Genomic DNA, 44,177 nt, shown 5'->3' with positions numbered 1-44,177 from the left:
ATGTGGTCGAAGCGAATGCGGCCGAAGCGGAGGCGCTCCTCGCTCAACTATTGGAGCGCGAAGCGGCAGCGCGCCGTTGCAAGCGCTATGCCTCTCAAGCATCGGCGGATTGTCCGGAAGGAAAAGCAAGATGAGCGTACTACGCTGGCCGGCAAGGATGCCGGAAACGGATGCTGGTCGCTTGCCGGAAGGACCTAAAGCCTATGGAATCGGCCGCGGCAAGGTGGACAGCAGGAGAGCACCCGTGAAGTGCTGGGCAGCATTGGTGATATCGCTTGCGTTGTTCCACGTGGCTGGCTGTTCGGATGGCGGGTCGATGAGCGCATCACCCGCACCGGTGACAAATGACGCGCAGTATGAGCTGCCGCCCGTCGTGAATCCGGGCGGCGTGAGAGGGCTGAACTACACCCCGAACTACATCGTCCGCTTCGGCATCACCGGAGAGAACGGCATGCGCGGCGGAGGCCCCAATATCTGGCTAGTCGAAAAGGGTCAGGATGGCCCCGCTGGCGGAGGAGCCGAGACCTGCTGCATCGGCATCCCGGAGGTCTGGAAGCCCGACATGAAGGTAACGATCCGGTGGGAAGCGGAAAAGATGTCGGATGGCAAGACGCCGGGCGTTCACTACGTGGCGGAAGCGCGCATTCCGCAGTACGCGAGAGAAACGGCTGGAATGTGGGCGATCTTCCTGCCGGGGGATCGGGTGAAGGTGATGGTGCGAGATGGGAACGCCAATGGGCGTAACAGCATAAGCGCCCGGCCTACTGACGACGACCCATACGTGGCGCAAGGGGTGGTGGACGAGGAAGCGGAGCGCAAAGCGGCGGAGAGGCGGCGCAAAAATGCGGAGGGAACGGCGACGGAGCGCCGCCGCATGGCGAAGGCGCTCGAAGAGGAGGCGCTCTCAGCGGCTGGCGGCGAAGCGACGGAACTCCGCCGCCAGGCGGCGGAGCAGAGGCGACTGGCGGAGGCAGTTGAAGCCAATGCGGCCGAAGCGGAGGCGCTCCTCGCTCAACTATTGCAGCGCGAAGCGGCAGCGCGCGGCTGCAAGCACGATGCCTCTCAAGCATCGGCGGATTGTCCAGAAGGAAAAGCAAGATGAGCGTACTGCGCTGGCCGGCAAGGATGCCGGAGACGAATGCTGGCCGCTTGCCGGAAGGACCCAATGCCTATGGGCTTGGCTGCGGCAAGGTAGCGGATCCACAATGCAGTTGCGAGCGGACGCTGCACGTCAGTCTCTTCTTTGATGGCACCAACAACAACGACGATGAGAAGAATCCGTGGCGTGACTCGAACGATCAGTCGCACACCAACGTGGCGCGGCTTTTCGGCGCCGCGATCGACCGTCCGGAACAGGACATGTTCAAGTTCTACATAGCGGGTGTCGGTACGCCTTTCCCGGAGTTGGGCGAAGAAATTTACGGAAAGTGGGGGAAGGGATTCGCCAAAGGATTCGCCAAACGGTGCGCGTGGGGTTACACGCGGGTGCTCATGGCAATGTACGAGTCGATTAAGGGGGCGAATGAAGCGCCGCTGATGGGGGATCCTGAAGCACGCAGAATCTGCGAAGCGCTCGACGCCGGCAGATCCTCGCCCGATTTGAAGAAACGCGAGAGTGTCCTTGCTACCGCGCAGCAGAACCGCAAGGACGATGCCCAGCGGAACCGCGTCATCAAGAAGGTCTGGATCAACGTATTCGGCTTTTCACGTGGTGCCGCGGCGGCGCGCGTCTTTGTGAACAAACTTCTGACGGACTGGGCGCCGGGTGGAAAGCTCGTCGGCAGCATCCCCTATGAAGTCAATTTCGTCGGTCTGTTCGATACCGTGGCATCGGTGGGGCCGCCGGACTCTATCAATGGCGTTATCCCGTGGGACACCTTCGATGGCCATTACGCATGGGCGAAGGGCGGCGGATTGAACATTCCCACGTCGGTCAAACGCTGCGTGCACTTCTTTTCCATCCATGAGCAGCGCATGAGTTTTCCGCTGGACACTGTGCGCATGGGGAACAGCTATGCGCAAGGTGTTGCAAGGCTTCTCGAAGTCGCTTATCCCGGTGTGCATTCCGATGTGGGTGGCGGCTATGTTGCTCGGGAGCAAGGCAAGGCGCGTCTGGGCGATGACGACAAACTCAGCCAGATCCCATTGCATGACATGTACATCGAGGCGCTGAAGGCGGGAGTCCCGCTCCTGCTGCAAGACGGGATCAAAGAGCGTACTGCATTGGTGCGGGATTTCCGTATCACACCGGAGGTTGTCCAGGCATTCAATGCGTGGTTGGACAAGGTCATTCCGATCAGTACGGTGGAAGACGCCATGGAATTTGGCATGCGCCAGAATCTTATGTGGCGAACCCTGCGTGCGCGTGTCGGAGCAGGGAGCTATGTCACGAACCAGCCGTTTTTCAAGTCATGCCAACCGGGCAGGCAGGACAAGCTGACGCCGAATCAGGTCGAGCAGTTGCATGAGAAGGCGAAAAAACAGGATGCAGTCCTGTCGCGCCTTCAACGCGAGGCGCAGCAACTGCAGCGAGAGTGGAGCCTTGCTGCAGCGGAAGTGGGAAGCGCCGGAAATGAGGGTGACATCCCGGTCATGCTGGCGAGCGCAGAGAAGATGAAGGCAACGCAGGCAAAGATCGATGCCAAGCAGCTTGAGATCAAACGTCGCGAGGAATTTCTCTATGCACAGGTTGCTGGCAAGCCGCCGGAGCGCGTCAGGCCAGGAGAAGGCGCCGGTGAGATCGTCACCAATGACCAAACTGACCTGCTGGAAGGGGCGGAGGACTTCCGGCTCCTTCTGGCATCGCTGCAACCTGATCAGAATGATATTTGGCAAGCCGAGAAAATACCAGTGAGTCTTATGGAATGGCTGGAATTTGTCTCCAGTGCGGCCGCTCTGATAACGCTCACCATCCCCCGGGCAGCCTTTACACGTTCTGCCACAAACTCGGCTTCGCGCCTTTATATCGTGCGCCAGAATCGTCCCGCATCGGATTCTATGCGAGTCGCGCTGGTGAAGTCGAAAATTGGCCTAGTGACAGCAGCAATGAGCGACTACTCGCCCTCGGACGATGTGGTGCTGGAGGCCGCTCCTGAAATGGTGGGCTATCTGCGCAAGTGGACTTCCGCGGTCAATGTGGACCGCTTTGCAATCCAGGAAAAGGCTGCGATCAAGCTGTTCGATGACTACATTCATGACAGCCGCGCGTGGTTTCGGGTACCGCACTTCCACGAATATGCACCTGGCGGCTACGGCTGGGCTCGTACCTTTTTCATTGGCAACGATACGCGCGTGCGTCATCTCGGTATTCAATCGCGCGGGGAGACTGCCATAGGCGACGTTGCCGATGCCGTAGGGAAGCAGGTGCAGGCCGCGCGAAACGCGGCGATCGATGCCGCGGCAAATGCCGCTGCACAGGGCGCCGCTCCGATACTGGATTCGGCGGCGACACAGGGCAAACGCGCACTCGAGAAGGTCACACCTTCCAGCATTCCGATCCCGCGCCTGTAACAAAGACCAGAGCACGGGCAAACGCAACGCGCCGAATGGCGCAATTCGATTCACGACGAGTATCCATGACCATGCACCACAACTCGCAACAACCGTCTTTCGCCTTTGTCTCAGCATCCTGGGCGGCGCTGTTTGCCGGCGCTCTGTCCTTCCTGATAGGGCTGCTTAATTCCGATTTGCTACTGAACGAACGAGGCTACTACTTTACCGTGCTGGTCTATGGCCTGTTCGCTGCAGTTTCTGTCCAGAAGAGTGTGCGTGACAAGCTGGAGGGTATTCCTGTAACAGGGATCTATTACGGCCTGAGCTGGCTTTCCGTGATTATCGCTGTACTGCTGCTTTGCATTGGGTTGTTCAATGCAACGCTGGCACTGAGCGAGAAGGGTTTTTATGGAACGTCCTTTGCTCTCGCGCTGTTCGGTGCCATTGCGGTGCAGAAGAATACCCGCGACATTCAGGCAGCCCGGCCGACAGTCATCGAGCCGGACCTCGTGCGTCTGCAGGACGACAGTGCCAGCAGGCAAGGAGATGCGTAATTCGAATTCCTTACCGTCTTGCGAGAGCATCTGCCGCTGAAGCGGCAGGTTCATACGATCACCGAAGTGAGATTTGTATGCAAATACTTGGCTATGTCTGCCAGGGCGACGAAGCAAGTTGCGGCGCCGTGGTGGAGGAGGGCTCTGCTCAGGATACGTCCGACGGCGGTCGCACCTATACCTTCAAGGGGGCGCGCATGCATTGTGAAAAAAGATGTGTGATCGTCGATGGCGTGCACAGTTCCACGCTGTCAAATGGCCGGCCGCAAGTCGTACACGGCATGCTGACCACGAACGGTTGCTCCCTGATTTCCAAGCTCAATGGAACCGATGGCGAATGCATTTGAGAGGCTCATGGGGCGAGGCCTGGGACATCGAAGGCATCGTGTCCCGGCGTACTTGGCCGGGGCGTTCTGCGTGGGGATGGCGCTCACCGGATGCTCCACGACACCCGCCAGGACAGAGCAGATGAAGCTTGACCTGGCGATGACGGCCAAAGACACCGTCAATCCTGATCACAAAGGAAGGGCGTCGCCCGTCATGGTCCGCATTTATGAACTCAAGACGGAGCAAGCCTTTGAGAACGCAGACTATTTCACGCTCGACAAGTCCGACAAGACATTGCTGATGCAGGACTTGCTGGTGCGCGACGAGTTTGTCCTGCGTCCCGGCGAGTCCCGCGATATCGCGCGCAAACTCAATCCTGATACCCAGGCGCTAGGTTTCCTGGTGGGGTACCGGGAACTCGGGAAGGCCACGTGGAGAGCCGTCTACAAGCTGCCGCCTGCACCCGAGGCCGCCTGGTATCGCGCCGCGATCCCGGCGCGCAAGATCAAACTGCAAGTCTCATTGGACCAGCAGTCCATCACCATTTCTAAACCTGACTGAATCCATGAGCTGGTATAACAAGGTCGTCTGGAGCGAGGGACTGTTCTTGCGCCCGCAACTCTTTCAGCAGCAGGAGCGCTATCTGGAACATTACGCGCATAAGCGTAGCGCTGCATTAAGTCCGTTTTTCTGGGGATTTCATCATTTCGCGATCGATGCCGAGGCGCTTTCATTGGGCAAGCTGGTCGTGTCGGGCATGGCGGGCGTTTTCCAGGATGGCACGCCGTTCGATGCGCCGGCACATGCCGCGCTGCCGGCGCCGCTTGCGCTTCAGCACGAACACCTGAACCAGATCATTTATCTGGCGGTGCCGATTCGCACGCCAAATGCGGAGGAAACCAACTTCGAGGGTGCCACGGATTCGCTGGCACGGTACCGTGCCTTCGAGCAGGAATTGCTGGACGCCAACTCGATCGCGCAGGGACCCAAGCTGGTGCAACTGGCGGATTTGCGCCTTCGGCTTTTGCCAGAGAAAGAGCTGTCGGAATCCTGGCTCGGGCTGCCGCTCACCAAGGTCACCGAGATTCGCGCGGATGGCAGCGCCCGCCTGGATGCAGCCATGATTCCGCCAGTCAATGTGTACACGGCCAGTGCGTTGCTTCACACCTGGCTTACCGAGATTCACGGGCTGCTGCATCTACGCGCCGAGGCGATGGCGGAACGCCTTTCGGCGGCGAACATGCGGGGCGGCGACGCCGCAGAGGTGTCGGAATATCTTATTCTTCAGTTGCTGAACCGATATGAGCCGATTCTGACGCACCTGCTGGCCATCAAGTCCGCTTCGCCCGAAGTGCTATACGTGCATCTGGCGGCGTTATCCGGCGAGTTGTCGACTTTCGTGCGTACCCAGACGCGCCGCCCGGCCGAGCATGCCGCCTATCGGCACGACGCGCCCCATCTTTGTCTGAAACCCTTGGTCGACGATCTGCGCTTCTTGCTCAATGTGGTCCTGGAGCGCGCTGCGCAGCGCATCGAGATCAAGGATCAAGCGCACGGTGTACGCCTCGCGGTGCTCGATCCGAACGAGATCGATCGCTTTGCCACCTTTGTATTGGCCGTTACCGCACAGATCCCATCGGATGTGCTGCAGCAGCAGTTTCCCGCACAAACCAAGGTGGGGCCATCCGAGCGCCTGGCGGACCTGATCCGATCCCACCTTCCCGGGATTCCGCTGCTGGCGCTACCTGTTCCCCCACGACAAATCCCGTTCAACGCCGGGTTCGTCTACTTTGAATTGTCTCAGCAACACCCGCTATGGGAACAGGTGGAGCGGTACGGCGGTTTGGCACTGCATGTGGCAGGTAGCTTCCCAGAGTTGCGCATGGAATTGTGGGGGGTACGGCAATGATGCTCGACACTCCCGAACCTGGTGCGGCTGCGCCTGACGCTGGAGCGAGCCCCTGGATGGAGGCGTTTCCCGATGCGCCCCCCAGCGGAACGTCACAGCCGGCGGCTGCCGAAGAAAAGATCGTTCCAACGCTTGCGCGCAAGCCGATCGAACAACGTGTTGCGGAAATTGGCCAGAGCGCCAATCCGTTGCTCGCCGCGGCGCGTCCGTTGTTGCGGACGCTGGCCGATATGCCCGTGGACTTGCAACCCGCGCAGGGCGAATTGCTGAAGGAGTTTCTGGTCCTGGAAGCGGGGGATTTCCAGTCCGTCTGTGAACGCGCAAATATCCGTCGCGAGCACGTGCTCGCAGCGCGGTACAGCCTCTGCACGGCGCTGGACGAAGCCGCCAACGGCATGCCATGGGGCCAGCACACGTGGGCAAAGAACAGCCTGCTGATTCAGCTGCATGGCGAGAATGATGGTGGTGAACGGGTGTTTCACTTGCTCGGCCGGCTGGTCGAGTCGCCCAACGAACATATGGATGTGATCGAGGTCATCTACCACATCCTGTCACTCGGCTTCCGCGGACGCTACGCTGGCCACGCCGATGGCCACCGCCAGCTCGATGCAATCCGGCAGCGATTGTTGGACCTGATCAGCGGCGCACGCGAAAGTGTGCCGCTCGAGCTGTCGCCTCATTGGCGGGGTGCAGAGCCCGGGCGATTGAGCCTGCCGCGCACGGTGCCGGTCTGGGTCACGTGGTCGGTGCTGGCGCTTGCAGTCTTCGGACTTTTCGCCTGGTACAAATATCAGTTGCTGCTCCGCACGCATGACCTGGAACAGCAGATCCTCGCGATTGGCAAGGCTGCGCCGGCGGAGCCGCCCAAGACCATGCGCCTGGCCGAACTGCTCAAGGACGAGATCGCGCGTGGAGTCGTCAGCGTCCAGGAGGACGCCGTGCGCAGCGCAGTTACCTTCCGGGGCGACGATATGTTCGGGGGAGGTCAGGCTGAAGTCAGCACCAGGATCCTGCCGTTGCTGGACACGGTTGCCGCGGAAATCAACAAGGTGACGGGGCGGGTCACGGTAATCGGCCATAGCGACAACGTTCCGATCAGGACTGCCAGGTATCCCTCCAATCAGGCGCTATCCGAAGAGCGCGCGGCGACTGTGACCGAGTATCTCGCTGGCAAGGGCGTTGCCAAGGGTCGGCTGGAAGCGATCGGCAAGGGTGACACCGAGCCGCTGACCGATAACAGGACGCCGGCTGCCCGTGCGAAGAATCGCCGGGTAGAAATTGTCGTCACGCAGTAACTGGGGGTCAAGGGATGGCATTTCTGAAACGATTTGGGGCGGTGCTGCTTTCCAGGCAGACGCTCGCACTGGTCGCCGTGCTCCTGGTTGCGGGCGCCGTCTGGTTTATTGGCCCGCTGCTCGGCGTGGGTGGCATGTATCCGCTGGCAGGCGTTGGGGTGCGTGTCGCGGTTATTGTGCTGCTGCTCGTGCTGACGCTGTTCTGGCTACTTGGCTGGCCGGTCTCCACGATTGGGGTCGCCGCACTTTGCCTGCTGATATGGCATGCGGGCCCGCTGCTTGCGATCGGATCTCGCCAACCGTTGGAGCCAGCTTCGATCCGCATCTTGCTGATCTCGGCGATCGTTCTGCTGTTTGTCGTGTATCTCTTGTATCTGCTTTGGCGGCGCGCCCGAGCGGACGAGACGTTCGTCAGAAGCCTGCTGAATTTTGGTGGGGAACGACCTGAGGTTATCGGCAAGGACGAGATCGCCAGGATGGATACGGCGCTGCAGACCGCGCTGCGGCAGCTCAAGGGTATGCGCACGGGCAGCCGGATCGGCCGGCTGTTCGAGGGTCGGCGCTATCTCTATGAGCTTCCCTGGTACATGATGATCGGCGTGCCGGGGGCCGGCAAGACGACAGCGCTGCTGAATGCGGGACTGCAATTCCCGATTGCCGAGCAGATGAGTGCGGCATCGCGGGCGCGCCAGAGCACCGGGCAGACCGACTGGTGGTTCACGAACGATGCCGTCCTGATCGACACGGCGGGCCGCCTTACTGCGCAGGAATCGGGTTCTGCCCTCGATCCAGCCGAATGGAAGGGGTTTCTCGGCCTGTTGCGCAAGCACCGCGCGCGCGCGCCGATCAACGGGGCACTGGTAACGATCAGCGTGGGGGACCTGCTGCGGCACAGCGTTGAGGATCGGGTTGCTGAAGCCGCAAGGATTCGGGCGCGATTGGTCGAGCTGCGTGAAGAATTGGGTATCCAGTTCCCGGTCTACGTGTTGGTGACCAAGCTCGACCAACTGGCGGGCTTTACCGGCTATTTCCAGTGCCTGAGCAGCGAAGGGCGGGCCCAGCCCTGGGGCTTCACGTTGCCGGTTGCGGGCAAGCAACGTCGCGGGCAGCTTCCACCAGACATGACCGCGCAGTGCCGCGATGAGATGCGTGCGTTGGTAAAACGGCTGGAGAATGGGCTCGGTGGCCGACTGTACGAGGAGTTTGATCCGAGCCGGCGCAAGGCGCTTTATGCGTTGCAGGATGAACTCGGCAGCGTCACCGAGCCACTCGTGGCAATGCTCGAGCAAATTTTCCTGGACTCGCGCTATGACGACACGCAGCGCAATGCCATGTTGCGTGGCGTGTATTTCACCAGCGCGGCACAAACTGGGGAGGCGGTTGTCGGGGATGCAGGCACTGTGATACGGCAAGTGCGTCGCTACGCTACGTCTGGTCTTCAGGTGCCCGGTACTGCCGCGAATGGGACAACCGCAAGCCGGAGCTACTTCCTGCAGGATGTCTTCCAACGCATCGTCGTGCCAGAGGCGCACCTGGTGAAGCCCAACCTGCGCTGGGAGTTCCGCTTTCGGCTTCTGCGCATGCTCGGCCACGCCGTGGCATTGGTGATTTTCCTGTGGTTGGCCGGGGCGCTCTACACAAGCTTCGGCCAGAACAACAGCTATCTGGACGTCGTACAGGCAAAAGCCAAGACGTTGGCCGCCACGGTCACGGCGTTCTACAGGAAGCCGCTGCCGGATGCGATGCCCGAGGTGCTGACTGCCTCGCGTGACCTGCCTGGCATTGGCTGGCTGAATCCCGCCGATCCGTCGATGGGTTGGCGCTACGGTCTGTACAGCGCGCCGCCAGTCCTGGATGCCGCGATCGTCACCCACACCATGCTGCAGGACACCCTCCTGGTACCTTACCTGGTGCGGCGGGTTGAGTCGGTGCTGGCGGCTGCGGTGAATGCACGCGACGCCAAGCAGACCTACGACACCCTGCGGGTCTATCTGATGTTGCACGACAAGGACAAGTTCAACGCGTCCGACGTACGCAGTTGGGTGCAAAGCGACTGGGCTACCGGTAACGGGGCCGATGCCTTCGGTGGTCGGGTGGCGGTGCTGGAGCACCTGGACAGCCTGCTGGATAGCACGCGGCCCGTGCTGTCGCCCTATGCAAAGAATGAGGCGCTGATCCGCTCGGCACGGGAGTTCCTTGACCGCAATACGTCGATCGAGCGCTTGTATGATCGGGCCAAGGCAGCCATGGCGGAAGAGGCGCCGCAGGATTTCACGCTTGTCCGCGCGGTAGGGCCTCAGGCGGGCACCGTCTTTACGCGCGCCAGCGGCGAACCTTTGGAGCGTGGTATTCCCGGGCTCTTTACCTACGCCGGCTACCACGACCTGTTCAACGCGCGCCTACCGGAGTTCGTTGGCAAGGCCCAGGCCATTGATGCCTGGGTCATGGGCCGGGGCGCCGGTGTCGGTGCTCAAAAAAAAACGCCTGATGAGGCCGCAGGCAAGCTGAGCGGCAACGATCCCCTGACGCGGGAGATTCGGCGCCTCTACCTGAACGAGTATGCCGGACGTTGGGAGACGTTTCTCGCCGATATTCGTACGGTCACCGGCAATAACCTCGCCTTCGATCTGGAAATTCTGCGCAACTTCGCTGCGCCGGATTCGCCGTTGGCAAGGCTCGGCCGGGTCGCTGTGCAGGAAACCTCGCTGAGCCGCCCGGTTGAATCCGACGACAAGTCCCTCACCCAGAAGGCGCTGTCGGCGCTCGACAAGCAGTCGGACAGGATCAAGCCCCTGAGCGCGCGTGCCGAAGCGCGCCAGGAGCGGGAACTGGTCGATAGCCGCTTTGCCGCGCTACGTGAGGTCGTCACCGGTCAGGCCGATGTGGCGGCCCCCGGCGCCCAGACAAGTGCGGGCAAGCCGGCGCTGGATGCAATCGCGGGCATGGTCAACGCCTACTACACCAGCCTGGTGGTCGCCAACAACGCCTTGAATACCCGGAATCTGCCGCCACCCGCCGACGCCGGAGCGCAATTGCGCATGGAGGCCGCCAAGCTGCCGGCGCCGTTCAAGGCCGTGCTGGCCGATCTGGTGGTGCAGGGCACCCGCGACGTGAACAAGGGAATTGGCGACATCCTGATCGCACAGATGGATGCCGTGATTGGCGAAAGCTGTCGCAGTGCGATCGATGGCAAGTATCCGTTCACGCCGGGTTCGATGCAGGATGTCGATCCGGAAGACTTCGCCCGGGTCTTCGCCACGGGCGGTGTGCTGGACGACTTCTTCCAGAAGGTACTGGCCCCGCATGTCGATACCACCATCTCCCCTTGGCGCTACAAGCTCACAGCGCCGGACGTGCCACCGGTCGCGGGGCCCAGTCTGGTGCCATTCCAGCGCGCCAGGGAAATCCGCGAGGTGTTTTTCCGGGACCCGGGCGCAAGGAAGATGGCCTGGAAGGTGGACCTGAAGGTGGTGGAGCTCGATCCCGGGATTGTCGAGCTAAACATGGATTTCGACGGGCAGAGCCAACGCTACGTACATGGCCCGGTCATCCCGCTCAAGGTGACCTGGCCTGGCCCGCGCGGTGGACAGGGTGCAGGAATCACCGCCAGCCCGCGCGTCCGCCCGGATACATCGACGCTGACCGCCAACGGCCCGTGGGCACTGATGCGTGTGATAGCCAAGGGCACGCTCGCCGGGTCGGCCACCGCCAGCCACTTCATTGCCGAGTACGATTTCGATGGCCGCAAGGCCAGGCTCGACGTCAATACCGGGAGCCTTGCCAATCCATGGACAACGGGGTTGCTGCAAGGATTTCAATGCCCGGGGAGGTCGGGGTGACAACGGGGCCGCGGAGCTTCGACAAATCGCCGTCCCCAGGTGGATTTGCGCGGCACAACGTTCCGCCGGATCGGATTGACGTGTGGCGCACCTGGATTTAGCGACAGTCGATGCCGAGATTCGGATGGCGATACGTGAAGTTCGTGGTGGTCATGTCTGTCTTCGCGGTCGGCGTTGCCACGCGGCGGCCTCGGCGGCGGCGGCCCGCAGTTCGGGCGGGAAGGCGCGGATTTCCGAATGGAAGAAGCCGCGTTCGGCGGCACGCAGTGCGCCGAGTTGCGTTGCCAGCCGCTCCATGGCGTCGTAGGCCTGCGCGGTTGCACCCTGTTCGTGGGTCAGGTACCAGGCGGATTCCAGCAGCAGGTTTGCCAGTTGCAGCGCGTTGTAGGCCACGCGGCCGGTGTCGTGTTCTTCCAGGGCAAAGGCCGCCACGGACGACCAGCGCACAAAGCCCTTGGCCGGCGCAAAAGGGGCGTGAAACGGCCGCAGCGCGTCGATGGCTGCCGCCACGCTCAGCGGCTGGCGGGCGCGGAACGCAGCCAGAGATGCCGGCGGGCCGGCGCTGACGCTGCCGCGCGCCACGCGCAGCAGGAAGATCGTGTTCCACGCCGATCCCCCGCCCACGCCGAACCGGTCGCAGATCCACTCCGACAGGCCCAGCCAGCGCATGGCCTGGCGTTGCACGTCGCCAGGCGCCATGTCGCGCGCCACATCGACCAGCCGGTACAGCCAGAACAACCAAAGCGACCAGCCGATATTGGCCGCCGCGTGTTGCACCGCGTCGACCGAATCGGCCTCGTAGGCGGCCTGCAACGCGCCGGCAAACGCATCGAGTGCCAGGCGCGCGGCCTCCTGGCGCTGCGATGGGCTGGCCTGTGCACCCGCTGGCCGGTCTGGATCGTCCGGCCGCAGCGCGATGCTCTTGTGGACCAGCGCTTCGAGGTTCAGCGTCTCGAAGCGGATGCGCGGGTTATAGCGAACGACGGGACGCAGTTCGGCATCGCCCGACAGGCGCGCCAGTTCGCGTTGCGCCGCATCGAGTTCGCCCCTTGCGTAGTGCTCCCAGCCGCGCACCACATGCGCCATGGCAGCGAACGTGGGCAGCGCTGCATTGACGCCGCCGGCCACCACGATCCGTTCGAAGCGCCGCAGCGCCGCGCGGCTCTTGTCCAGGCGGTCGCTGCGGCGCCAGGCCAGGCTTTCCTTCAGCAGCGACAATGCCTGCTGGAAGTCGTCGGCAGCGGTGCGCTGCGCCGCCCGGAACGACTCCGCCACGCCGTGGTCGAGCACGCCAGCAAAGCCATCCTGCGCGCCGCGCATGGCTTGCGTGAGATGGCGCCAGAAGGCCATGTCCCGCATCACATATTGCAAGCCCTCGCTGCCGGCGTCGGGTGCCGGTGCGGTGTCGCCGGCCGGCACCCGGCCCAGCCACCGCGCCACGCCCGCAGCCCCCAGCGGCTTGCCATGCGCGCTGAAGCGAACCCTGCCCGCCGTGGCGGCCGACATCCAGAACGGCCCGCGGCTGCGGCCGTCGGCGCGCAGCGCGGAAATGCCCATGCCCTTGTCATGGCCCCAGCCCACGGGTATGCCCCACCGCGCGAAATCGCCGAATGCGCGCGACACGATCATGCGCACGTTGGCGGCATCGGCAAATCGGGCGCGCACCGCTGCCGCGCCCAGGTCCTCGTGATCGCGCGAGGCGGCCAGCCAGATGCGCGCCAGCAGCCAGACGGACTGGTAGCGTGCGGCGTGTTCGCCAACCCGGCAGGGGTCGGACAGGTCGACTTGGACGATGGTGCGGGACGATGCGGGGGCGGGCATGGCCGTCATGTTACGCGTGTTACAGCTACGCCGGTTGGAGACTTGCGGGACTGCGCCTATGCTCCGCACCACGATCCGGGCCTGGATTGCCAGCCGTCTGCATGACGACAACCCCGATAACCACAAAACTCATAGCGTGTTGATATGCGAAACAGACTTGCCCGACTTTTCCTGATGCCGCTGCTGCTGGCCTGCGCGGCCACGACCCTGCATGCCGCCGAAGTTCCCATCGATGCCAGGCCGCTGTTCGATGCCGCAGGCGTCGACGGCACGATGGTGGTCTACGACGTGCGCCAGCAGCGCATGCTGACGTACAACCCGAAGCGCGCGGCCACGGCGTACTCGCCGGCGTCGACCTTCAAGATCTTCAATTCGCTGATTGGCCTGGAGACCGGCGCCGTGGCCGATGTCGACAACGACAAGCTGCCATGGGACGGCAAGGTGTGGCTGCAGCATGGCAAGCCGATCCTGCCCGAGGTATGCAACGGCGACGTGGCGTTGCGCGTGGCCCTGAAGAACTCGTGCGTGCCGGCCTACCAGGCGCTGGCGCGCCGCGTAGGCACCGCGCAGTACCGCAAGTACCTGGGCGCCGCCCGTTTCGGCAATGCCGATGTCGACGGGCCGGTGGACCGCTTCTGGCTCAACGGCCACCTGCAGATCACCACGTACCAGCAGGTCGATTTCCTGCGCAACGCCGCCGCGCACAAGGTGCCGCTGATCTCCGAGCACAGCTTCGCGGCGCTTGACGACATCCTGACCATCGAAAGCACGCCGTCCTATACGCTGCGCGCCAAGACTGGCTGGGCCACGGCGGGCAAGGTCGATGTGGGCTGGTGGGTGGGCTGGGTCACGCGCGGCGACGATACCTACGTATTCGCGATGAACCTGGACATGCCGCGTCCAGAAGTGGGTGCGAAGCGTCAGGAAATTGCCCGCGCGGTACTCAGGCAGGTTGGCGCGCTGCCGTGACGCGGTAGCGCGGGCCGGGGATCAGGGTGCGAGCTGGTCGAGTACCTGGGCAGCGGTCTGCAGGCCGGTGTCGACCAGGTGCTGCATGTAGACACCCATCTCCGGCATGCACAGCGACATCACGAGCATGCCGCCAAGCAGGGTCACCGGGAAGCCCACCGCGAAGATCGACAACTGCGGCGAGGCGCGGTTCAGGATACCCATGGCCAGGTTCAGCGTCAGCAGCGCGGCGATCATCGGCAGCGCCAGCAGCGTGCTGGAGGCAAAGACCATCGATCCGGCCCGGGCCACCACGCCCCAGCCGTGGCCGGACAGCGGCACGCCGGCAATCGGCACGCCCTGGAAGCTGTCCACCAGGGCGGCCAGCATCATCAGGTGTCCGTCCAGCGACAGGAACATCAGCGTGGCAACGATATTCAGGAAGCGCGACAGCACCATCGTCTGCCCGCCCGACGAGCGGTCGTAGAACGCCGCGAACGACAGGCCCATCTGCAGGCCGATGACTTCGCCAGCCATCTGCACGGCGGCAAAGATCAGCCGCATCGTGAAGCCCATGGCGACGCCGATGCCCACTTCGTTCATGACGACCAGCAGGCCTTCGTACGAATAGATCGGTGCGGTGGGGATGTTGCCGATCGTGGGCGACACGATGGTCGACAGCGCGGCGGCCAGCAGGATCTTGGCGCGGCGCGGAATGGTCGATTCGCCGAACAGGGGCGCGGTCGCGATCAGCGCCATCAGCCGGAACATCGGCCAGAGGAAGGCGGCGATCCACCCGTACATCTGGTCGGTGGTGACCTCGAACACGGTGCCTGGGTCCTGCGGGGAAGGGAAGGGTCAGTGCGCCAGGGCCGGAATGCCCTGGAACACTTCGCGCATGTAGTCGACGAACGTGTTGATCATCCACGGACCGACCAGCACCATCGTCACGAACAGTGCGACCAGCTTGGGAATGAACGTCAGCGTCATTTCATTGATCTGCGTGGCGGCCTGGAACAGGCTCACCACCAGACCGGCCGCCAGCGCCACCAGCAGCAGCGGGGCGGACAGCATCAGCGTCATCTTCATCGCCTGCGTGGCGATCGTCATGACCATCTCGGGTGTCATCTCGGGCTCCCGTCAATTCATGAAGCTCTGCGCCAGGGACCCCAGCAGCAGTTGCCAGCCATCGACCAGCACGAACAGCATCAGCTTGAACGGCAGCGAAATGGTGGCGGGTGGCACCATCATCATGCCCATCGCCATCAGCACGCTGGCGACGACGAGGTCGATGATCAGGAAAGGAATAAAGATCGTGAAGCCGATCTGGAACGCGGTCTTCAGCTCGCTGGTGACGAAGGCCGGCACCAGCACCGAGAACGGCACATCGTCCGGGCCCTGCATTTCCGGCGTCTTGGCCATCTGGGCGAACAGCGCCAGGTCCTTCTCGCGCGTCTGGCGCAGCATGAAGCCACGCACCGGGACCGCGGCGCGCTGCGCGGCAGTTTCCAGGCTGATGCGGTTTTCGGACAGCGGCTTGTAGGCGTCGGTGTAGACCTTGTCGAGTACCGGCGACATCACGAAGAACGTCAGGAACAGCGACAGGCCCACCAGCACCTGGTTGGGCGGCGACGATGCCGTGCCCAGCGCGCTGCGCAGCAGGCCCAGTACGATGATGATGCGCGTGAAGCCGGTCATCATCAGCATGGCCGCCGGCAGGAACGACAGCGACGTGAGCAGGACCAGCGTCTGGATCGACAGCGACCAGACCTGGCCGCCACCTGCGGCGGCACGGCTGGTCACGCCCGGCAGCGACTGCGCCAGCGCGGCGTCGGGCGCGAGCCACAGCGCCAGCGGCAGCAGGGCCAGCAGGGCGGCCGCCACGCGCGACGGACGCACGAAGGGCTTCACGGGTTGCCGCTGGACAGCGGCGGCACGCGGCGTGTTCATTTCTTGAGGTTTTCCTGCATGGCGCGCATCAGGCGTTCGCCAAAACCGCCCTGCATCGGCGGGGTGGGGGACGAACCGGTGGGCGCGCCGCTGTCCGGCTGGGCCGGAAGCGTATGGAGCGGGCGGATTTCGTTGGGCGAGACACCGAGCACGAGCCAGGTATCGCCCACTTCCACGGTCACGACCTTCTGGCGCGTGCCCAGCGCCAGGCTGTTCACGACCTTGATCGATGCGGTGCCGGCGCCGTGGCGAACCAGGCCCACGCGGCGCGCGACCCAGGCCATGCCCAGGATCAGCGCGATGACCGCGAAGAGGCCAAGGCCCGCCTGGGCCAGGCTGCCGCCGCTGCTGATCGCCGGCGCGTTGCCGGCGAACGAGTGGCTGGCGGTGGCACTGCTGGCGGGGTTGGCCGCCTGGGCAGTGCCGGGCGCGGCATCAGCGGCCTGCGCACCGGTCGCGGCAAGGCCCGGGAGGACCATGCCCGAGGCAATGCGCACGGCAGCTGCTGACCGGCGCGAGGCGGCTGTCATTTGTTGAGCTTCCGGATACGTTCGGACGGCGTGATGATGTCCGTCAGTCGAATGCCGAACTTGTCGTTCACCACCACCACTTCGCCCTGGGCGATCAGGTAGCCGTTCACGAGCACGTCCATCGGTTCGCCGGCCAGGCCGTCGAGTTCCACCACCGAGCCCTGCGCCAGTTGCAGCAGGTTCTTGATGGGTACCTTGGTGCGGCCCAGTTCCACGGTCAGCTGCACGGGGATATCGAGAATCATCCCGATATCGTTGTGGAAGCCGCTCGGTGCGTCCTGTGCCAGGGGCGGGAACACGGTGGAAGCCGCGGGCGTGGCGGTCGGCATGGCCGGGGCTGCCGGCGCCGTGGTGGCGGCCGCTTCGGCAGCGGGCGCAGCCTGTTCGACGCTGGTCTGCTCCGCCAGGGCGCTGGCCCAATCGTCCATCGGATCGACCGGCTTGTCCTGAGTGCCGTCAGTCATGATCGGTTTCCTTGTTGGGATCGCTGTCTTGGTAATTGATCATTCGTTCCACGCGCAGTGCGTACTGGCCGTTCATCGTGCCGAAACCGCACTGCATGACGGGCACGCCGTCGACCTTGCCGAAGATCTTCTCCGGCAGTTCGATCGGCAGCACGTCACCTTCGCGCATGGCCAGTACTTCGGCCACGGTGCTGCGCAGGTGCGTGAATTCGGCCACCAGTTCCACTTCGGCGGCACGCAGCTGGTTGGAAAGCTGGCCGAGCCAGCGCTTGTCCACCTCGACTTCGTCCTGCAGCGGATTCATCAGCAGATCGCGCAGCGGCTCGATCATCGAGAAGGGGATACAGATATGCAGTTGCCCGCCCACGGCGCCCAGTTCGATATGGAACGCGGTGGTGACCACGGCATCGTTCGGGCCGGCCACGTTGGCGAACTTGGTGTGCATCTCCGAGCGGACATAGTCGAACTCGATCGGATGCACGGTACGCCAGGCCTGGCTGTAGCTGTTCAGCGTCAGGTCGAGCATGCGGCGGATGATGCGCTGCTCGGTCTGGGTGAAGTCGCGGCCTTCCACACGGGTGTGGAAGCGGCCGTCGCCGCCGAACAGGTTGTCGACCACCAGGAAGATCAGGTTCGGGTCGTACACGAACAGCGCGGTACCCCGCAGCGGCTTCATGTGAACCAGGTTCAGGTTGGTCGGCACCGGCAGGTTGCGCACGAAGTCGCCGTACTTCTCGATCCTGACCGTGCCTACCGAGATGTCGGCGCCGCGGCGGATAAAGTTGAACAGCGCGGTACGCAGTGCCCGGGCGAAACGCTCGTTGATGATTTCGAGCGTGTGCAGGCGGCCGCGGACGACGCGCTCCTGGTTGGCCAGGTTGTACGGCCGCACGCCGCCTTCTTCGACGACCGGTACGTTGGCCGTGGGCGTATCGGCTTCGCCGGATACGCCTTTCAGTAGTTCGTCTACCTCGTCCTGCGAGAGGAACTTGTCGTAGGCCATCTAGTGTCCTGCCCCGTGAACGGCTGTGAGGATGAAACGGTCCATGTCCGGCTTCAGACGTCGCGCTTTACGCGACGGCAGGAAAGAAGTTCGGCGGGCAGTTTCATATCTATCGGTTTGGCTCAGGGTTCGCGGTGCGGACAGCAGTGTTACTGCACCACGAACGAAGTAAACAAGACATCCAGGATCTTCTGCGGCGGCAGACCCGGGGCAAACGGCTGGCTGATCGCCGCCTGAATGTCCTGGGCCAGCTTGCGCTTGCCTTCCACCGTGGCCAGATCGGCCGGCTGGCGTGCCGAGAGCAGCAGCAGGATGCGGCTGCGTGCCTCCGGCTGGTACTGCGCCAGACGTCCCTGGGTGTCGGCATCCGCCACCTTCAGCGACAGGCCGGTGTGCAGGAAGCGGTCGCCGTCCTCGCTCTTGAGGTTGACGGTGAACGCATCCAGCGGCACGAAGATCGGCGGCGGCACCACCGGGGCAGCCGGTGCAGCCGGCTGATGATTGCTGCTAAGGATGCTGCCCAGGAAAAAGCCGCCAGCAGCCAGCACCACTACCAGCACGCCGCCGCCAATCAGCAGCAGTCGGCCGCGCTTGCTCGAAGTGCCGCCAGTCTGGGAGGGGGAAAGCGTGTTCGCCATGAGATGCCTGTGTCGGAATGCCTGCCATTCTTCCTGAATCGCAGGTAAGCAAAGGGCCGATAAAAAGGGGGAAACCCGCTTAGCTTGGCCGTTTGAGCCAGCGGGCATCGGGCGCAGGGGCGCATTGGCGCGCCATTTGCGCCTGCTACGCTGGTTAACGATAGCGGGGCGCGGAACTTAAGACATACGTGCCGGAGTCATCGTCGATCCTGACGAAAATGTAATCTATGCGCATCTTTTTGCCGGGCGATGCAATACGGCTTTGCTTGGGGCGGGATCAGTCCTAATCTGCAGCTTTGCAACACTCCCTCACCCGCCAGCCCTTGTCACGTCGTATTTCACTCAATTTAACTCTTATATAAGATATAAGACATTTGATCTCTGGCAGACTTCGGATTACAATCACGCGGCCGCTGGCGGTATTGCGCCGCCGGCCCACAAGAGACAAGGCAGTACCCCGTTACAACCCTATTAACAGCAGGTTCCCATGCTTGATACCTATCGCGCCCATGTCGCCGAACGCGCTGCGCTTGGCATTCCTCCTCTGCCGCTGACCGCCAAGCAGACGGCCGAGCTGATCGAACTGATCAAGAACCCGCCGGCGGGTGAAGAGCAGACCCTGGTGGACCTGATTACGTACCGCGTGCCGGCTGGCGTGGACGACGCTGCCAAGGTCAAGGCTTCGTACCTGGCCGCCGTGGCCCTGGGTTCGGAAAAGACCGCACTGATCTCGCGCGCCCGCGCCACCGAACTGCTCGGCACGATGCTGGGCGGCTACAACATCTCGCCGCTGATCGAACTGCTGGACGATGCCGAAGTGGGCACCGTGGCCGGCGACGCGCTGAAGAAGACGCTGCTGATGTTCGACGCCTTCCACGATGTGAAGGAAAAGGCCGACAAGGGCAACGCCAACGCCAAGGCTGTGCTGCAGAGCTGGGCCGACGCCGAGTGGTTCACGAGCCGCCCGGAACTGCCGCAATCGCTGACGATCACCGTTTTCAAGGTGCCGGGCGAGACCAACACCGACGACCTGTCGCCGGCCCCCGACGCCACCACGCGCCCGGACATCCCGATGCACGCGCTGGCCATGCTGAAGAACAAGCGCGAAGGCGCGGCGTTCCAGCCGGAAGAAGACGGCAAGCGCGGCCCGGTGGCATTCATCGAATCGCTGAAAGAGAAGGGCAACCTGGTGGCCTACGTCGGTGACGTGGTCGGTACGGGTTCGAGCCGCAAGTCGGCCACCAACTCGGTGCTGTGGTTCACGGGCGAAGACATTCCCTTCGTGCCGAACAAGCGCTTTGGCGGCGTGTGCCTGGGCAGCAAGATCGCCCCGATCTTCTACAACACGATGGAAGACGCCGGCGCCCTGCCGATCGAACTCGACGTGTCGCAGATGGAAATGGGCGATGTCGTGGAACTGCGCCCGTATGAAGGCAAGGCCCTGAAGAACGGCGCCGTGATCGCCGAATTCAAGGTCAAGTCGGACGTGCTGTTCGACGAAGTGCGCGCCGGTGGCCGTATTCCGCTGATCATCGGCCGTGGCCTGACCGCCAAGGCCCGCGAAGCACTGGGCCTGGCCCCGTCGACGCTGTTCCGCCTGCCGCAGAACCCGGTCGACACCGGCAAGGGTTTCACGCTGGCCCAGAAGATGGTTGGCCGCGCCTGCGGCCTGGCCGAAGGCAAGGGCATCCGCCCGGGTACGTACTGCGAACCGAAGATGACCTCGGTGGGCTCGCAGGACACCACCGGCCCGATGACGCGCGACGAGCTGAAGGACCTGGCCTGCCTGGGCTTCTCGGCCGACCTGGTGATGCAGTCCTTCTGCCACACCGCCGCGTATCCGAAGCCGGTTGACGTGAAGACGCACCACACGCTGCCGCAGTTCATCAGCACCCGTGGCGGCATCTCGCTGCGTCCGGGCGACGGCGTGATCCACTCGTGGCTGAACCGCATGCTGCTGCCCGACACCGTGGGCACCGGCGGCGATTCGCACACCCGCTTCCCGATCGGCATCAGCTTCCCGGCCGGTTCGGGCCTGGTCGCCTTTGCCGCCGCTACCGGCGTGATGCCGCTGGACATGCCGGAATCGGTGCTGGTCCGCTTCAAGGGCAAGATGCAGCCCGGCGTGACGCTGCGCGACCTGGTCAACGCCATTCCGCTGTACGCGATCAAGCAAGGCCTGCTGACCGTGGCCAAGCAAGGCAAGCAGAACATCTTCTCGGGCCGTATCCTCGAAATCGAAGGCCTGCCCGACCTGAAGGTTGAACAGGCATTCGAACTGTCGGACGCCTCGGCAGAACGTTCGGCCGCCGGTTGCTCGGTGCACCTGAACAAGGAACCGATCATCGAATACATCAACAGCAACATCACGCTGCTGAAGTGGATGATCGCCGAGGGCTACCAGGACCCGCGCAGCCTGCAGCGCCGTATCAAGGCCATGGAAGCATGGCTGGCCGATCCGAAGCTGCTGGCACCGGATGCCGACGCCGAGTACGCCGCCGTGATCGAGATCGACCTGGCCGACGTGCATGAGCCGATCGTGGCCTGCCCGAACGATCCGGACGACGTGAAGACGCTGTCGGACGTGGCTGGCGCCAAGATCGACGAAGTGTTCATCGGTTCGTGCATGACCAACATCGGTCACTTCCGTGCCGCGTCGAAGCTGCTGGAAGGCAAGCGCGACATCCCCGTGAAGCTGTGGGTCGCCCCGCCGACCAAGATGGATCAGAAGCAGCTGACCGAGGAAGGCCACTACGGCGTGTTCGGCACTGCCGGTGCACGTACCGAAATGCCGGGCTGCTCGCTGTGCATGGGTAACCAGGCACAGGTGCGCGAAGGCGCCACGGTGATGTCCACGTCGACGCGTAACTTCCCGAACCGTCTGGGCAAGAACACCAACGTGTACCTGGGTTCGGCCGAACTGGCCGCCATCTGCTCGCGCCTTGGCCGTATCCCGAACAAGGAAGAGTACATGGCCGACATGGGCGTGCTCACCGCCAACGGCGACAAGATCTACAAGTACATGAACTTCGACCAGATCGAAGACTTCAAGGACGTGGCCGACACGGTGTCGATGTAAGCGTCAGCGTTCCCCCGCGGCCACAACGCGCGGGGAACAGACCGAAGGCCGATGAACCCCGCAGGCGTGCAAGCGCCCGCGGGGTTTTTTCTTTTGCGCGTCGCGCGCCGCGGCTCGCCGTCACCGGTCGCGCGTGCCGTGTGCCAGCGCTTCCAGCGCCGCGCGGGCCACGACATGCCAGTGCCGGCCCTTCCCGGCAAGGTAGCCCAGCCGTTGCCATTCGGACAGCAGCCGGTTCAGCGTCTCGGCGCGCACGCCCAGCCTGGCCGCCAGTTGCCGCTGGCTCACCGGCAGCTCCACATGCGGCCCGTCCACCGTGCCGAGCCGCAGCAGATAGGCGGCCAGGCGCTGCTGGGCGGTGGTGCTGGCCAGGGTATCGACATCGTCGATGCGCAGCGTCACCGTCTGGGCGGCCAGTTGCAGCATACCCATGGCGAGGGCCGGGTAATCCAGGCACGCCCGATGGAGGGCTGCCCGCGTGATCCGGCATAGCGTGCTGTCCACGGCCGCGCGGGCTTCCACGGGATACCGGGGCTGTTGCAGGAACATCACGATGGCCGCCAGCAACTGGCCCGCCTGCACGTGGTGAATGATCCGGTCTTCTCCGTCGATGCCCATGCGCAGCGTGTCGACGCGTCCCTGCACCACCACGTACCAGTAGTCGGCCGGCTGGTCCTGCCGGAACACGTACTCCCCTTTTTGCAGATGGCGGATCGATGCCCGCGCCAGCAGGTGCTCGCTCACGGCGTGCGGATGCAGCACCGGATGGGTGGACAACATCGCCCGTGCTTCGGCCATCCCCGCGCTGGCTGTCTTGACATTTCTCATTGGTGATTCGACCCCACTCACGAATAATTCGCAAATGATAATCATTTGCAATAGATAGATCACCCTCGCAAGCGGGTGATCCTTGATCGGGGAAAACATCGTGGTTCGTAAATTTGCGTCCTGCCGGCGAATCTGGCTGATTGGCTCGACGGGTGGGGTCTTGGCGCTGGGGTGGCCGTGCCTGGGGGTGGCATCGGTGGCCGGGCAGGTCCATGAGCTGGAAAGTGTGACAGTCAGCGCCACGCGCACGGCCAGTACCGTTGAGGAAACGCCGCGCGCGGTCACCGTCATCACCGGCGAACAGGTGCGCGAGCGCGTGGGCAGCGGCGGCATCCAGGGGCTGCTGGCGGACGTGCCGGGCATCGCATTCGCGCGTACCGGCGGGTTGGGCGGACAGATCGTGATGCGCGGCTTCAACTCCAATTCCGGCCGCTCGATCATGGCTATCGACGGTGACCGCTATCGCGGCCGCACCACGCTCGAATACAACATGATCGATCCCAACGCGATCGAGCGTATCGAGGTGATCCGCGGGCCGGCGTCAGCGCTGTATGGCTCCGACGCCCTGAACGGGGTGGTCAACGTCGTGACGCGGCGCGCCAGGGTGGACCCCGACCAGCCCTTCACGCTGCAGCCAAAGCTGCGCGCGCTGGAATGGAACAGCGTGAACAACATGGTGGGGGGGCGCGTCGAACTGCTGGGCGGCGGCAACGGCTTCGACGTGATGTTCGGTATCAACCACCGCGACGCCGGTGACTATGCCACGCCGATCGGCGATGCCCTCAACAGCGGTTTCAGCTCGACGGGCGCGGACCTTGCCGTGGGATTCCGGCCCAACGCCGATTCGCGCTGGGAGCTGTCGGGGCGCTATGCACGCGTGGTCAGCAAGCGGGCCGGCGGACTGGGTGCGGCCCCCGGCGAGCCGTGGCTCAGCGTGCGCGAGGACCCGATCATCGAGCGCAACGTGCGCGTGGCCTATCAGGGCCGCAACTTCGGCGCCGTGGCCGACAGCGTGGATGCCAGTCTCTACGTGCGCGATTTCGATACCGATATCTACCAGCGCAACAGCACTTCGCCGGCGGTCACCGCCTACAACCACATCAAGGTCTACACGCCCACTGTGTGGGGTGGCCATCTGACCGCCATGAAGCAGCTGGGCGAGCATTCCCTCAGTTTTGGTGGCGATTTCTTCAACGAGAGCTTCGATGGCCGCGTGAACAGCGTGCAGCGGTACCGAAACAGCACCGGCGCGCTGGTGGCGGACACCGGATGGCGCCAGATGGAGCGCAGCGCCGACCAGACCAACGTGGGGCTGTTCGTCAATGACAACTGGCATATCAGCGAAAAATGGACGCTTTCCGGCTCGCTGCGCGGTGACATCGTAGATATCCGAATTGGCGACAGCTATGCAGGCGAAGCCGCCAGGCTGACCCAGGCCTACGCCGACAAGACCCACCCACGCCACTATGCCGTGACCGGTGGCATCGGGGCGATCTACGAGTTCGTGCCCAACTGGCAGCTGGTGGGCAACCTGAGCCGGGGCTTCCGCGCACCGTCCGGCATGAACCTGACGATCTCCAGCATCGCCGGCACCCAGCCCACGCTGCCGTCGCCGGACCTGAAGCCCGAGACCAACCTGACAGCCGAAGTGGGCGTGCGCTGGTTCGGCGAACGCGGATGGACGCGGCTGACCGCGTACCAGAGCAAGTACACGGACCTGATCACGCTGCAACGGATCGGCGCCAACCTGTACCAACGCCAGAACATTGGCAAGGCCACCATCAAGGGTGTCGAGGTCGAGGGACGCACGCAGGTCACCCCGCGCTGGAGCGTGGGCGCGTCGGCAGCCTATACCCATGCCCGCAACGACGTGAACGGCCAGCCGCTGCCGTACGTCGCGCCGCTCACCGCCAACGCGTCGCTGCGCTACGAGGGGGCTGGATGGTATGGCGAGAGCGTGGTGCGCGCATTCAAGGCCAAGAGCCAGATCGATGCGACGCAGGAGCGCCGGACGGCCGGTTACGCCATGGTCGACCTGTTCTTCGGGCTCGATGTGAACCGCGTGCTCGGCGATGGATGGCGCGACTGGAAGTTGCTGGCAGGCGTGGAAAACGTGTTCAACCAGGTGGGGCGCAATCCCACGGTGACGGAAAACCTTTCCTATCCGAACACGCTGGTGGGCAATCCGCTGGTGGAGCCCGGCAGGGCCGTGGTGCTCAAGCTGACGGCGGTGTACTGATGCGCGGCCTGACATCCGGATGGCCGGCCCTGCTGCTGGCGCCCCTTTTCCTGTTGTCGACGGCGCCAGCCGTCAGTGCGACCGAGGTCGAGGACCAGACCGGACGCCGCGTTGCCATCCCGGCCCGCGTGGAGCGCGTGGCGGCGATCCCGATTCCGATCGCCTCGATGGTCATGGCGGTGGATGGCGGTGCCAGCCGGCTGGTGGGTATGCACGCGGCCAGTCGGGCCGACTTCGAACTGGGCATGCTCGGACGCATGTTTCCCGACGCGGCGCGCATGCCGGCCCAGATCGCCGGGGAGGGGTTCGTGCCCAACGTCGAGGCGCTGGCGGCCGCAAAGGCAGACCTGGTGTTCCAGTGGGGCGATCGTGGCGACGACATTGTTCGCCCGATCCGTGACATCGGCCTGCCGGTGATCACGCTGCGCTACGGCGACAGCAGCGTGGCCGCCGGCTGGCTGCGGCTGGTTGGCGCGGGCCTGGGCAAGGCCGAGCGGGGCGAAAGCCTGGCGCGCTGGTTCGAGACCACCCGCGAGGCCATCGCCAAACGTGCTGCCGCGATGCCGGCGGCGGAGCGCCCGCGCGTGCTCTACCTGCAACGGGCGCGGTCTGGCCTGCGCGCGGCCGGCAAGGGCACCAGCATGGACGGCGATATCCGCCTGGCAGGCGGCGTCAATGTTGCGGCCGGTGTCGCGGGCTTTGCCCAGGTGGATGTCGAGCAGTTGCTGGCGTGGGACCCGCAGATCGTGCTGCTCAACAACTTCGAGCCGGGGCTGGCACCGGCCGACCTGTACGCCGACGTGCGGCTTCGTGGCCTGGCGGCAGTGCGCGAGCGCCGCATCTACAGCTATCCGCACGGCGGATTTCGATGGGACCCGCCCAGCCAGGAAACCCCGTTGACGCTGGACTGGCTGTTCAGCCTGTTCCATCCGCAACGGGCCGAGCCGGGCGTGCGGCCACGTATCGCCGAGGCCTACCGCATGCTCTACGACTATCGCCTGAGCGAGCGCGATACCGACGACCTGCTGAAGCTGGATGCCAACGGCGCCAGTGCGCACTACCGGGTGCTGTTCGGGGCGGGAGGGAAGCCATGACGCCGACCCGTCCGCTTGCCACTGTGCTGCTGCTGGCGGCACTGCCACTCATCGCCTTGTTTGCGTTGGCTGCGGGCCGCTACGCGATCGATCCCGGCACGGTGCTGCGCATTCTGTCGGCCCCGCTGCTGGGCCAGGGCGACTGGAGCCCGATGCAGGAGAGCGTGGTGCAAGGCGTGCGCCTGCCGCGCGTGCTGCTGGCGGCGCTGGTGGGTGCCGGGCTGGCCGGTGCCGGTGCGGCGCTTCAGGCGCTGTTCCGCAATCCGCTGGCCGAGCCGCAACTGCTGGGCGTGTCGTCGGGCGCGGCGTTTGGCGGCGTGCTGGCGTTGCTGATTGTCGGCGACGGCTGGCCGCTGGTTGCCAGCGCGCTGCTGTGGGGCATGTTGTCGCTGTTCGCGGTGTACTGGCTCGCGGGCGCACGCCATGGGCAGGCAGCGCACGGCGGTGGCACGGTGCTGCTGGTACTGGCGGGCATTGTGGTCAATGCGGTGTTTGCCTCCGGCGTGTCGCTGATCAAGCTGATGGCCGATCCGCAGAACCAGCTGCCGGCCATCATCTTCTGGCTGATGGGCAGCCTTGCGGCCGCCGACTATCCACGGCTGCTGCTGGCGTTGCCATGTATCGGACTGGGCCTGTTGCTGCTGTATGGACTGCGCTTTCATCTGATGGCGCTGGCGGTTGGCGAGGCCGATGCGCGCAGCCTGGGCGTGCCGGTGGCGCGCGTGCGGGTGCTGGCGCTGCTGGCGGTTGGCGTCATCACGGCGTCCAGCGTGGCCGTATGTGGCGTGGTGGGCTGGGTTGGGCTGGTGGTGCCGCACCTGGTGCGCATGAGCTGCGGCGGCGACCACCGGCGCTTCCTGCTCCATACCGTGCTGGCCGGTGCGGGTTACCTGATTCTTGTCGACACGCTGGCGCGCACGCTTACGCAGATGGAAATTCCGCTGGGGGCATTGACTGCCCTGCTGGGGGCACCGGTGTTTGCCCTCCTGATCCGCAGGCTCGGAGGCGCCGCCAATGGCTGACATCGTTTTGCAGGGCGATGGCATCGGCCATTGCTATGGCGCGCACACCGTGCTGCGTGACGTGCGCCTGCAGCTGCCCCGCGGCGCGCTGTGCGCGTTGATGGGCGCCAATGGGGCGGGCAAGTCGACGCTGCTGAAGATCCTTGCCGGCCAGCTGGCGCCGTCCGTCGGACAGGTTGGGCGGGTGGGCCGCATGGGTTTCGTGCCGCAGGAAGTGCATCCGGCCTTGCCCATGAGCGTGCTGGAGATGGTGCTGCTGGGCCGCGCCGGTGGCGTTTCGCTGCTGCGGGCACCGGGCCGTGCCGACTATGCCGCCGCCCGCGACGCGCTTGCGCGGGTAGAGGCCACGCATCTGGCAGGGCGCACCTTTCTCTCGCTGTCGGGCGGCGAGCGCCAGTTGATCGTACTGGCGCGCGCGCTGGCGGCCAATGCGGATGTGCTGCTGCTGGACGAGCCCTGCGCGGCCATGGACTGGCACAACCAGGCGCTGACGCTGCAACTGCTGGCCGAACTCGCCGCCGACGGCATGACGGTCGTGTTCAGCACGCATGCGCCCCAGCATGCGCTGGAGTTCGCCAGCCATGCGTCGCTGCTGTTCGCCGATGGCACGCACGCCTTCGGGCCGCCCGACCAGATCATGGACGAGGCCGCCTTGTCACGCCTGTACCGCGTGCCGGTGCGCCGCGTGCGGCTGAAAGGACTTCCCGACGCTGGCACGGCTGTGCCGGTATTTTCAAAACCGCTGATGGAGATTCAGGAATCATCGCTATGAACAATGTCCTGCACGTCCGTGCCATCTCTCATGAGCTGCCGGCGTTCACCGCGCTGCTGCAGGCGCGCGGCATGGTGTCCCGCTCGCTGCGCAACCTTTGCGACGCCGACTTCCTGGGCCGGCGAGCCATCCTGATCGAAGCGCATATCGATCAACGCACGTTGATGGACCACCGCGCCGTGCTGCGCACGCATCTGGACGCTGGCGGCACGCTGGTGTTCAACGGTCATCTGGTCTATCCGATCTTTGACGAACTGGCGCCCTATCGCGTGGCGGCGGGGCGCAGCGTCAAGGACCTGATCGTCGAGCGGGTGCATGCGCATCCGGTGTTCGACGGGGTGTCTTGCGACGACCTGAGTTTCCGGCGCGCCGTGGCCGGCTTCTATGGCCGGGGCGCCAATCCGGCGCCGCCGGGTGCCGTGGTACTGCATCGCCTGCAAGAGGACGGCTCGCCCCTGGACTGGGTGTGGCAGCGGCCCGCGGGCGGCCAGATCCTGATGCATGGCGGCAACACCTGCTGGATGTATCTCGACGATGCGAGCAGCGCGGCGCGCATTGGCCCGCAGCTGTTGGACTGGATCGAAGCCGGCGCGCCAGCGCTGCCCGGCAATCAAGGGGAGTAGCGCATGCGTATCGCTTTCGTGGACGGTGGCACTTATTACCATCACGCAACCTTCAACGACCCGGCGCTGCGCCGGTATTTCGATGACAACATCCATGCGCCGGCGCTGGCGCGCGCAGACCTGGCACAGGTCGATTGCCTTTACGTTGCCAGCCGGCAGAACCCGGTAGACCTGATTGCCGCACGCGATGCCATTGCAGACTTTCTGGCGGCGGGCAAGCTCGTCGTGGCCCTCGGCGAAAGCCGGGCCGATCTCTGGCTGGACGACGTGCAGTGGCGCCCGGGGGAAGTCAATTTCTGGTGGTGGCGCGAACCGGGTGCCGACTCAGGCCTGCGCGTGGGCGACGCGGGTCACGGCCTGTTCGAACGGATCAGCCTGACCGATGCCACCTGGCACCGGCATGGCGATCTGGTGACGCCGCCGGGCGCGGTGTCGGTGGTGAATACCGTCGACGGGCAGTCAGTGCTCTATGACGACGCGGCTAGTGGTCCCGGCCGGCGGATCGTTACCACGCTCGATCCTTGCTATCACCACGGCAGCTATTTCATGCCCGCCGCGTCGCGCTTCCTGCATGGCTTTCTGCCCTGGCTGAAGGACGGTGCACCGGCGCGCGCGGCGTCGGACTGACGCGACTGAAGGGACCGAAGGGACCGACGAGCAGACAACAAAACGCCCGGCGCAGCCTTGCGGCCGTGCCGGGCGGATCGAACCCGCGGGTTCGACGTTACTTCGACTTCGCGCCGTCGGTATAAGGATCGGGCTTGCTGGTCTTGGCGCCGTCGGTGTACGGATCGGGTTTGCCTACGCGTGCGCCATCGGTATAGGGGTTGTACTTGTCCGACTTGGCGCCGTCGGTGTACGGATCGGCCTTGGCCGATGGTGCCAGGTCAGTGCGGGTCGACTTGTTCGCGCCATCGGTATAGGGATCGAACTTGCCGGCCTTGGCGCCGTCGGTGTACGGATCGGCCTTGCCGGCCTTTGCTCCCTGCGAATAGGGATCGAACTGCTTGTTCTGCGCGTGCGCCAGCGGTGCCATGGCAATGGCTGCCGCCGCGACGATCAGGCTGGAAATTACTGTCTTGCTCATGGGAGCCTCGCCAGATTGGGGCGCGATTCAGGGGCCCGCCCGAGTGCGCCCATCAAGCCATCGGGCAGGCGGCATGACGCAAGCCTGGGTTTGCTGTCTCTGCAAGGATAGTCCCTGACGCTGAAACGTGCCGGCACACGGTATGCCGGTGCCGGCACGTTTGCCGGAGGTGCTAGTGGGACTTTTCCTTGCGCTCGCGCGACGTCTCGCGCACATGAACGGCCGGCACGTCGACCACATCGCCATCGGGCGTGGCGACTGCCGTCACGTCGGGCATCACGGGCATCGCCGGCAGCAGCACGGGGATGCCGAGCCAGTGGCCCCAGGCGTCCGCCCAGGCACGCTGGGTGGCCGCGCCAAGCTCCAGCATGGCGTTCATGTAGTGCATCGGAATCGACATCATCGGCATCTGGTTGGTCCACTGCCGCGCATACAGCTCCTCGGGGTCTTGGGGCAGGAAGCACGATGCCCAGTCGAACTGGGTTTCCTCGACGATCGATCGCGAGAAGTCGGCATTCAGGCCCATCATCTTCTGCCAGTTCTCAAGCAGCTTGGTGTCGAACGTGGCAAACGGCTGGAAGGCCGCCGGCGGAAACGCGAACGGCTGGAATGGCCACATGGCCCAGGGAGTCGTGGATTGGCTTTGCATGCTGGAAGGCTCCAGGTTGTAAACCAGTAAGAAAAGTGCAGTGCGATAGGTGATGCAAGCGTGCTGCAAGCGCGGGATGTGCCAGTCGATTGAACGGGTGACTGGGCGGGGTGCTGCCGGCTTCTCGTGCAGGCACCACGGCATCCCCTGGGGGCGACCACCACATCGTCATCCATGACGGACCCCCGGTCAACCGGCAGTTGTCCCGTGTCCTTCGCGATTCACGATGCATGGGTGGCACGGAAGTCGCTGGGTCTGGGCACCTATCGTGCAGGAGCCATGCGTCATGACAAAGACAGCCCAGTCATCGAAAACACCGGCAAAGACCACGCGCCATCGGCCGCATAGCGGCAAGTCGCGCCGCAAGGCACGCCGCTGGTCGCAGCGCGTGACGGACAGCAGCGACGCGATGGATCTGCAACCCGACGTGTTCAAGTCGGACTCGCCGGAAACCATTGCGAAGTCGTTGAAACAATCGGCCACGCACAGCCGGCGCCGCAAGGGCACACCGTATCAGTCCGCAATGTCCATGCTGAACTTCTACATCAACCGGGCCGGCCGCAACCTGCCCGAAGCGCGGCGCGCCACGCTGCAACGGGCCAAGAAGAAACTGCGCGAAGCATTCGGGCGCGCGTAGCTGGCGTCACATCTTGCCGGGTCACATGGCACATGCCGTTGCGCCACAGGCACAATACGGGCTGAAGATTCAGGCGGATCGTGACCGGGAGGGGAAATGGAACTGCGGCAACTGCGCTACTTCGTACACGTGGTGGAGCTTGGCAGCATGGGGCAGGCGGCCCAGCGGCTGGGCGTGGTCACGTCTGCGCTGAGCCAGCAGATCAGTCGCCTGGAGAGCGAGTTGTCCACACGGCTGCTGCAGCGCACGTCCACGGGTGTGGTGCCTACCGATGCCGGGCTGGCGTTCTGGCGCCAGGCGCAGCTGGCACTGCGCCACGCCGACGATGCGGCGCATGCGGCGCGTACGGCACGGCTGTCGGGCCATGTCAGCGTGGGCATGGCGCCCAGCACGCTGGCCGTGCTGGGGCCGGCGTTCATGCTGGCGATGCGCGACCGCTATCCCGATATCCGCATGCATCTGGTGGAAAGCCTCTCCGGCGCCCTGGCGACGATGATCGGGGCGCGGCAGCTCGACCTTGCCGTGCTGTTCCAGCTGGAGCCGGGACAGCGCTGGAGCAGCATGCCGCTGCTGGAAGAGCGCCTGTTCGTGATTGCCCGGCCGGACCAGCCGGGCCTTCCGGACGCGAAGACAATGCACCTGGACGCCATCGGCGACCTGCCGCTTATCCTGCCAAGCGGCGCCCACGGGCTGCGCGCGGTACTCAATGCGGCATCTGCACGCAACCAGCGGCCACTGAATGTGGTCGCCGAAATCGATGGCCTGGCGATGCTGATGGATGCCGTGCGCGCCGGTATCGGCGCCACCATCCAGCCGGGCGCGGCCGTGGCACGCCATCTGGGCGACCCGCTGACGCTGATCGAGATTGTCGATGCCGGGGTGAGCCGCCCCAACATGCTGGTGAGCCTGTCAGACGACGAACTGTCTCCCGCAGGGCTTGCGGCGCGCAGCGTGCTGGAGCAGGTGGCGCGCGAACTGGTGACGGCAGGCCGGTGGCCCGGGGCTACCCTTCACAAATCCTGAACACCGTCTGCCGGGTCGGGGCTGGCGCACACGACGCACGCCCCGTAGAGTCGGGGAATTCGAACGATTCCAACGATTCCCGCAGGAGACTCGCATGATCCCACGCATGCCGCGCCGCATCGCGCTGAAGGCGCTCGGCACCATGGCCCTGGCTGCCGCCATCCCGGCCTCTTTTACCACTGCTGCCTTGGCCGCCGATGCATGGCCGTCCAAGCCGATCACGCTGGTCGTCCCGTTCGCGTCGGGTGGCACCACCGACATCATCGGGCGTGCCGTAGGCCAGCGGCTGGGCGAGGCGCTGGGCCAGCCGGTGGTGGTCGACAACCGGCCCGGCGCCGGCGGCACGATCGGCGGGGCGCTGGTGGCGCGCGCCAATCCTGACGGCTACACGTTCCTGCTGGCGACGGTGGCGCACACGATGGCGCCCGGCATCTACAAGACGCTGCCCTACGACTTCCAGAAAGACCTTGAACCGATCGGCATGGTGGCGCTGACGCCGAACGTGCTGATCGTGAACCAGTCGATTCCGGCCAAAAACGTGCAGGAACTGGTGGCCTATATCAAGGCCAATCCGGGCAAGGTCAACTACGGTTCGGCCGGTATCGGCAGCACCGAGCACCTGTCGGGCGAGCTGTTCCGCGCGTCCACGGGCACCGATATCGCGCACGTGCCCTACAAGGGCGGCGCGCCGATGATGACCGACCTGATCGCGGGCCAGATCCAGATGGCGATCGAGACCAGCCCGTCGGCCAATCCGCATATCAAGAGCGGCAAGGTCAAGGCGCTGGCGGTGACGTCTGCCAAGCGCTCGGCCGCCTATCCGGGCGTGCCGACCGTGGCGGAAAGCGGCGTGCCTGGCTACGAAGTGACCACCTGGTACGCGCTGATGGCCCCGCATGGCACGCCCGAGGCAGTCCGCCAGCGCATGAGCGCCGAACTCGCCAGGGTGCTGAAGCAGCCCGACGTGCAGAAGCGATTCGACGAACAGGGCGTGACCGCCGGCGACATGACGCCGCAACAGCTGGCGGGCTTCATCAAGACCGAAACCACCAAGTGGACCAAGGTGGCGAAGGATTCTGGCGCAAAGGCCGAATAAGCCGGATCCGGCCGAGTCTGGGGCCCGAATCTGGGGCCGCCGCCGCGCCCTTACATCGCGCGGCGGATTTCCGATACCCCGAACGCCGCCAGCGCCAGCCCGACCACCCTGTCGATCCACTGGCGCAGTCGCGTGCCCAGCGCATGGCGCGCCCCCGTGACCATCGCCACCAGCACGCACCACCAGGCGATCGATCCACAGAACACCCCCAGCACCGTGGTCATGGCGATGGTCGTCGAGAACGGCCCGCGCGGCGCCAGCGTGGCGAACAACGCGGCAAACATGATGATGGTCTGCGGGTTGGTCAGCGTCAGCAGGAAGGCGCTGGCGAATGCACGCAGCCCCGACCCGTTGCCGCGCAACGTGGCTACCTGTTCGGTCGGTTTCTGGAAGAACGTGCGCAGTCCCAGGTAGAGCAGGAACAAACCGGCGGCGACATGCAGCGGCTTGTCGTAGGCCAGCATGAATTGCGACACCCCCACCAGCCCCAGCGCGGCCACCAGGCCATACGCGGCATCGCCACAGGCAATGCCAAAGCCGATCGACAACCCGGCGCGCGGGCCATCGGTCAGGGTGCGGCGAATGCACAGCATCCCCATCGGGCCGACCGGCGCGGCAACGGCCAGGCCAACGCCGGCGGCAGTCAGGAAAAGGGCAGGCAGGGACATGAAGGGGGCTCGATCGTTATTGGTATGGTCTGCCGATTCTAGCGTCTAGGCCGCCGCAGGGGCCACGCCGCGCGCCAGCACCTGCGCCAGTTCCACCGCCGGCACCGGGCGGCCGAACAGCCAGCCCTGGCCGTAGTCCACGCCCTGCGCCCGCAGGAAATCGGCCTGGGCACGGTCCTCGATGCCTTCGGCCACCAGTTGCAGCCCCAGCGACTGCGCCATGGCGATGATGTGCGGCGCCACGGTGCTCGACGCGGCCTCCTGGCCGATGGTGTCGACAAAGGACTTGTCGATCTTCAGCGCGTCGACCTTGAAGCTCTGCAGGTACGACAGGCTGGAGTACCCCGTGCCGAAGTCGTCGATATAGACCGGATGGCCCGCGTCGCGGAATGCCTGGATCGTGTCGCGCGCCACGTCCGGTTCCAGGAAGCCGCGCTCGGTGGCCTCGATGCGGATCTGGTCGGGCGAAATGCCGGTGCCGCGCAGGCGCGCGGTCAGCACACCCAGGAAGCGGCGGCTCTTCAGGTCTTCGGCGCCGACATTGATCGATACGTAGAACGACGGATGCCGGCGCAGCAGCGTGCCAAGCTCGGCCAGCACGATATCGAGCACCTGGTCGGTGATCTGCTGGATCAGGCCGGCGTTCTCCGCCATCGGGATGAACAGGTTGGGGCGCACCAGCCGGCCGTGCCGGCGCCAGCGGACCAGCGCCTCGACGCCCACGCACTGGTTGTCGGCCAGCGAGACGATGGGCTGGTAGTGGACGGCCATCTCGTGGCGCCGCACCGCCCCGCGCAACTCGCCTTCCAGGCTGAAGCGGCGCGTGGCGCGGCGCCAGACCAGGAGGCCTAGCGGCACGCCGGCCGCCAGGCCAACCCCCAGGCCCCCGACCAGCAGCGCCTTCCAGTTGGTCAGCAGCGCCGCACGCGGCGCCAGCACCACCACCGCCAGCGGCATCGTGCGCGACTTGCGCAGGACGATCGACGCGTCGTCGTCGCTCGCGGCATCGCCGCCCGATCCGTAGGCGTGATCGGCATAGGCGCGTTGCAGCCGCGCAAGATTCGCACCCTGCGACGCCGCGAAGATGCGTCCGGCGTCGGTCTGCACGGCGGCCAGCATGCGCGATTCGCGGTCCACCACGTCGACAAAGGTCTGCGGGTCGAGCCCGACATAACTGCCATTGCGACCCAGCAGCATCGAGCGGCGTGGCGCGGCAAACGGGTTGGGCTGGTCGAACCAGTAGTCCAGGCCGTCGGGCGTGCGCCAGTCGGGCGGCGGCAGGATGAACTGGTCGGCCTGCACGGCGCCCAGCAGGGCCGAGCACAGCCGCTTGCCGCCCCGGTAGGCGCCGGCGTCCTGGATATGGCGATAGGTATAGGTGATGCGCCGCATCTCCACCAGATGCGATGACGAGCAGGGGTCCTCGCGCAGCGATTCCAGGTCCTGCAGCGCGTTGAGTGCCTGGGTCATGACCGTTTCGGCGCGCGTGACGGCCGCGTCGGCGAACACGCTCAATTGCTCGGATTCGCGCCGGCTGGCTTCGAGCTGGGCCATGAACACGCCGATCCCCACCGGGAACAGCGTGGCCATCGTCGCCAGCGCGATCGTCACAACCAGGAACCAGCTGCGCTGCATCGGGAGCCCTCAGGAGAGTGCGCCGCGGAGGGCGCCCACGGCGCTGTGCGCGCCGTCCCATTCACAAACCGGATTTGACAGTGTTGACAGTTGTTGCCTGATACCTGGAGTGGGGTCTTGCGTTGCTGCACCACAAAATCACGCGCCTGCTCTGGGGAGCATAGCTAACAATGGCCGCTCATGTCTGATACTTTGAGACTGTTTTTGCAATTTCCAACGACGACATGGCGGGGGCTGCCCCAGCGGCAACATGGCCCTGACCACAGGGTAAGGGATATTCGCCTACGCCCGAATTCATCCCGATGGAGGGTTGGGGAGCGTCGTCGCAGTGGCGCAAGCCCGACATGCCACGGATTCACAGGAGCCACCATGAAAGATACCGACGCGGCGCGCCCGACCTGGCGCTTCGACCACCTGAACCTCTCCGCCGGCAGTCACAAGGTGCTGGAAGACTTCTTTGGCGGCGTCATGGGCCTGCAGCCGGGCTACCGGCCGCCGTTCCCGTTTCCGGGCGCGTGGCTATATGCCGGCGATCAGGCCGTGATCCACGCCGTGGACGACACCGGGCTCGATGCGGGGTCGGGCGCACTGCAGCTGGGCCATATCGCGTTTCGCAGCGACGGGCCGGCGGCGCCGGTCATCACCCAATTGCGTGACGGCCCGTGGCCGTTCCGCGTGGCCCGCGTGCCGGCGGACAACACGCTGCAGATTTTTGTATCGCTGCCAGGCGGGCTGGTGATCGAGCTGGACATGCCCGACGACGGCACGGTGCCAGCAGGCCGCTGAAGCGGCCGGGGCTGCTAGGACTTGATGCCTGGCACCATGGCGGCCACGCGCGCGTCGCCGTCCAGCGCCGCATGCGGGCCGTGGCCCGGCGGAGATCCGGGGGGAGATCCCATCGGGGGGCCATCTGCTGATCCCGGTGATCCCGGCGATCCCGGCGGGCCGGGCGGGAACGATTCGCGGGGCGCCGTCACTGCCGGGTCCACCACCAGCATCAGCGTGGCGATATAGCGGTCCTTTGCCTCGCGCACGGCGCCAAATACCGTGTCGCCGGCCCGCAGCGCGATGCCGTCGTTGCTGTTCAGCGTCTCGCGCAGCCGCTTGCGGCGGTAGGCCGGCAGCTGCGTGTACAGGTACTCGTTGAGCGCATCGGGCAGAAAGCACTGCGTGGTCAGCAGCGTGCGGCGCCCGTCGATCACCTTCATGTGCAGGTGCGTGGCGCGGCCTTCATACCAGCCCGGATAGATGGTGCGGAACGCGGCCACGCCATCGGCGCCCACAGGCTGGCTGCCGCGCAGGTAGGTCTGGCCTTTGGTGGACACCCGCTGGCCGTGATCGTCGAACTGGCCGGCATAGCCCGAGTACACGCCCGCGGCGTTGCAGTGCCACAGATCCACGCGCTTGCCGGCCATGGGCCGGCCGTGCACATCGACCACCGTAAAGCGGATATCGAGCGGCACGCCCGACTGTCCCTCGGTAATGTCCTGGCGGACCTTGCCTGCATCGAAGTAGAACGGCCCCTCGGTGGTCTGTGCCGTCAACGGGAGCGGGGTGGCGGTGGGCAAGGCCTGCGCGCCGGCAGATGCCGGGCGCGACAGCGTGACCAGTCCGGCGCCGCCGAGGGCGGCCAGCAGATGCCGGCGGCGCGAGGTGGATGGCGGCTGCGAAGAATTTGCGGACATCGCATCTTCCATCAGGAAATGAGATGTCCAGTGTAGCGCCGGGCCGTGGGCGGCAGTATTTCCGCTCTGTGTCGACCCGGCTACGCTTTTTTGACGGCAGCCGCCGGGCTGCCGCGCCTCAGATGGCCGACTTCAGGACCGCGCCGGTGGCGAAGAAGCTCTCCAGGTTGTCGAACACCAGCCCGGCCATTGCCGCGCGGGTCTCGTGCGTGCCGCTGGCAACGTGCGGCAGCAGCACGACGTTATCCAGGCCGAACAGCGCTTCGGGCACCTTCGGCTCATGCTCGAACACGTCCAGGCCGGCACCGGCAATACGCTTGTGCGTCAGGGCATCGACCAGCGCCGCTTCGTCGACCACGGTGCCGCGCGCGATATTGATCAGGTAGCCCTGCGGACCCAGCGCCTTCAGCACATCGGCAGACACCAGGTGGCGCGTCTCGGGGCCGCCCGATGCCGCGATCACCAGGAAGTCGGCCCATTCGGCCAGTGCCTGCAGCGACGGCTCGAAGCCGTGGGGCACGCCATCCTGCGCCTTGCGGCCGAAGTAGCGCACTTCCATGTCGAAGCCGGTGGATCGTTTGGCGATGACCCGGCCGATGCGGCCCATGCCGACGATGCCCAGACGCTTGCCGCTGACACGCGTGGTCAGCGGATACGGGCCCTTGAGCCAGTCGCCACGGCGCACATGGCGGTCGGCGGCGCTGACCTGGCGCGCCGCGTCCATCAGCAGCGCAAACGCGGTATCGGCCACGCAGTCGTTGAGCACGTCGGGCGTGTAGCCCACGGCAATGCCCCGCGCGCGGGCAGTGTCCAGGTCCAGCTTGTCCAGGCCGACGCCAAAGCTGGAGATCACGCGCAGGTTCGGCAGCGTGGCAAGCATCGCGGCGTCAACGCCGGTGGCGGCGCGCGTGGTCATCGCCACGAACTCGCCACCGTGCTGCGCCAGATACGCGGCGGGGTCGCCTTCGGCCCAGAGGGGATGCACGTCGAAATGCTCGGCCAGACGGGCTTCGGTCTGTTCCGGGAGCCGGCCATGCTGCAGGAGGCGGGGTTTCATGCGAGAAGAGTCCTTTTGTTATGGAAATGTCCGGGCGCGCGATCAGTCGGCGCTCAGGTGATTATCGGCGATGATCCTTGCGTAACGCTTGCGGTCGTTGGCGATGGTCTCGGCAAACTGCTGCGGCGTGCTGCCTACCGGAATCGCACCCTGTTCGATCAGTTGCTTCTTGACCTCGGGCATGGCGACCACCTTCTTCACGTCGGCCGCGATCTTGTCGACGATGTCTTTCGGCGTGCCGGCGGGCGCCAGCAGGCCCACCCACGAGCCGGACTCGGCGTTCTGGATGCCGGCCTCGGCCAGCGTGGGCACATCCGGCATCGACGGCGAGCGCACACTGCCGGTCACGGCCAGCGCACGCAGCTTGCCGGCCTTCACGTGGCCGGTGGTTTCCAGGATCGACGCGAACAGCATGTCGACGTTTCCGGCCATCAGGTCGGTCATGGCCGCGCCGCCGCCCTTGTAGGGCACGTGCAGCATGTCGGTGCCGGTGGCGGCCTTGAAGATCTCGCCAGACAGGTGCGGCGAGCCGCCTGTGCCCGAGCTGGCGAACGTGAGCTTGCCGGGCTTGGCCTTGGCCAGCGCCACCAGTTCCTTCGGTGTTTTGGCGGGCAGGCCCGGCGTGACCACCAGCGCGAACGGCAGCTCGGCCATCATCGTCACGGGCACGAAGCTGTCCGGCTTGTAGTTGAGCTTCTTGTACAGGAACGGGTTGATCGACTGCGTGCCGACATTGCCAGCCACCAGCGTGTAGCCATCGGGCTTGGCGCGCGCGGTCAGTTCCAGGCCGACATTGCCGGCCGCGCCAGGGCGGTTGTCCACCACCACCGGCTGGCTCCAGATCTGCGACAGCCGCTGTGCCACGAGCCGCGTGCCGATGTCGGTGCCGCCGCCGGGCGTGAACGGCACGATGATGGTAACGGGCCTGGTCGGCCATTCGCCCTGGGCGTGGGCGCCAAAGGCAGCGGTCACGGCCAGGGCCGCGGCGGCGATGCGGGCAATCTTCAACATGGGTTTGTCTCCGGAATTGTTATAGGCAGGTGGGTCTGGGCCGATCGCGTCAGCGTCCCTTGGCCTTGCGCCACGCGGCGAAATCCGCGCGCGCCTGTTCGGTGGTTGGCGGATAGAGCCCGATGATCGAGCGGCCGTTGCGTACTTCCTCGGTCACGAAGTCTTCGAACGCGGTCATTTCCACGGCTTCGGCGGCAATCTCCTCGGCGATGTGCCAGGGAATGACGACCACGCCTTCGGCATCGCCCACCATCACGTCGCCCGGAAACACCGCCACGTCGCCGCAGCCGATCGGCACGTTGAATTCCAGCGCCTGGTGCAGCGTCAGGTTGGTGGGAGCCGACGGACGATGGTGGTAGGCGGGCATTGCCATCTGCGCGATCTCGGGCGAATCGCGGAAGCCGCCATCGGTGACGATGCCCGCGCCGCCGCGCTGCATCAGCCGCGTGACCAGGATCGATCCGGCCGATGCGGCACGGGCGTCCTTGCGGCTGTCGATCACCAGCACGGCACCGGGCGGGCACTGCTCGATGGCCTGGCGCTGCGGATGGTTCGGGTCCTGGAACACGGTGATGGGGTTCAGGTCTTCGCGGGCCGGGATATAGCGCAGCGTGAATGCTTCGCCGACCATCGTGCCGGCGTCAGGGTTGAGCGGGCGCACGTCCTGGATGAACTGGTTGCGCAGGCCGCGCTTGAACAGCGCGGTACAGATCGTGGCGGTGCTGACGGTCTTCAGCGCGTTGCGCAGGCTGGAACTGAGCGGGGTCATGGGGGTAGCCTCAGTAGATGCTCGGTTCGCCCACGGGCTCGCCGAAGTCGGTTTGCAGGAAGTCGAAGTCGCAGCCGTCGTTGGCCTGGCGAACGTGGCGCGAGAACATGTAGCCGTAGCCGCGCGCATAGCGCGGGGGCAGCGGCGTCCATGCGGCGCGCCGCGCGGCCAGTTCTTCGTCGGACACCTCCAGGTGGATGCTGCGCCGGTCGATGTCGACCGAAATCAGGTCGCCCGTCTTCACCAGCGCGAACGGCCCGCCGATGTAGGCCTCGGGCGCCACGTGCAGGATGCAGGCGCCATAGCTGGTGCCGCTCATGCGCGCGTCTGACATGCGCAGCATGTCGCGCACGCCCTGTTTCACGAGTTTTTTCGGAATCGGCAGCATGCCCCACTCCGGCATGCCGGGGCCGCCCTGCGGGCCGGCGTTGCGCAGGATCAGGATGTGGTCGGCCGTGACATCGAGGTTCTCGTTCTCGACGGCGGCCTTCATCGACGGATAGTCGTCGAACACCAGCGCCGGGCCGGTATGTTTGAAGAAGCGCTTCTCGCAGGCGCTGGGCTTGATCACGCAGCCGTCGGGCGCGATATTGCCGCGCAGCACGGCCAGTGCGCCTTCCTGGTACAGCGCGTTCTCGCAGGTGCGGATCACGTCGTCGTTGTGGACTTCGGCGCCGGCAATGTTCTCGCCCAGCGTGCGACCCGTGACGGTGGGCGTGTCGAGATGGAGCTTGTCGCCGATGCGGTTCATCAGCGCCGGCAGGCCCCCGGCGTAGAAGAAGTCCTCCATCAGGTATTTGTCGCCGCTGGGCCGGATGTTGGCGATCACGGGTACATGGCGGCTCATGCGGTCGAAGTCGTCCAGGCCGATGTCATGGCCGGCGCGACGCGCCATCGCAATCACATGGATGATGGCGTTGGTGGAGCAGCCCATCGCCATGGCTACCGCAATCGCGTTTTCGAACGACTCGCGTGTCTGGATGCGCTTTGGCGTCAGGTCTTCCCAGACCATGCCGACGATGCGCCGGCCTGCTTCGGAACACATGCGGATGTGGTTGGCGTCGGCCGCCGGAATCGACGAGGCACCGGGCAGCGTCATGCCGATGGCCTCGGCAATCGCGGTCATGGTGCTGGCCGTGCCCATCGTCATGCAGGTGCCGTGGCTGCGCGCAATGCCGCCCTCGATGCCGATCCACTCGGTCTTGCTGATATTGCCGGCGCGGCGCTCGTCCCAGAACTTCCAGGCGTCGGAGCCAGAGCCAAGAACCTGGCCCTTGTAGTTGCCACGCAGCATCGGGCCGGCGGGCACGTAGATGGCCGGCACGCCAGCGCTGGTGGCGCCCATCAGCAGGCCAGGCGTGGTCTTGTCGCAGCCGCCCATCAGCACGGCGCCGTCGATCGGATGCGAACGGATCAGCTCCTCGGTCTCGATGGCGAGCAGGTTCCGATAGAGCATGGTGGTCGGCTTGACCGAGCTTTCGGACAAGGAAATGGCCGGTAGCTCCACGGGAAAGCCACCGGCCTGCAGGATGCCGCGCTTCACGTCTTCCACGCGCTGTTTGAAGTGCGAGTGGCAGGGGTTGATGTCGGACCACGTGTTGATGATGGCGACGAGCGGCTTGCCCATCCATTCATCGGGTGCGTAGCCCATCTGCATGATCCGCGAGCGATGCCCGGACGAGCGCAGGTCGTCGGGCGCGAACCAGCGCGCGCTGCGCAGCTGGTCCGGCGTCTTTTTTTGTGCCGTCATCGTTGTCTCCACCTTTGAATCCTGCCAGTCGCCTAGTTGTACGACGACTGGGGTTTTGGGAATTAAAGCACTAATATATTAGTACGTCAACGCGGGGATTTCCGCGGCGCTTCGGCTAGAATCGCGCCGAACATTCCAGTCATTTACGCATGGCCGCCACGCTACCCAACCCTTCCGCGCAGTTCCAGTTCGACCGTACGCGCCAGGCGGCGCCGCAGGTGTTCGAGCATATGCGGGACCAGATCATCTCGATGGCGCTGCCGCCGGGCACGGTGCTGTCGCGCCCCGAACTGGCGCTGCAGTACGGCATCAGCCAGACGCCCGTGCGCGATGCGCTGATGCGGCTGGCCGAAGAGGGGCTGGTCGATGTGTTTCCGCAGCACGCCACCCGCGTCAGCCGTATCGATGTGGCGTTGGCGCGGCAGGCGCATTTCCTGCGCCGCTCGGTGGAGGTGGAAATCGTCCGGACCCTGGCGGGCGCGCCCGATCCGGCTCTGGTGGAACGCCTGCGCGCCACGGTGGCGCGCCAGCAGCGGATGCTCGAACTCGACGATCTGGCCGAGTTCACCGCCAACGACCAGTATTTCCATCGGCAGCTCTACGAGGCCGCCGCCGTGCCCGACCTGTTCGGGCTGGTACGCCGCCAGAGCGGGCATCTGGACCGCTTGCGCCGGCTGCACCTGCCCATTCCGGGCAAGGCCAACGCGGTGCTGCGCGACCATACGGCGATTGTCGACGCGATTGCCGATGGCAATCTGGCCGCGGCCGAGACCGCGCTGCGTGACCACCTGACCGGCACGCTTGCCAACGTCGAGGAAATCCGCTCGCGCTTCCGCGATTACCTGCGCTGACGCTCCCGCCCGCCAGGCCGGATTTGGCCGGGGCGTTTGTTTTTGGCAACGGCCAGCCCGCCATCTACCCACCCCATGGGTAATGACGCCATCCGCGCATTCGTCAATGACGAAGAATTTGTCAATTGCTGGTGGAAATTGATAGATTCCAGATGTATTTACTGCCGGGTAGACCGAGATGTCCGCCAGAGTCACCATTACCAGCAGCGATCAACTGGGGCAGGTGCTCCAGGGCGCGCGCAAGATCGCCGGCCTGACCCAGGCCGACGCCGCCGCACGGCTGGCCATCAGCCAGAGCCGCATCTCCCATATGGAACTGAATCCGGAGACCATCAGCGTGGCGCAGTTGCTGGCGCTGCTGGGAGCCTACGACATGGATCTGCACATCGAGCCGCGTGCCGTGCGCGATGCGTTGCTGGAGAAGCTCGATTGGTAGCCCGGCGCGCGGCAGCCTGTGCCGCGTCCGGCCAGTCAGGGCAGGTAGCCCAGCAGCTTCCACCAGAAGTAATCCAGCGGCAGCAGCACCACGAGCGTGATGGCCGCCATGGTCAGGCAAAGCCGTGTGCCGTGGCGCAAGCCCACGCCGCCAAGCTGCATCGCGATCACGATCGGCGGTGACTGGTAGGGGAAGAACACCGTCGAGAACACCGGCACCTGCAGCATCAGCACCGATTCCAGCGGCAGCCCCGTGGCATTGGCCAGGTCGCGTGCCAGCGGCGTGAGCACGGCGGGCAGCGCGGGCAGCGTCGACATCATGCCCAGTACCGCGCCCATGGCCCCGATGGTGCCCACGTTGGCCGCCGTATGGCCCGGCGTCAGCGGCAGCACATGCAGCAGCCCGGCACTGATGGCGCTGCCCAGCCCCGTGGATTCCACCACCGCCCCGAGCCCCAGAAAGCCGGCCACGTAGATCAGCGGCACCAGGTGAACCTGCTCGGTCAGCGCCTTGGGCGACACCAGGCCGATACCGGGCAGCAGGCAGACGATGCACGCGGCCAGCGAAATCCAGGCCGGCGAGATGCCATGCCACGCATCGGTGGCGAACCCGGCCACCGCCAGCGCCAGGATGACGGCCAGCACGCGCTCCTGCGCACCCATCGCGGTCTGCATGGCGGGCGGCTGGGCCGGCATCGGGCCGTTTTCCGGAAACAGCTTGCAGATCACCCAGATCAGCACCACGGTCTTCAGCGCGCCCAGCACCGGGAAATGCAGCAGCAGGTAGCTGCCGTAGCTGAGGTTGATGTGATAGAGCGAACTGGCCGCACCCAGCAGCACGCTATTCGGGATATTGGCCGGCAGGATGGTGGTGGGCGGCATGTAGCTGGCCGCGGCGACGGTCATCACCATGCCGATGCGGCCGTTCGATCCGGCGGCAAAGCCCAGCCGGTCGGCCAGCGCCAGCACGATCGGCATCAGCAGCAGCACGCGGCCCGTGGTGGAGGGCATCAGGAACGCCAGACCCACCGCGCTCAGCGCCACCGTGGTGATCACCTGGGGGTAAGTGCCCACCCGCTTGTGGAAGATGATGTCCGCCAGCCGCAGCGCCAGGCCGGTGCTGCGCAGGGCCACGCCAGTCACGGCGCCGCCGAACATCAGCCACCATGCCGTCGACGTGAATCCGGAGAACACCACCGTTGGCGGCGCGATATGGAAGACCACGGCGGACAGGAAGAACAGCAGCGTGGCCGTGGGCTCCGGCAGCACGCCGACGGCCCAGCAGGAAACCGTGGACAGTACCAGCGCGCCGGCCCAGATCAGCGCGGGCGGGGCATGCAGGGCGCTGCCGGCGATCCAGACGGCGCTGACGCAGGCGCCGATCAGCAGCGCGGCAC

General features: G+C 65.2%; 41 protein-coding genes. 22 read left to right on the top strand and 19 right to left on the bottom strand.

Translation table 11 applies throughout. The features are described from left to right. Nucleotides 1-130 precede the first annotated feature (130 nt). From A9J21_RS28925 to tssM, 8 genes are all read left to right on the top strand, one after another. Nucleotides 131-1,102, top strand: a complete 972-nt coding sequence (locus tag A9J21_RS28925) for a DUF3304 domain-containing protein (RefSeq protein WP_156546309.1) — start codon at nt 131-133, stop codon at nt 1,100-1,102. Further along, nucleotides 1,099-3,510 (top strand): DUF2235 domain-containing protein, encoded by a 2,412-nt coding sequence (locus tag A9J21_RS28920; RefSeq protein ID WP_066742101.1) that lies wholly within the window; start codon nt 1,099-1,101, stop codon nt 3,508-3,510. The genes A9J21_RS28925 and A9J21_RS28920 overlap by 4 nt, the downstream gene beginning before the upstream one ends. A 71-nt stretch (nt 3,511-3,581) precedes the next feature. Beyond that, complete coding sequence (gene yiaA, locus A9J21_RS28915) at nt 3,582-4,046, top strand: inner membrane protein YiaA (protein WP_066742129.1); 465 nt, start codon at nt 3,582-3,584, stop codon at nt 4,044-4,046. Nucleotides 4,047-4,123: 77 nt separating this feature from the next. Continuing rightward, a complete protein-coding gene (locus tag A9J21_RS31820; protein ID WP_156546306.1) occupies nt 4,124-4,393 on the top strand; it encodes a PAAR domain-containing protein in 270 nt (89 codons plus the stop codon). A 7-nt stretch (nt 4,394-4,400) separates the two neighbouring features. After that, nucleotides 4,401-4,934, top strand: a complete 534-nt coding sequence (gene tssJ, locus A9J21_RS28910; protein WP_082926680.1) for a type VI secretion system lipoprotein TssJ — start codon at nt 4,401-4,403, stop codon at nt 4,932-4,934. A gap of 4 nt (nt 4,935-4,938) precedes the next feature. Then, nucleotides 4,939-6,282 (top strand): type VI secretion system baseplate subunit TssK, encoded by a 1,344-nt coding sequence (gene tssK, locus A9J21_RS28905; protein ID WP_066742098.1) that lies wholly within the window; start codon nt 4,939-4,941, stop codon nt 6,280-6,282. Then, nucleotides 6,279-7,577 carry a type VI secretion system protein TssL, long form gene (tssL, locus tag A9J21_RS28900; RefSeq protein WP_231907080.1) on the top strand — a complete coding sequence of 433 codons (1,299 nt, stop codon included), beginning with the start codon at nt 6,279-6,281 and terminating at the stop codon, nt 7,575-7,577. The genes tssK and tssL overlap by 4 nt, the downstream gene beginning before the upstream one ends. 14 nt (nt 7,578-7,591) lie before the next feature. Next, on the top strand, nt 7,592-11,416 hold the full coding sequence (gene tssM, locus A9J21_RS28895) for a type VI secretion system membrane subunit TssM (RefSeq protein WP_066742093.1): 3,825 nt from the start codon (nt 7,592-7,594) through the stop codon (nt 11,414-11,416). A gap of 150 nt (nt 11,417-11,566) precedes the next feature. Here the strand turns inward: tssM and A9J21_RS28890 are convergent, their stop codons facing one another. Further along, entirely contained in the window at nt 11,567-13,246 is a 1,680-nt protein-coding gene (locus A9J21_RS28890) for a hypothetical protein (RefSeq protein ID WP_066742090.1), read from the bottom strand. 135 nt (nt 13,247-13,381) lie between these two features. Here A9J21_RS28890 and A9J21_RS28885 point away from each other — a divergent pair, with 135 nt between their 5' ends. Beyond that, nucleotides 13,382-14,206: a penicillin-binding transpeptidase domain-containing protein gene (locus A9J21_RS28885; protein WP_082926679.1), complete on the top strand. Its 825-nt coding sequence runs from the start codon at nt 13,382-13,384 to the stop codon at nt 14,204-14,206. 21 nt (nt 14,207-14,227) lie between these two features. Here A9J21_RS28885 and fliR read toward each other — a convergent pair whose 3' ends face one another. The 7 genes from fliR to fliL form a co-directional block, all read right to left on the bottom strand. Beyond that, entirely contained in the window at nt 14,228-15,013 is a 786-nt protein-coding gene (fliR, locus tag A9J21_RS28880; protein ID WP_066742087.1) for a flagellar biosynthetic protein FliR, read from the bottom strand. Between the two features lie 30 nt (nt 15,014-15,043). After that, nucleotides 15,044-15,313 carry a flagellar biosynthesis protein FliQ gene (gene fliQ / locus A9J21_RS28875; RefSeq protein WP_061958832.1) on the bottom strand — a complete coding sequence of 90 codons (270 nt, stop codon included), beginning with the start codon at nt 15,311-15,313 and terminating at the stop codon, nt 15,044-15,046. Nucleotides 15,314-15,325: 12 nt separating this feature from the next. Next, nucleotides 15,326-16,135: a flagellar type III secretion system pore protein FliP gene (fliP, locus tag A9J21_RS28870; protein WP_066742084.1), complete on the bottom strand. Its 810-nt coding sequence runs from the start codon at nt 16,133-16,135 to the stop codon at nt 15,326-15,328. Next, the gene (gene fliO / locus A9J21_RS28865) at nt 16,132-16,665 is read right to left on the bottom strand and encodes a flagellar biosynthetic protein FliO (RefSeq protein WP_082926678.1); all 534 of its coding nucleotides are present in this window, start codon (nt 16,663-16,665) and stop codon (nt 16,132-16,134) included. Before fliO ends, fliP begins: the two co-directional genes overlap by 4 nt. Continuing rightward, the gene (fliN, locus tag A9J21_RS28860) at nt 16,662-17,129 is read right to left on the bottom strand and encodes a flagellar motor switch protein FliN (protein WP_066742077.1); all 468 of its coding nucleotides are present in this window, start codon (nt 17,127-17,129) and stop codon (nt 16,662-16,664) included. Before fliN ends, fliO begins: the two co-directional genes overlap by 4 nt. Then, on the bottom strand, nt 17,122-18,132 hold the full coding sequence (gene fliM / locus A9J21_RS28855) for a flagellar motor switch protein FliM (RefSeq protein WP_066742074.1): 1,011 nt from the start codon (nt 18,130-18,132) through the stop codon (nt 17,122-17,124). Before fliM ends, fliN begins: the two co-directional genes overlap by 8 nt. Before the next feature lie 149 nt (nt 18,133-18,281). Then, nucleotides 18,282-18,770 carry a flagellar basal body-associated protein FliL gene (gene fliL / locus A9J21_RS28850; RefSeq protein WP_066742072.1) on the bottom strand — a complete coding sequence of 163 codons (489 nt, stop codon included), beginning with the start codon at nt 18,768-18,770 and terminating at the stop codon, nt 18,282-18,284. 487 nt (nt 18,771-19,257) lie between these two features. Between fliL and A9J21_RS28845 the strand changes: the two genes are divergently transcribed. Beyond that, entirely contained in the window at nt 19,258-21,849 is a 2,592-nt protein-coding gene (locus A9J21_RS28845; protein WP_066742070.1) for a bifunctional aconitate hydratase 2/2-methylisocitrate dehydratase, read from the top strand. 120 nt (nt 21,850-21,969) lie between these two features. On the opposite strand, the gene A9J21_RS28840 is transcribed toward A9J21_RS28845, so the two are convergent. Further along, on the bottom strand, nt 21,970-22,677 hold the full coding sequence (locus tag A9J21_RS28840; RefSeq protein ID WP_197497590.1) for a Crp/Fnr family transcriptional regulator: 708 nt from the start codon (nt 22,675-22,677) through the stop codon (nt 21,970-21,972). Between the two features lie 100 nt (nt 22,678-22,777). On the opposite strand from A9J21_RS28840, the gene A9J21_RS28835 reads away from it, so the two are divergent. The 6 genes from A9J21_RS28835 to A9J21_RS28810 are packed head-to-tail and all read left to right on the top strand — an operon-like array spanning nt 22,778 to nt 29,054. Further along, nucleotides 22,778-24,916, top strand: coding sequence for a TonB-dependent receptor (locus A9J21_RS28835; protein WP_197497589.1), 2,139 nt, complete (start codon nt 22,778-22,780; stop codon nt 24,914-24,916). Next, nucleotides 24,916-26,010 carry an ABC transporter substrate-binding protein gene (locus A9J21_RS28830; protein ID WP_066742064.1) on the top strand — a complete coding sequence of 365 codons (1,095 nt, stop codon included), beginning with the start codon at nt 24,916-24,918 and terminating at the stop codon, nt 26,008-26,010. Before A9J21_RS28835 ends, A9J21_RS28830 begins: the two co-directional genes overlap by 1 nt. After that, on the top strand, nt 26,007-27,032 hold the full coding sequence (locus tag A9J21_RS28825) for an iron ABC transporter permease (protein WP_066742061.1): 1,026 nt from the start codon (nt 26,007-26,009) through the stop codon (nt 27,030-27,032). Before A9J21_RS28830 ends, A9J21_RS28825 begins: the two co-directional genes overlap by 4 nt. Next, nucleotides 27,025-27,804, top strand: a complete 780-nt coding sequence (locus tag A9J21_RS28820) for an ABC transporter ATP-binding protein (RefSeq protein WP_066742057.1) — start codon at nt 27,025-27,027, stop codon at nt 27,802-27,804. The genes A9J21_RS28825 and A9J21_RS28820 overlap by 8 nt, the downstream gene beginning before the upstream one ends. Further along, nucleotides 27,801-28,427, top strand: a complete 627-nt coding sequence (locus tag A9J21_RS28815; protein WP_066742055.1) for a hypothetical protein — start codon at nt 27,801-27,803, stop codon at nt 28,425-28,427. Before A9J21_RS28820 ends, A9J21_RS28815 begins: the two co-directional genes overlap by 4 nt. A 3-nt stretch (nt 28,428-28,430) precedes the next feature. Next, nucleotides 28,431-29,054 carry a hypothetical protein gene (locus A9J21_RS28810; RefSeq protein ID WP_066742053.1) on the top strand — a complete coding sequence of 208 codons (624 nt, stop codon included), beginning with the start codon at nt 28,431-28,433 and terminating at the stop codon, nt 29,052-29,054. 97 nt (nt 29,055-29,151) lie between these two features. On the opposite strand, the gene A9J21_RS28805 is transcribed toward A9J21_RS28810, so the two are convergent. Together A9J21_RS28805 and A9J21_RS28800 are read right to left on the bottom strand one after the other, a co-directional pair. Then, a complete protein-coding gene (locus A9J21_RS28805; protein ID WP_066742050.1) occupies nt 29,152-29,514 on the bottom strand; it encodes a hypothetical protein in 363 nt (120 codons plus the stop codon). 172 nt (nt 29,515-29,686) lie between these two features. Next, the gene (locus tag A9J21_RS28800) at nt 29,687-30,163 is read right to left on the bottom strand and encodes a phasin family protein (RefSeq protein ID WP_066742048.1); all 477 of its coding nucleotides are present in this window, start codon (nt 30,161-30,163) and stop codon (nt 29,687-29,689) included. 286 nt (nt 30,164-30,449) lie between these two features. On the opposite strand from A9J21_RS28800, the gene A9J21_RS28795 reads away from it, so the two are divergent. The 3 genes from A9J21_RS28795 (at nt 30,450) to A9J21_RS28785 (ending at nt 32,919) form a co-directional block, all read left to right on the top strand. Then, nucleotides 30,450-30,800, top strand: coding sequence for a DUF3175 domain-containing protein (locus A9J21_RS28795; RefSeq protein ID WP_066742046.1), 351 nt, complete (start codon nt 30,450-30,452; stop codon nt 30,798-30,800). 96 nt (nt 30,801-30,896) lie between these two features. Further along, the gene (locus A9J21_RS28790) at nt 30,897-31,823 is read left to right on the top strand and encodes a LysR substrate-binding domain-containing protein (protein ID WP_066742044.1); all 927 of its coding nucleotides are present in this window, start codon (nt 30,897-30,899) and stop codon (nt 31,821-31,823) included. A gap of 94 nt (nt 31,824-31,917) precedes the next feature. Beyond that, a complete protein-coding gene (locus A9J21_RS28785) occupies nt 31,918-32,919 on the top strand; it encodes a tripartite tricarboxylate transporter substrate-binding protein (RefSeq protein ID WP_156546299.1) in 1,002 nt (333 codons plus the stop codon). A gap of 50 nt (nt 32,920-32,969) precedes the next feature. Here A9J21_RS28785 and A9J21_RS28780 read toward each other — a convergent pair whose 3' ends face one another. Continuing rightward, nucleotides 32,970-33,587, bottom strand: a complete 618-nt coding sequence (locus tag A9J21_RS28780; protein ID WP_066742033.1) for a LysE family translocator — start codon at nt 33,585-33,587, stop codon at nt 32,970-32,972. Between the two features lie 45 nt (nt 33,588-33,632). Next, entirely contained in the window at nt 33,633-35,222 is a 1,590-nt protein-coding gene (locus A9J21_RS28775) for an EAL domain-containing protein (RefSeq protein ID WP_066742030.1), read from the bottom strand. A 369-nt stretch (nt 35,223-35,591) separates the two neighbouring features. Here A9J21_RS28775 and A9J21_RS28770 point away from each other — a divergent pair, with 369 nt between their 5' ends. Next, nucleotides 35,592-36,008, top strand: coding sequence for a hypothetical protein (locus A9J21_RS28770; protein WP_066742027.1), 417 nt, complete (start codon nt 35,592-35,594; stop codon nt 36,006-36,008). A gap of 14 nt (nt 36,009-36,022) precedes the next feature. Here A9J21_RS28770 and A9J21_RS28765 read toward each other — a convergent pair whose 3' ends face one another. From A9J21_RS28765 to araD, 5 genes are all read right to left on the bottom strand, one after another. Then, complete coding sequence (locus tag A9J21_RS28765; protein ID WP_066742113.1) at nt 36,023-36,907, bottom strand: intradiol ring-cleavage dioxygenase; 885 nt, start codon at nt 36,905-36,907, stop codon at nt 36,023-36,025. Nucleotides 36,908-37,025: 118 nt separating this feature from the next. Continuing rightward, a complete protein-coding gene (locus A9J21_RS28760; RefSeq protein ID WP_066742023.1) occupies nt 37,026-37,964 on the bottom strand; it encodes a 2-hydroxyacid dehydrogenase in 939 nt (312 codons plus the stop codon). A 42-nt stretch (nt 37,965-38,006) separates the two neighbouring features. Then, the gene (locus A9J21_RS28755) at nt 38,007-38,975 is read right to left on the bottom strand and encodes a tripartite tricarboxylate transporter substrate binding protein (protein WP_066742020.1); all 969 of its coding nucleotides are present in this window, start codon (nt 38,973-38,975) and stop codon (nt 38,007-38,009) included. A gap of 49 nt (nt 38,976-39,024) precedes the next feature. Beyond that, a complete protein-coding gene (locus tag A9J21_RS28750; protein ID WP_066742017.1) occupies nt 39,025-39,744 on the bottom strand; it encodes a ribonuclease activity regulator RraA in 720 nt (239 codons plus the stop codon). A 10-nt stretch (nt 39,745-39,754) separates the two neighbouring features. After that, nucleotides 39,755-41,494 carry an L-arabinonate dehydratase gene (araD, locus tag A9J21_RS28745; protein ID WP_066742014.1) on the bottom strand — a complete coding sequence of 580 codons (1,740 nt, stop codon included), beginning with the start codon at nt 41,492-41,494 and terminating at the stop codon, nt 39,755-39,757. A 149-nt stretch (nt 41,495-41,643) separates the two neighbouring features. Between araD and A9J21_RS28740 the strand changes: the two genes are divergently transcribed. Beyond that, nucleotides 41,644-42,345 carry a GntR family transcriptional regulator gene (locus A9J21_RS28740; RefSeq protein ID WP_066742012.1) on the top strand — a complete coding sequence of 234 codons (702 nt, stop codon included), beginning with the start codon at nt 41,644-41,646 and terminating at the stop codon, nt 42,343-42,345. A gap of 178 nt (nt 42,346-42,523) precedes the next feature. Then, a complete protein-coding gene (locus A9J21_RS28735; protein WP_066742008.1) occupies nt 42,524-42,781 on the top strand; it encodes a helix-turn-helix domain-containing protein in 258 nt (85 codons plus the stop codon). A 35-nt stretch (nt 42,782-42,816) separates the two neighbouring features. On the opposite strand, the gene A9J21_RS28730 is transcribed toward A9J21_RS28735, so the two are convergent. Further along, on the bottom strand, nt 42,817-44,177 hold a 1,361-nt coding region (locus tag A9J21_RS28730), incomplete at its 5' end, for an SLC13 family permease (protein WP_066742005.1).

The organism is Cupriavidus sp. D384 (assembly GCF_001652915.1).
Classification (GTDB): domain Bacteria; phylum Pseudomonadota; class Gammaproteobacteria; order Burkholderiales; family Burkholderiaceae; genus Cupriavidus.
The sequence above is the reverse complement of the archived record's forward strand: the minus strand, read 5'-3'. Positions and strand labels throughout refer to the sequence as shown.

Coding starts and splice junctions, on each gene's coding strand:
- A9J21_RS28840 (WP_197497590.1), bottom strand. CDS start 22,677: ATGAGAAATGTCAAGACAGCCAGCGCGGGGATGGCCGAAGCACGGGCG.
- A9J21_RS28765 (WP_066742113.1), bottom strand. CDS start 36,907: ATGTCCGCAAATTCTTCGCAGCCGCCATCCACCTCGCGCCGCCGGCAT.
- fliL (WP_066742072.1), bottom strand. CDS start 18,770: ATGGCGAACACGCTTTCCCCCTCCCAGACTGGCGGCACTTCGAGCAAG.
- A9J21_RS28810 (WP_066742053.1), top strand. CDS start 28,431: ATGCGTATCGCTTTCGTGGACGGTGGCACTTATTACCATCACGCAACC.
- A9J21_RS28790 (WP_066742044.1), top strand. CDS start 30,897: ATGGAACTGCGGCAACTGCGCTACTTCGTACACGTGGTGGAGCTTGGC.
- A9J21_RS28815 (WP_066742055.1), top strand. CDS start 27,801: ATGAACAATGTCCTGCACGTCCGTGCCATCTCTCATGAGCTGCCGGCG.
- A9J21_RS28925 (WP_156546309.1), top strand. CDS start 131: ATGAGCGTACTACGCTGGCCGGCAAGGATGCCGGAAACGGATGCTGGT.
- tssL (WP_231907080.1), top strand. CDS start 6,279: ATGATGCTCGACACTCCCGAACCTGGTGCGGCTGCGCCTGACGCTGGA.
- A9J21_RS28845 (WP_066742070.1), top strand. CDS start 19,258: ATGCTTGATACCTATCGCGCCCATGTCGCCGAACGCGCTGCGCTTGGC.
- A9J21_RS28920 (WP_066742101.1), top strand. CDS start 1,099: ATGAGCGTACTGCGCTGGCCGGCAAGGATGCCGGAGACGAATGCTGGC.
- A9J21_RS28780 (WP_066742033.1), bottom strand. CDS start 33,587: ATGTCCCTGCCTGCCCTTTTCCTGACTGCCGCCGGCGTTGGCCTGGCC.
- A9J21_RS28750 (WP_066742017.1), bottom strand. CDS start 39,744: ATGACCCCGCTCAGTTCCAGCCTGCGCAACGCGCTGAAGACCGTCAGC.
- A9J21_RS28805 (WP_066742050.1), bottom strand. CDS start 29,514: ATGAGCAAGACAGTAATTTCCAGCCTGATCGTCGCGGCGGCAGCCATT.
- fliM (WP_066742074.1), bottom strand. CDS start 18,132: ATGGCCTACGACAAGTTCCTCTCGCAGGACGAGGTAGACGAACTACTG.
- A9J21_RS28825 (WP_066742061.1), top strand. CDS start 26,007: ATGACGCCGACCCGTCCGCTTGCCACTGTGCTGCTGCTGGCGGCACTG.
- A9J21_RS28890 (WP_066742090.1), bottom strand. CDS start 13,246: ATGACGGCCATGCCCGCCCCCGCATCGTCCCGCACCATCGTCCAAGTC.
- fliQ (WP_061958832.1), bottom strand. CDS start 15,313: ATGACACCCGAGATGGTCATGACGATCGCCACGCAGGCGATGAAGATG.
- A9J21_RS28760 (WP_066742023.1), bottom strand. CDS start 37,964: ATGAAACCCCGCCTCCTGCAGCATGGCCGGCTCCCGGAACAGACCGAA.
- A9J21_RS28735 (WP_066742008.1), top strand. CDS start 42,524: ATGTCCGCCAGAGTCACCATTACCAGCAGCGATCAACTGGGGCAGGTG.
- A9J21_RS28800 (WP_066742048.1), bottom strand. CDS start 30,163: ATGCAAAGCCAATCCACGACTCCCTGGGCCATGTGGCCATTCCAGCCG.
- A9J21_RS28830 (WP_066742064.1), top strand. CDS start 24,916: ATGCGCGGCCTGACATCCGGATGGCCGGCCCTGCTGCTGGCGCCCCTT.
- A9J21_RS28775 (WP_066742030.1), bottom strand. CDS start 35,222: ATGCAGCGCAGCTGGTTCCTGGTTGTGACGATCGCGCTGGCGACGATG.
- fliN (WP_066742077.1), bottom strand. CDS start 17,129: ATGACTGACGGCACTCAGGACAAGCCGGTCGATCCGATGGACGATTGG.
- A9J21_RS28770 (WP_066742027.1), top strand. CDS start 35,592: ATGAAAGATACCGACGCGGCGCGCCCGACCTGGCGCTTCGACCACCTG.
- A9J21_RS28755 (WP_066742020.1), bottom strand. CDS start 38,975: ATGTTGAAGATTGCCCGCATCGCCGCCGCGGCCCTGGCCGTGACCGCT.
- A9J21_RS28740 (WP_066742012.1), top strand. CDS start 41,644: ATGGCCGCCACGCTACCCAACCCTTCCGCGCAGTTCCAGTTCGACCGT.
- araD (WP_066742014.1), bottom strand. CDS start 41,494: ATGACGGCACAAAAAAAGACGCCGGACCAGCTGCGCAGCGCGCGCTGG.
- tssK (WP_066742098.1), top strand. CDS start 4,939: ATGAGCTGGTATAACAAGGTCGTCTGGAGCGAGGGACTGTTCTTGCGC.
- A9J21_RS31820 (WP_156546306.1), top strand. CDS start 4,124: ATGCAAATACTTGGCTATGTCTGCCAGGGCGACGAAGCAAGTTGCGGC.
- A9J21_RS28785 (WP_156546299.1), top strand. CDS start 31,918: ATGATCCCACGCATGCCGCGCCGCATCGCGCTGAAGGCGCTCGGCACC.
- A9J21_RS28885 (WP_082926679.1), top strand. CDS start 13,382: ATGCGAAACAGACTTGCCCGACTTTTCCTGATGCCGCTGCTGCTGGCC.
- yiaA (WP_066742129.1), top strand. CDS start 3,582: ATGCACCACAACTCGCAACAACCGTCTTTCGCCTTTGTCTCAGCATCC.
- tssM (WP_066742093.1), top strand. CDS start 7,592: ATGGCATTTCTGAAACGATTTGGGGCGGTGCTGCTTTCCAGGCAGACG.
- A9J21_RS28795 (WP_066742046.1), top strand. CDS start 30,450: ATGACAAAGACAGCCCAGTCATCGAAAACACCGGCAAAGACCACGCGC.
- A9J21_RS28820 (WP_066742057.1), top strand. CDS start 27,025: ATGGCTGACATCGTTTTGCAGGGCGATGGCATCGGCCATTGCTATGGC.
- fliP (WP_066742084.1), bottom strand. CDS start 16,135: ATGAACACGCCGCGTGCCGCCGCTGTCCAGCGGCAACCCGTGAAGCCC.
- tssJ (WP_082926680.1), top strand. CDS start 4,401: ATGGGGCGAGGCCTGGGACATCGAAGGCATCGTGTCCCGGCGTACTTG.
- fliO (WP_082926678.1), bottom strand. CDS start 16,665: ATGACAGCCGCCTCGCGCCGGTCAGCAGCTGCCGTGCGCATTGCCTCG.